The sequence below is a fragment of the Isoptericola luteus genome (genome assembly GCF_020297055.1).
Taxonomy (GTDB): domain Bacteria; phylum Actinomycetota; class Actinomycetes; order Actinomycetales; family Cellulomonadaceae; genus Isoptericola; species Isoptericola luteus.
On record NZ_JAIXCQ010000012.1, the window covers coordinates 57,073 to 111,607 of the forward strand.

Annotated in this window: 58 protein-coding genes and 1 pseudogene (2 of these 59 running past the window's edge); 29 read left to right on the forward strand and 30 right to left on the reverse strand. The window is 74.2% G+C overall.

The features are described from left to right. Positions 1-1,023, reverse strand: the 5' portion of a protein-coding gene (locus tag LEP48_RS15325; RefSeq protein ID WP_225566447.1) for a DEAD/DEAH box helicase. It extends 849 nt beyond the left edge of the window; 1,023 of the gene's 1,872 nt are visible here — the first part of the coding sequence; it begins with the start codon at positions 1,021-1,023; the stop codon falls past the left edge of the window. Positions 1,024-1,270: 247 nt separating this feature from the next. On the opposite strand from LEP48_RS15325, the gene clsA reads away from it, so the two are divergent. From clsA to LEP48_RS15365, 8 genes are all read left to right on the forward strand, one after another. Continuing rightward, positions 1,271-1,891, forward strand: a complete 621-nt coding sequence (clsA, locus tag LEP48_RS15330; RefSeq protein ID WP_225566448.1) for a cardiolipin synthase ClsA — start codon at positions 1,271-1,273, stop codon at positions 1,889-1,891. Next, positions 1,888-2,826, forward strand: coding sequence for a DUF881 domain-containing protein (locus LEP48_RS15335; protein ID WP_225566449.1), 939 nt, complete (start codon positions 1,888-1,890; stop codon positions 2,824-2,826). The genes clsA and LEP48_RS15335 overlap by 4 nt, the downstream gene beginning before the upstream one ends. Continuing rightward, positions 2,823-3,155, forward strand: coding sequence for a small basic family protein (locus LEP48_RS15340; RefSeq protein ID WP_225566450.1), 333 nt, complete (start codon positions 2,823-2,825; stop codon positions 3,153-3,155). The genes LEP48_RS15335 and LEP48_RS15340 overlap by 4 nt, the downstream gene beginning before the upstream one ends. Further along, positions 3,152-4,354, forward strand: coding sequence for a DUF881 domain-containing protein (locus LEP48_RS15345; protein ID WP_225566451.1), 1,203 nt, complete (start codon positions 3,152-3,154; stop codon positions 4,352-4,354). Before LEP48_RS15340 ends, LEP48_RS15345 begins: the two co-directional genes overlap by 4 nt. A gap of 104 nt (positions 4,355-4,458) precedes the next feature. Continuing rightward, positions 4,459-4,935: an FHA domain-containing protein gene (locus LEP48_RS15350; RefSeq protein WP_255641536.1), complete on the forward strand. Its 477-nt coding sequence runs from the start codon at positions 4,459-4,461 to the stop codon at positions 4,933-4,935. Next, positions 4,932-5,678: a transcriptional regulator FtsR gene (gene ftsR, locus LEP48_RS15355; RefSeq protein ID WP_308010044.1), complete on the forward strand. Its 747-nt coding sequence runs from the start codon at positions 4,932-4,934 to the stop codon at positions 5,676-5,678. The genes LEP48_RS15350 and ftsR overlap by 4 nt, the downstream gene beginning before the upstream one ends. Before the next feature lie 146 nt (positions 5,679-5,824). Then, positions 5,825-6,340, forward strand: coding sequence for a bifunctional nuclease family protein (locus tag LEP48_RS15360; protein ID WP_225566508.1), 516 nt, complete (start codon positions 5,825-5,827; stop codon positions 6,338-6,340). Between the two features lie 188 nt (positions 6,341-6,528). Then, positions 6,529-7,116 carry a MerR family transcriptional regulator gene (locus LEP48_RS15365; RefSeq protein ID WP_308010045.1) on the forward strand — a complete coding sequence of 196 codons (588 nt, stop codon included), beginning with the start codon at positions 6,529-6,531 and terminating at the stop codon, positions 7,114-7,116. A 48-nt stretch (positions 7,117-7,164) separates the two neighbouring features. Here LEP48_RS15365 and LEP48_RS15370 read toward each other — a convergent pair whose 3' ends face one another. From LEP48_RS15370 to LEP48_RS15400, 7 genes are all read right to left on the reverse strand, one after another. Next, positions 7,165-8,451, reverse strand: coding sequence for a phospholipase D-like domain-containing protein (locus tag LEP48_RS15370; protein ID WP_225566453.1), 1,287 nt, complete (start codon positions 8,449-8,451; stop codon positions 7,165-7,167). 4 nt (positions 8,452-8,455) lie between these two features. Next, positions 8,456-9,604, reverse strand: a complete 1,149-nt coding sequence (locus LEP48_RS15375) for a tyrosine-type recombinase/integrase (protein ID WP_225566454.1) — start codon at positions 9,602-9,604, stop codon at positions 8,456-8,458. Between the two features lie 114 nt (positions 9,605-9,718). Further along, on the reverse strand, positions 9,719-10,270 hold the full coding sequence (locus LEP48_RS15380) for a methylated-DNA--[protein]-cysteine S-methyltransferase (protein ID WP_225566455.1): 552 nt from the start codon (positions 10,268-10,270) through the stop codon (positions 9,719-9,721). A 667-nt stretch (positions 10,271-10,937) separates the two neighbouring features. Then, positions 10,938-11,720 (reverse strand): MerR family transcriptional regulator, encoded by a 783-nt coding sequence (locus LEP48_RS15385; RefSeq protein WP_225566456.1) that lies wholly within the window; start codon positions 11,718-11,720, stop codon positions 10,938-10,940. Next, positions 11,704-12,675: an alpha/beta fold hydrolase gene (locus LEP48_RS15390; protein ID WP_225566457.1), complete on the reverse strand. Its 972-nt coding sequence runs from the start codon at positions 12,673-12,675 to the stop codon at positions 11,704-11,706. Before LEP48_RS15390 ends, LEP48_RS15385 begins: the two co-directional genes overlap by 17 nt. A gap of 380 nt (positions 12,676-13,055) precedes the next feature. After that, positions 13,056-13,445 (reverse strand): VOC family protein, encoded by a 390-nt coding sequence (locus LEP48_RS15395; RefSeq protein WP_225566458.1) that lies wholly within the window; start codon positions 13,443-13,445, stop codon positions 13,056-13,058. Beyond that, positions 13,442-13,738, reverse strand: coding sequence for an ArsR/SmtB family transcription factor (locus LEP48_RS15400; RefSeq protein WP_225566459.1), 297 nt, complete (start codon positions 13,736-13,738; stop codon positions 13,442-13,444). Before LEP48_RS15400 ends, LEP48_RS15395 begins: the two co-directional genes overlap by 4 nt. Positions 13,739-13,855: 117 nt before the next feature. On the opposite strand from LEP48_RS15400, the gene LEP48_RS15405 reads away from it, so the two are divergent. Next, positions 13,856-14,776 carry a tyrosine-type recombinase/integrase gene (locus LEP48_RS15405; RefSeq protein WP_225566460.1) on the forward strand — a complete coding sequence of 307 codons (921 nt, stop codon included), beginning with the start codon at positions 13,856-13,858 and terminating at the stop codon, positions 14,774-14,776. Positions 14,777-14,859: 83 nt separating this feature from the next. Then, positions 14,860-15,606, forward strand: coding sequence for a DinB family protein (locus LEP48_RS15410; protein ID WP_225566461.1), 747 nt, complete (start codon positions 14,860-14,862; stop codon positions 15,604-15,606). Positions 15,607-15,639: 33 nt separating this feature from the next. Here the strand turns inward: LEP48_RS15410 and LEP48_RS15415 are convergent, their stop codons facing one another. Both LEP48_RS15415 and LEP48_RS15420 read right to left on the reverse strand, forming a co-directional pair. Beyond that, positions 15,640-17,040 carry a type II toxin-antitoxin system HipA family toxin gene (locus tag LEP48_RS15415; RefSeq protein ID WP_225566462.1) on the reverse strand — a complete coding sequence of 467 codons (1,401 nt, stop codon included), beginning with the start codon at positions 17,038-17,040 and terminating at the stop codon, positions 15,640-15,642. Further along, the gene (locus tag LEP48_RS15420; protein ID WP_225566463.1) at positions 17,027-17,281 is read right to left on the reverse strand and encodes a helix-turn-helix domain-containing protein; all 255 of its coding nucleotides are present in this window, start codon (positions 17,279-17,281) and stop codon (positions 17,027-17,029) included. The genes LEP48_RS15415 and LEP48_RS15420 overlap by 14 nt, the downstream gene beginning before the upstream one ends. A gap of 225 nt (positions 17,282-17,506) precedes the next feature. Here LEP48_RS15420 and LEP48_RS15425 point away from each other — a divergent pair, with 225 nt between their 5' ends. The 3 genes from LEP48_RS15425 to LEP48_RS15435 are packed head-to-tail and all read left to right on the forward strand — an operon-like array spanning position 17,507 to position 18,740. Beyond that, on the forward strand, positions 17,507-17,863 hold the full coding sequence (locus LEP48_RS15425) for an ArsR/SmtB family transcription factor (protein ID WP_225566464.1): 357 nt from the start codon (positions 17,507-17,509) through the stop codon (positions 17,861-17,863). Next, positions 17,860-18,294 (forward strand): SRPBCC domain-containing protein, encoded by a 435-nt coding sequence (locus LEP48_RS15430; protein ID WP_225566465.1) that lies wholly within the window; start codon positions 17,860-17,862, stop codon positions 18,292-18,294. Before LEP48_RS15425 ends, LEP48_RS15430 begins: the two co-directional genes overlap by 4 nt. Further along, the gene (locus LEP48_RS15435; RefSeq protein ID WP_225566466.1) at positions 18,291-18,740 is read left to right on the forward strand and encodes a pyridoxamine 5'-phosphate oxidase family protein; all 450 of its coding nucleotides are present in this window, start codon (positions 18,291-18,293) and stop codon (positions 18,738-18,740) included. The genes LEP48_RS15430 and LEP48_RS15435 overlap by 4 nt, the downstream gene beginning before the upstream one ends. A gap of 208 nt (positions 18,741-18,948) precedes the next feature. Here LEP48_RS15435 and LEP48_RS15440 read toward each other — a convergent pair whose 3' ends face one another. Both LEP48_RS15440 and LEP48_RS15445 read right to left on the reverse strand, forming a co-directional pair. Continuing rightward, complete coding sequence (locus LEP48_RS15440; RefSeq protein ID WP_225566467.1) at positions 18,949-20,475, reverse strand: PP2C family protein-serine/threonine phosphatase; 1,527 nt, start codon at positions 20,473-20,475, stop codon at positions 18,949-18,951. Continuing rightward, positions 20,472-21,269 carry an alpha/beta fold hydrolase gene (locus LEP48_RS15445; RefSeq protein ID WP_225566468.1) on the reverse strand — a complete coding sequence of 266 codons (798 nt, stop codon included), beginning with the start codon at positions 21,267-21,269 and terminating at the stop codon, positions 20,472-20,474. The genes LEP48_RS15440 and LEP48_RS15445 overlap by 4 nt, the downstream gene beginning before the upstream one ends. 146 nt (positions 21,270-21,415) lie before the next feature. Between LEP48_RS15445 and LEP48_RS15450 the strand changes: the two genes are divergently transcribed. The 3 genes from LEP48_RS15450 to LEP48_RS15460 all read left to right on the forward strand — a co-directional run bounded on the left by LEP48_RS15450 (position 21,416) and on the right by LEP48_RS15460 (position 23,226). Next, a complete protein-coding gene (locus tag LEP48_RS15450; RefSeq protein ID WP_225566469.1) occupies positions 21,416-22,183 on the forward strand; it encodes an alpha/beta fold hydrolase in 768 nt (255 codons plus the stop codon). An 80-nt stretch (positions 22,184-22,263) separates the two neighbouring features. Next, positions 22,264-22,815 carry a GNAT family N-acetyltransferase gene (locus LEP48_RS15455; RefSeq protein WP_225566470.1) on the forward strand — a complete coding sequence of 184 codons (552 nt, stop codon included), beginning with the start codon at positions 22,264-22,266 and terminating at the stop codon, positions 22,813-22,815. A gap of 54 nt (positions 22,816-22,869) precedes the next feature. Then, positions 22,870-23,226, forward strand: a complete 357-nt coding sequence (locus LEP48_RS15460) for an Imm8 family immunity protein (protein ID WP_225566471.1) — start codon at positions 22,870-22,872, stop codon at positions 23,224-23,226. A gap of 2 nt (positions 23,227-23,228) precedes the next feature. Here the strand turns inward: LEP48_RS15460 and LEP48_RS15465 are convergent. Beyond that, positions 23,229-24,114 (reverse strand): annotated as a pseudogene (locus tag LEP48_RS15465) (IS5 family transposase). Positions 24,115-24,163: 49 nt separating this feature from the next. Continuing rightward, a complete protein-coding gene (locus LEP48_RS15470; protein WP_225566472.1) occupies positions 24,164-24,721 on the reverse strand; it encodes an Lrp/AsnC family transcriptional regulator in 558 nt (185 codons plus the stop codon). Positions 24,722-24,863: 142 nt separating this feature from the next. On the opposite strand from LEP48_RS15470, the gene ald reads away from it, so the two are divergent. After that, positions 24,864-25,973, forward strand: a complete 1,110-nt coding sequence (ald, locus tag LEP48_RS15475; protein ID WP_225566510.1) for an alanine dehydrogenase — start codon at positions 24,864-24,866, stop codon at positions 25,971-25,973. Between the two features lie 65 nt (positions 25,974-26,038). On the opposite strand, the gene galE is transcribed toward ald, so the two are convergent. The 3 genes from galE to LEP48_RS15490 form a co-directional block, all read right to left on the reverse strand. Beyond that, positions 26,039-27,061 (reverse strand): UDP-glucose 4-epimerase GalE, encoded by a 1,023-nt coding sequence (gene galE, locus LEP48_RS15480; protein ID WP_225566473.1) that lies wholly within the window; start codon positions 27,059-27,061, stop codon positions 26,039-26,041. Between the two features lie 84 nt (positions 27,062-27,145). Continuing rightward, entirely contained in the window at positions 27,146-27,778 is a 633-nt protein-coding gene (locus LEP48_RS15485) for an FMN reductase (RefSeq protein WP_225566474.1), read from the reverse strand. Beyond that, complete coding sequence (locus tag LEP48_RS15490) at positions 27,775-28,968, reverse strand: LLM class flavin-dependent oxidoreductase (RefSeq protein WP_225566475.1); 1,194 nt, start codon at positions 28,966-28,968, stop codon at positions 27,775-27,777. Before LEP48_RS15490 ends, LEP48_RS15485 begins: the two co-directional genes overlap by 4 nt. A 371-nt stretch (positions 28,969-29,339) precedes the next feature. Between LEP48_RS15490 and LEP48_RS15495 the strand changes: the two genes are divergently transcribed. Next, complete coding sequence (locus tag LEP48_RS15495) at positions 29,340-29,684, forward strand: RNA polymerase-binding protein RbpA (RefSeq protein ID WP_225566476.1); 345 nt, start codon at positions 29,340-29,342, stop codon at positions 29,682-29,684. Positions 29,685-29,799: 115 nt separating this feature from the next. Here the strand turns inward: LEP48_RS15495 and lnt are convergent, their stop codons facing one another. The 9 genes from lnt to LEP48_RS15540 form a co-directional block, all read right to left on the reverse strand. Continuing rightward, the gene (gene lnt, locus LEP48_RS15500; protein WP_225566477.1) at positions 29,800-31,659 is read right to left on the reverse strand and encodes an apolipoprotein N-acyltransferase; all 1,860 of its coding nucleotides are present in this window, start codon (positions 31,657-31,659) and stop codon (positions 29,800-29,802) included. A 94-nt stretch (positions 31,660-31,753) separates the two neighbouring features. Continuing rightward, positions 31,754-33,418, reverse strand: a complete 1,665-nt coding sequence (locus LEP48_RS15505) for an amidohydrolase (RefSeq protein ID WP_225566478.1) — start codon at positions 33,416-33,418, stop codon at positions 31,754-31,756. 177 nt (positions 33,419-33,595) lie between these two features. Continuing rightward, a complete protein-coding gene (locus tag LEP48_RS15510; protein WP_225566479.1) occupies positions 33,596-36,559 on the reverse strand; it encodes a DEAD/DEAH box helicase in 2,964 nt (987 codons plus the stop codon). Positions 36,560-36,643: 84 nt separating this feature from the next. Further along, positions 36,644-37,756, reverse strand: coding sequence for a diacylglycerol/lipid kinase family protein (locus tag LEP48_RS15515; protein WP_225566480.1), 1,113 nt, complete (start codon positions 37,754-37,756; stop codon positions 36,644-36,646). Between the two features lie 71 nt (positions 37,757-37,827). Further along, positions 37,828-38,568, reverse strand: a complete 741-nt coding sequence (tatC, locus tag LEP48_RS15520; protein ID WP_225566511.1) for a twin-arginine translocase subunit TatC — start codon at positions 38,566-38,568, stop codon at positions 37,828-37,830. Positions 38,569-38,604: 36 nt separating this feature from the next. Further along, positions 38,605-38,895 carry a Sec-independent protein translocase subunit TatA gene (gene tatA, locus LEP48_RS15525; protein ID WP_225566481.1) on the reverse strand — a complete coding sequence of 97 codons (291 nt, stop codon included), beginning with the start codon at positions 38,893-38,895 and terminating at the stop codon, positions 38,605-38,607. A 59-nt stretch (positions 38,896-38,954) separates the two neighbouring features. Then, entirely contained in the window at positions 38,955-39,401 is a 447-nt protein-coding gene (locus LEP48_RS15530) for a hypothetical protein (protein WP_225566482.1), read from the reverse strand. 10 nt (positions 39,402-39,411) lie between these two features. Next, positions 39,412-40,395, reverse strand: coding sequence for a helix-turn-helix transcriptional regulator (locus LEP48_RS15535; RefSeq protein ID WP_225566483.1), 984 nt, complete (start codon positions 40,393-40,395; stop codon positions 39,412-39,414). After that, on the reverse strand, positions 40,388-41,485 hold the full coding sequence (locus LEP48_RS15540) for a helix-turn-helix transcriptional regulator (RefSeq protein WP_225566484.1): 1,098 nt from the start codon (positions 41,483-41,485) through the stop codon (positions 40,388-40,390). The genes LEP48_RS15535 and LEP48_RS15540 overlap by 8 nt, the downstream gene beginning before the upstream one ends. 76 nt (positions 41,486-41,561) lie before the next feature. Here LEP48_RS15540 and LEP48_RS15545 point away from each other — a divergent pair, with 76 nt between their 5' ends. The 8 genes from LEP48_RS15545 to LEP48_RS15580 all read left to right on the forward strand — a co-directional run bounded on the left by LEP48_RS15545 (position 41,562) and on the right by LEP48_RS15580 (position 48,333). Further along, positions 41,562-42,743, forward strand: a complete 1,182-nt coding sequence (locus LEP48_RS15545) for a DUF3866 family protein (RefSeq protein ID WP_225566485.1) — start codon at positions 41,562-41,564, stop codon at positions 42,741-42,743. Positions 42,744-42,752: 9 nt separating this feature from the next. After that, the gene (locus LEP48_RS15550) at positions 42,753-43,535 is read left to right on the forward strand and encodes a DUF4129 domain-containing protein (RefSeq protein WP_225566486.1); all 783 of its coding nucleotides are present in this window, start codon (positions 42,753-42,755) and stop codon (positions 43,533-43,535) included. Next, entirely contained in the window at positions 43,532-44,038 is a 507-nt protein-coding gene (locus tag LEP48_RS15555) for a hypothetical protein (RefSeq protein WP_225566487.1), read from the forward strand. The genes LEP48_RS15550 and LEP48_RS15555 overlap by 4 nt, the downstream gene beginning before the upstream one ends. Then, positions 44,035-45,039, forward strand: coding sequence for an AAA family ATPase (locus LEP48_RS15560; protein WP_225566488.1), 1,005 nt, complete (start codon positions 44,035-44,037; stop codon positions 45,037-45,039). The genes LEP48_RS15555 and LEP48_RS15560 overlap by 4 nt, the downstream gene beginning before the upstream one ends. Beyond that, positions 45,036-46,373, forward strand: a complete 1,338-nt coding sequence (locus tag LEP48_RS15565; protein ID WP_225566489.1) for a DUF58 domain-containing protein — start codon at positions 45,036-45,038, stop codon at positions 46,371-46,373. Before LEP48_RS15560 ends, LEP48_RS15565 begins: the two co-directional genes overlap by 4 nt. Beyond that, positions 46,370-46,948: a hypothetical protein gene (locus LEP48_RS15570; RefSeq protein ID WP_225566490.1), complete on the forward strand. Its 579-nt coding sequence runs from the start codon at positions 46,370-46,372 to the stop codon at positions 46,946-46,948. Before LEP48_RS15565 ends, LEP48_RS15570 begins: the two co-directional genes overlap by 4 nt. A 31-nt stretch (positions 46,949-46,979) precedes the next feature. After that, positions 46,980-47,561: a Dps family protein gene (locus tag LEP48_RS15575; RefSeq protein WP_225566491.1), complete on the forward strand. Its 582-nt coding sequence runs from the start codon at positions 46,980-46,982 to the stop codon at positions 47,559-47,561. An 88-nt stretch (positions 47,562-47,649) separates the two neighbouring features. After that, a complete protein-coding gene (locus tag LEP48_RS15580) occupies positions 47,650-48,333 on the forward strand; it encodes a GNAT family N-acetyltransferase (protein ID WP_225566492.1) in 684 nt (227 codons plus the stop codon). 202 nt (positions 48,334-48,535) lie between these two features. Here the strand turns inward: LEP48_RS15580 and LEP48_RS15585 are convergent, their stop codons facing one another. Next, positions 48,536-49,231 (reverse strand): site-specific integrase, encoded by a 696-nt coding sequence (locus tag LEP48_RS15585; protein WP_225566493.1) that lies wholly within the window; start codon positions 49,229-49,231, stop codon positions 48,536-48,538. Positions 49,232-49,308: 77 nt separating this feature from the next. On the opposite strand from LEP48_RS15585, the gene LEP48_RS15590 reads away from it, so the two are divergent. Further along, a complete protein-coding gene (locus tag LEP48_RS15590) occupies positions 49,309-50,007 on the forward strand; it encodes an IMPACT family protein (RefSeq protein ID WP_225566494.1) in 699 nt (232 codons plus the stop codon). Positions 50,008-50,021: 14 nt separating this feature from the next. Here the strand turns inward: LEP48_RS15590 and LEP48_RS15595 are convergent, their stop codons facing one another. The 3 genes from LEP48_RS15595 to LEP48_RS15605 are packed head-to-tail and all read right to left on the reverse strand — an operon-like array spanning position 50,022 to position 53,171. Next, a complete protein-coding gene (locus LEP48_RS15595; RefSeq protein ID WP_225566495.1) occupies positions 50,022-51,440 on the reverse strand; it encodes a UTP--glucose-1-phosphate uridylyltransferase in 1,419 nt (472 codons plus the stop codon). A 43-nt stretch (positions 51,441-51,483) separates the two neighbouring features. Then, the gene (locus LEP48_RS15600) at positions 51,484-52,104 is read right to left on the reverse strand and encodes an L-threonylcarbamoyladenylate synthase (protein WP_225566496.1); all 621 of its coding nucleotides are present in this window, start codon (positions 52,102-52,104) and stop codon (positions 51,484-51,486) included. Between the two features lie 53 nt (positions 52,105-52,157). Beyond that, positions 52,158-53,171 (reverse strand): threonine ammonia-lyase, encoded by a 1,014-nt coding sequence (locus LEP48_RS15605; RefSeq protein WP_225566497.1) that lies wholly within the window; start codon positions 53,169-53,171, stop codon positions 52,158-52,160. 94 nt (positions 53,172-53,265) lie between these two features. Here LEP48_RS15605 and LEP48_RS15610 point away from each other — a divergent pair, with 94 nt between their 5' ends. Continuing rightward, positions 53,266-54,288 carry a LysR family transcriptional regulator gene (locus LEP48_RS15610; RefSeq protein ID WP_225566498.1) on the forward strand — a complete coding sequence of 341 codons (1,023 nt, stop codon included), beginning with the start codon at positions 53,266-53,268 and terminating at the stop codon, positions 54,286-54,288. A 10-nt stretch (positions 54,289-54,298) separates the two neighbouring features. Then, positions 54,299-54,535, forward strand: partial view of a lipase maturation factor family protein gene (locus LEP48_RS15615; RefSeq protein WP_225566499.1) — the 5' portion only. Its footprint extends 1,329 nt past the window's final position; only the first 237 of its 1,566 coding nucleotides appear in the window; the start codon lies at positions 54,299-54,301; its stop codon lies beyond the right edge, outside the window.

The following is a 54,535-nucleotide window of genomic DNA, read 5'->3' on the forward strand; positions in this document are numbered from 1 at the left end:
GGGGATGTCGAAGTTGACGACGAGGCCGATGCGGTCGACGTCGAGGCCTCGGGCGGCGACGTCGGTGGCGACGAGGACGTCGACGGAGCCGGAGCGGAGGCGCTCGACGATCTTCTCGCGCTCCTTCTGGGCGACGTCGCCGGAGATGGTGGCGGCGGAGATGCCGCGCTCCACCAGGGCGGCGCCGACCTCTTCGGCGTCCTTGCGGGTGCGCGTGAAGACGATCGTCGCGTCGGCGTCGGAGGTGGCGAGGACGCGCACGAGGGAGCCGACCTTGTGGCGGAACGGCACGACGGCGTACGTCTGCTCGACGGTGGAGACCGTGGAGGACTGCCGTGAGACGGCGATCGCGACGGGGTCGTTGAGGTGCGTCGCGGCGACGGAGCGGATCGCGGGCGGCATGGTCGCGGAGAAGAGCGCGACCTGGCGCTGGGTGGGCGCCTGGCCGAAGATCGTCTCGACGTCCTCGGCGAAGCCCATGCGCAGCATCTCGTCGGCCTCGTCGAGCACGAGGAACTTCACGCCGTCGAGCGACATCGAGCCGCGCTCGAGGTGGTCCATGACGCGGCCGGGGGTGCCGACGACGACGTGGACGCCCTCGCGCAGGGCGCGCTGCTGCGGGCCGTAGGGGGAACCGCCGTACACGGAGGTGACGCGGACGCCGGGCAGGTGGGTGGCGAAGGACTCGACGGCCTCGGAGACCTGGAGCGCGAGCTCGCGGGTCGGGGTGAGGACGAGGGCCTGGACGTGGCCGCCGGTGACGCTGGCGGCGGGGTCCATGGCGGCGAGGAGCGGCAGCGCGAACGCGGCGGTCTTGCCGGTGCCCGTCTGGGCCACGCCGGTGATGTCACGGCCGGACAGGAGCTCCGGGATGGCGCGCGCCTGGATGGGGGAGGGCGTCGTGAAGCCCTGGTCGTCGACCGCGGCCTGCAGGGCAGCAGGGAGCTTGAGGTCGGCGAAGGTGGGGCCGGTCGCCTCGGGGGTGGTGGAGGCGTCGGTGGGCAGGGTCGAGTCAGTGCTCAAGGAGTCAGCCGTTCGTCGGTGGGAAACAGGAGTCCTGCGTCGCCATGGGGCGAGGCGGTCGCTGTTTCCCGGACACACACCTGACCTGGCTCGGTGGCCGAGGTCGCACGAACACGCGGGAGGGCACGACGAACTCCGATGAGCCTCCATCGTACGCTGACCGCGCCCGTGGTCGTTCGGGGGACCGCGGTGAGTTCGGCCACTGTCGGTCTCCCGCCGCCAGGGCGGGGCTGCGTAGGATGTGCGCGTGCAGCCAGGCCCTGAGATCAGTACGGCGGTCTTCACCGTCCCGAACCTGATCAGCATGGTGCGTCTGGCGCTGGTGCCGGTCTTCGCCGTGCTGATCGTGGTCGGGCACGACGTGTGGGCCCTCGCCGTGCTGGCGTTCTCCGGGTTCACGGACTGGCTCGACGGCGTCCTCGCCCGTCGCCTGAACCAGGTGAGCAAGCTGGGCCAGGTGCTCGACCCCGCGGCGGACCGCCTCTTCATCTTCGTGACCCTCATCGGCCTGGCCTGGCGCGACATCGTGCCGGTGTGGCTCCTCGCGGTGATCGTCGCCCGTGACGTGATGCTCGTGTGCCTGATGCCGGTGCTGGCGCGGCACGGCTACGGCACGCTCGAGGTGAACTTCGTCGGCAAGGCGGCCACGTTCGCGCTGCTGTACGCGTTCCCGCTCCTGCTGCTCGCGACGGCCGACGGTGCCCTCGGCACGACCGCCCACGTCGTGGGCTGGGCGTTCACCTGGTGGGGGGTGGGCCTGTACTGGATTGCAGGGCTGCAGTACGTGAGCCAGACGCGCGCCCTGGTCGTCGCCGACCGCGTGGACGGGAGCGGGGCGACGGGCGCGGGCGTCGAGGAGCGGCCGTGAGCGCACGACCCGGGACGAAGACGGACCGCGCCGCGGACGACGGCGTGCCCGAGGGGCAGCGGCGTCGTCGTCCCGACGAGTCGATGACGCTGCTCGTCGAGGTGATGGAGCGGCCCCTGGACCCGGGGTACGCCGACGCGGCCGCGCGGCGGAAGGCAGCGAGCGCCGCCGGCTCCACCCCCCGCCGGGGGTGGGCCGGTGCGGCGGCTCTCGCCGTCCTGGCGGGGGTTCTCGGTCTGGTGACGGTGGCCGCCGCCCAGCAGCTGCGAGCGCCGCAGGCGGAGATCGCCGAGGCGCGGCAGCTGCTCGAGGACCAGATCGTCGAGCGCCAGGCGGTGGCGGACGGGCTGCGGGACCGCTCGGGCGAGCTGAGCGCCGAGATCGACGAGCTGCAGCACGAGACGCTCGCCAGCCAGGACCCCGCGCTGCTGCGGACCCTGCGGGTGGACTCGGCGGTCAACGGGACGTCCCCGGTCGCCGGGCCCGGCCTGGTGGTGACTCTCGCGGACGGCGGCGGCGGTCTGTCGGACACGGAGTCCGAACCGGGGGCGCGCGTGCGCGACGTGGACGTCCAGACGGTCGTCAACGCCCTGTGGTCCTCGGGAGCCGAGGCGATCGAGGTCGACGGCCAGCGACTGACGACGATGTCCGCGATCCGGAACGCGGGGGACGCCATCCTGGTGGACCTCGTGCCGCTCCCGGGGCCCTCCTATGTCATCCGTGCGGTGGGCGACCCCGAGGGGATGCAGACCGCGTACGCTCGGACCGGCGCGCCCGCCTACCTGCAGCTCCTGGGCTCGCGATACGGGGTCTCCTCGAGCGTGGTCCCGCAGAGCGAGCTGGAGCTCAGTGGTGTCGGGACGCAGACCCTGCGCCACGCCCAGCCGACGGATGATGACGTGACGCAGGACGAGACCCAGGAGGAACGCCCATGATCGCCGTGGTCGGGCTCGTGGTCGGCGTGGTCGCCGGCCTGGTGTTGCAGCCCACCGTGCCCGTCGCTCTGCAGCCGTACCTGCCGATCGCCGTCGTGGCCGCGCTCGACGCGTTGTTCGGCGGCCTGCGCGCCAAGCTGGACGGGCTCTTCGACGACAGGGTCTTCCTGGTGTCGTTCCTGTCGAACGTCGTCGTCGCCGCGTTCATCGTCTTCCTCGGTGACCAGCTCGGGGTCGGCTCGCAGCTGTCCACGGCGGTCGTCGTCGTGCTCGGCATCCGGATCTTCTCGAACGCCGCCGCGATCCGGCGGCACCTGTTCAAGGCATGAGCACCACACCGACGTCCGGGCCCTCCGCGGGCGACCACGAGCCGGACGCACCGAGCACGCCCACCGAGGACGTCAACCCTGCCGGCCACATCGCCGGGGACGACGCCGTGGTCGAGGACGACGCCGCCGGCGGTGCGGACCGGGGGGACGAGACGGACGGCATCTCGTCGCCCGTGGAGCGCGGACACCACGACGAGCCCGGGGACACCAGCGACGCGGGCGACGCGAACGGTGCGAACGGTGCGGACGCCTCCGACGACGACCAGCCGCCCGGTACGTGGGACGGTTCGTGGGACGGTCAGGACGACGTCGTCCTGACCGCCGCGGGCCGTCCGGCCCCCGGGGAGCACCCTGGCGCGGACCGGCCCGGCGAGGCAGCCCAGGACGAGGCAGTCCGGGACGAGGCCGCACCGGAGGGCCCCCCGTCCGTACCGGTGCCCGCGAGCGCTGACCACGACCTGCCCGCCGTGCCCGCGGGACGAGGAGGCTGGAAGCGCCTGGGTGCCGCGCTGAGGCCCCGGTTGTCGCGGTCGCAGCTGCTGGCGGGCCTGCTGTGCGCCGCGCTCGGGTTCGCCCTGGTGGTGCAGGTGCAGCAGTCCGCGTCGGACCAGCTCTCCACCGCGCGCCAGGAGGACCTGGTGCGCCTGCTGGACGAGGTCACGGACCGCTCCGAGCAGCTCGCCGAGGAGGTCTCCGGGCTGGAGGCCACCCGCGACGAGCTCGCCTCGGGCTCGGGTCAGGCCCAGTCGGCGCTCGAGCTGGCACGCCAGCGCGCCGAGTCGGAGGGGATCTTGTCCGGGCGGCTGCCTGCCGAGGGCCCCGGGGCGCGCGTCCTGATCGCCGACCCCACCGGCCTTCTGGAGGCGTCGCAGCTGTTCAACGTGCTCGAGGAGCTGCGCAACGCCGGGGCCGAGGTCGTCGAGCTCAACGGGGTGCGACTCGTCACGTCGACGTGGTTCACCGACGAGAACGACACGATCGTCGTCGACGGGCAGGCGCTCTCCTCGCCGTACGAGTGGACGGTGATCGGTGACCCCGAGACGATGGACCGCGCGCTGGAGATCCCCGGCGGGGCCCTCGCCACGGTCCGGACTGCGGGCGCCCAGGCAACCACGACTCGACGCGACCACGTCGAGATCACGGCCGTGCGTGAGCCGTCCGAGCCGGAGTACGCGACGCCTCAGCCGCGCGACGAGTGAGCCCTCGCGGCTTCCCGCTCGCCGCAGGTACGGGGTAGGTTGAGCGGACGACGGCGCACGTCGGACACGTGACCGACCCCCGGCCCGACCTCGATGGAGGACAGATGACCGACCCCCGCGCACTGCCGCCGCACCAGGCGGCCGCCGACACGACGGCTCACCTGGGCCGGGTCGGTATGCCCGCGGAGGAGCAGGCGTTCCGTATCCCGCTGACGGCGGAGGAGGCGGCCGCCGTGGCCGCGCTGCCGAGGCACTCGGCGCTCCTCGTGGTGCAGTACGGCTCGGGAGCCGTGGGGGAGCGTTTCCTGCTGGACACGGACCGTGCGGTGGCGGGGCGCAGCGAGCGCGCGGACATCTTCCTGGACGACGTGACCGTCTCGCGCAAGCACGCGGAGTTCGTCCGCGAGGGTGACCGGTTCGCCGTGCGCGACATCGGCTCGCTCAACGGCACCTACGTCAACCGCGAGCGCATCGACGCCGCACAGCTGTCCACGGGCGACGAGGTGCAGATCGGCAAGTTCCGCATGTCCTTCCACGCCAGCCCGCAGGCGCCGCGGGACCCGCAGGCGCCCGCGTCGTGAGCGGAGCGCGGGCAGCGCAGGGCGACCGGTTCGAGGACGACGCCCCGCGCCGATGGCCCCACGGCATCTCGCGGCAGGCGTCGATGCGGATCTCCGACGTGCTCGCGCAGCTCGGGCCAGAGTTCCCGTCGGTGTCCCACTCGAAGCTGCGCTTCCTCGAGGACCAGGGCCTCATCGAGCCGGTGCGGACCCCGTCGGGCTACCGGCAGTACAGCCCCGCCGACGTCGAGCGGCTGCGTTTCGTGCTCACCGAGCAGCGTGACTCGTACCTGCCGCTGAAGGTCATCAAGGAGCGGCTGGCGGAGATGGACGCCGGGGAGCCGGCCCCCGGCCCCGCCCCGCGGCTGGCCGACAGCAGCGCCCCCGCCACGCCGGCGCGCCGGCGGTGGGACACCCAGAGCGTGGCCGAGGCCACCGGCACGTCGCCGGCCTTCGTGCAGCAGCTCGTGTCCGCGGGCATCGTGCGCGAGATCGCGGGCGGGCGCCTGGACGCGGGTGCGCCCGAGGTCGTGCGCATCGCCGCCAGGCTCGCGGAGCACGGGATCGAGCCTCGTCACCTGCGGTCGCTGCGCACCTCCGCGGACCGGCACGTCGGCCTGGTGGACCAGCTCGTGGCGCCGTACCGCAGCCAGCAGACCCCGTCGGCACGGGCCCAGGCGGCAGAGCTCGCCAGCGAGATCGGCGAGCTGCTGGCCCGGCTGCACACCGGATGGGTCCGCCAGGGCACGAACGACCTGGTCTGAACCGTCCGTCGTCGCGCCGGGCCACGCGAGCGACGCGAGCCACTCCGGGGTGGGCGCCCCACGCGACGGACGACGCCGCGGCGTCGTACCGTGGATCGGTGGAAGGCAACGAGCCGGCCGACGCGCCCCTGGTCCCCGTGGAGGTCATGGGCGTGCGCCAGCAGGAGCGCGATCAGGAGATCGTCGTGCTGCTCCTGGACGCCGCGGCCAACCTGGCCGTCCCGATCGTCATCGGTGCCCGCGAGGCGTCCGCGATCGCGATGGCGCAGGCGGGCCTCGTGACGCCGCGACCCATGACGCACGATCTGCTGCGCGACCTGCTCGGCGCCGTCGGCGTCGACCTGGAGCGGGTCGAGATCGTCGCGCTCGACGGGGGGATCTTCTTCGCGGAGCTCGTCCTGTCGAACGGTTCACGGCTCGACTCCCGGGCTTCCGACGCGATCGCGCTGGCGGTCCGGACGGACAGCCCCGTGCTGTGCTCGGCGGAGATCGTCGCCGTGGCGGGGGTGGAGGTGGTCGACGTCGAGCAGCAGCGCGAGGTGGAACGGTTCCGCGACTTCCTCGACCACGCCACGGCCGCCGACTTCACGGCACCGGGCGGCCCGCACGAGCCCGGGGCCCCGCCCGACGCCGGCGGGCAGCCGGACGACTCGCCGCCATGAGGCGCCCGCCACGCCGGGAGACCATCAACCTCCGGTCGAGGGTTGTGGTCGGTTAGCGTGGGACCCGAACCCTCGAGCGTCGGTCGAGGCTTTCCCGGGCGGCGCGACACGCCGAACCGTTCGGGCCACACATCGTTGACGGCCCCGGGCCGCCGACCTAGCGTGGTGAACACATCTCAGGAGGCACAGTGAACAACAGTGGTGAGGCAAGCGTCCCCACGGGTGCCACCGTGCCGCACGGCGCTCAGGGCCTCCTGTTCGGTGAGGACCTCACGGAACAGGACTCCGGCACGGGCTATCGCGGTACGACGGCGTGCGGGGTCGCCGGGATCACCTACCGTCAGCTCGACTACTGGGCCCGCACCGGGCTGGTCGAGCCGTCGATCCGCCCCGCGACGGGCTCGGGCACGCACCGCCTGTACAGCTTCCGCGACATCCTGGTGCTCAAGGTGGTCAAGCGACTCCTGGACACCGGGGTCTCGCTGCACCAGATCCGTTCCGCCGTGACGCACCTGCGCGAGCGCGGGGTGGAGGACCTGGCGCAGATCACCCTGATGAGCGACGGGGCGTCGGTCTACGAGTGCACGTCTCCTGACGAGGTTGTCGACCTCGTGCAGGGTGGCCAGGGCGTCTTCGGCATCGCCGTCGGGCGGGTCTGGCGCGACATCGAGGGCACCCTGTCGGAGATGCCGACGGAGTCGCTCGACGACGTCGACATGACGTCTCACGAGGGCGACGAGCTCGCCGCCCGGCGGCGCGCGCGCACCGCCGGCTGAGCCGACCGCCGAGGCGCGCGCCTCAGGGCAGCGGCCCGGGGCTTGCCGTCAGAGCAGGGGCCGCAGCGGTGCCATGATGCGCTCGGCGATCTTGGACAGCGGGTGACGGCGCTCCCACTCGTCGAGGGTCAGCTCGCGGGAGTTGCTCTCGTCCATCCGGAACGCGGACTCGAGCTCGGCGGCCAGGCCGTCGTCGACGACCTCGAGGTTGATCTCGTAGTTGCCTGTGAGGCTGAGCCGGTCGATGTTCGCGGTGCCGACCGTGGTCCAGATGCCGTCGACGGTCGCCGTCTTCGCGTGGATCATCGCGCCCTGGTACAGGAAGATCCGCACCCCGCCGCGCAGGAGCGTCGAGTAGAGCCCGCGGGCCAACCAGTCGGCGACCACGTGGTTCGACCGCTCGGGCATGAGCACGCGCACGTCCACCCCGCGGGCGGCCGCCTCCAGGAGCGCCGTGTGGATGTCGGCGTCGGGGATGAAGTAGGCCTGCGTGATGTAGATGTGCGAGCACGCCCGGTCGATCGCGTCGAGGTAGATGCCCCGGATGGGGAACACGAGCTCGGACGGTGCGTTGCGCGCGGCCCGCAGCTGGGGGAGCCAGAGGTTCGACCCGACGTCCTGCAGCACGGGCAGGTCCGGGGTGCGCCACCGGTTCCAGAAGTCGACGAACGCGTTGCGCAGCTCCCACACGGACGGGCCGGCGATGCGCAGATGGGTGTCGCGCCACCTCGTGGCGTACAGGGTGCCGATGTTGTAGCCGCCCACGAACGCGATCTCGTCGTCCACCACGAGGATCTTGCGGTGGTTGCGGCCCGAGTGACGCACGTCCAGCATGAGCAGCCCCGGCCGGAACGCGGGGAAGCGCAGCATGTGCACCCCGGGGGGCATGTCGTAGAAGCTGCGCGGGATGACGAGGTTCGCGAAGCCGTCGTAGACCACGTACACCTCGACACCGCGGTCGGCGGCCTCGCGCAGCGCCGCCTTGAACTGCTCGCCCACGTCGTCGTTCTTCCAGATGTACGTCTCCAGGAACACCTGGTGCCGGGCGCCCTCGATCGCCTCCAGCATCGCCTCGTACAGGTCCGCGCCGTACGTGTAGACGGTGGCCGTCGTGTCCTGCACCCGGGTACTGGCCGGCGGAGCCGTCGGGAACGGGGCGTCGAGCGGGTACTGGTGGCGACGGAACCGCTCGAGCGCCATCACCCCGGCCGCGACGACGACCGGCGCGGCGACCGTCACGAGCGCGGCGCGCGTCGCGAGCTTGCGCACGGTCGGCCAGTCGACCTGGAACCGGACACGGACGGGACTGGCAGGATTCTGCGGGCGGAGCGGCACGGGGTCACGTTATCGACGGGGACGCGTCTTTGCTCGCGGTACCGCCCGGTGCGCCATCTTTGTCCGGTTCGCACCCGACGTCGCGTGTCTCACTGTGGTCCATCCCTGCCGACAGGGGGTGCGACCGGATCGCCGCCGCGAGCTCGCCCTCGATGCGGTCGAGGTACACGCCCGTGGTCGCGATCGAGCGGTGGCCGAGGAGCTCGGCGACGACCTTGACGTCCCACCCGTCCGCGACCAGGAGGGTGGCGGTGGTGTGCCGCAGGGCGTGCGGGGTCGCGGGCCTGCGGTACGGCGCCGGCATCTGCTCGACGGCGCGGGAGAGCAGGGCGCGGATCGCCTGGGTGTCGATCCGGCGTCCACGCCACGTGAGCAGCAGGGCCCGCTGCGCGTCCGGGTCGTCGCCGCGTCTCGCCGCGAGGCGCGGACGGAGCTCGCCGAGATAGTCCTCGAGCGCCGCGGCGAGCGGAGGGGACAGGACGACCGTGCGGGTGACCCCGCCCTTGCCGACGATGCGCCACCTGGTCTCGCCCGGCTCACGCACGAAGTCCGCCACGTCTGCGCGGGCGAGCTCGGAGACCCGAGGGCCGAGGACCAGCAGGAGGGCCACGACCAGACGGTCCCGCTGAGCGAGCGCCTGGTCGCGGCGCACGACCCGCTGGCCGCGGTATCCCGGGCCTGCTGGCACCGGCGCCGTCGTGCGTAGCAGCGCCGACGCCGCCGAGGCCGACAGCGCCGTCCGGGCGACGCGGAGCCCGCCGCGCACCCTGGCCGGGGGAGAGGCCCACTGCATCGGGTCGGCCTGGACCCAGCACTCCCGCGTCGCATGCGTGAAGAACCGCGTCACCGACTGGCGGAAGCGGTTCACCGTAGCCGTGGACCGTCCCGGTGCACCCTTGCGCGCCGGGTCCGCGAACCGGCCGTCCGGGCTGGACTGGTAACGCACCAGGGCGTCGTCCACGTCCTCACCCGTGACGTCGTCGAGCACGCGCTGCTCGCCGAGCAGCCGTGCCAGCTCCGTGACGTCACGCTCGTAGCTGCGCGCCGTGGCGGGGGAGAGCACCCCCCGGACCGTCTCGACGCGGACGGTCGAGAGGTAGCGGCCGGCGGCCTGGCCGACGGTCACGCGGTTGAGCCGGGGCGGCGCGACCATGACTTCCTCCTGCCCTGCTCGGTGACACGTTCGAGGCGCTCACCAGCGGTGACGCCTCGTGGCGAGGGTAGGCGCCGGCACCGACAGCCGATCGGTTCGACCCGGGCAGCCAGCTCAGAGGTCGAACAGCGTCGGGGCCTCCAGCTCGACGCCCTCAGCGGCGAGCATGCGCAGCTTGGTGCGGGCACCGCCGGGTGCCGAGAACCCGCCCGGCCGCCGTCCCGCGGCGATGATGCGGTGGCACGGCACGATCGGGGGGAACGGGTTGCGACCGAGCGCCCGCCCGACGGCCTGGGCCGCGCCCGGTGTGCCGAGCCGCGCGGCGACCTGGCCGTAGGTGAGGGTCTGCCCCGCCGGGACGGCGCGCGCGACGTCGTACACGCGGCGGTCGAACTCCGGGACGCGCGCGAGGTCGAGCGGGACGTCGGCCAGGTGCTCCACGTCCGTGCCGGTGTCGAGAAGGCGTCGCACGGCCGAGATGACGGCGACGACGTCAGGGGAGGGGCGGCCCGGCGTGGCACCGGGGTGCCGCCCGTGGACCTCGCGCCGCGCCGCGTCGGCATCGGGCTGGGGGAGCGTGGACCCGACGATCCGTGCCGCGGCGTCCCAGACCAGCGCGCCATGGCCGAGCGCGGTGGCGTACGTCGCGTACAGAGGGGTCTCCACCCGACGAGACTAGGACGCGGCACCGACAGGAACCGTGGCCGTGGGCGGGTGTCTCGTCGGGGAGGCGCGGACCGATGAGAGTCCGAAACCACGGTGTTGTGGCATACACAATGGTTTGATCTGAATGTCCTTTTTCAGTCTAGACCCGAGTCTGCTCCATGGCGAGGTCGGCTGACCCATCTCGCCGACGCACCCTCGCATCCTTCCGATACGGACCGTTGGTTTCCCCGCGGGAGGGTGCCCAGGCGCGGGCTGGCGGGACGAGCCTCAGGGGAGGGCGGGCGTCCTGTGGTCCCAGGGTGTACCGGGGCGCGCCGAGGGGCTGCCGCGCCGGGACGCAGGGGCGCCGACATCGGCGAGATCGTCGACGCGCGTGCCGCAAAGGCTCGGCCGGTTCCTGCGAGCGTCTGCTGCACCACACCGGCACGCCCGCATCACGCCGAGCTGCCGGCATGCCGGCAGCTCGGTCTCGCACGGTGACGCCCGTGAGCACCGTCGGGTCGTCCGTGAGGGGACCGGTCCACCCGCGGTCGAGAGCCCTCTTCCCGGTCGTCATGACATAATGCGCATTATCGGCGCGCTACGACGAGCGCGAGTGGCATCTGCCGCAAGATCTTCGCGCCTTGGTGCGATGACGTCGCGATGACGGTTCAGTAGATCTCTCGGTCTAGCTTCTCGGCTGCGGGTCCACCCGCTCGAGCCTCGTCCAGCCGGTCCATCCTCGTTCCGTCAGCAGCTCGATCAGTCGACGGGCAGGCGGCACGGTGTCGAAGGCGAGCGAGTCCATCAGGGTGACGAGCGACGGCTCGAGATCGACGTCGTCGACCTGGTCCTCCCCCACGTCTTCGGCCAGCTGCGTGATGTAGGCGGCCAGCTCGTCGGCCAGCTCGGCCAGTCGCGGGTCGTCGGGGGCATGGCCGAGAGCGTCGCTCAGCGTGCGGTAGAAGCGGACGAGCCGAGGGTCGGCGAGCTGCGCGCGCTTGCGCGAGATCCACTCCTCGACTCGATCCGGTGAGTGCGCGGCCAGCAGGACCCAGCCATCGCGGTCCGCACGGACGATCCTTCGGTCGACGCCGAGCTCGCGCAGCCGGTCGAGATACCCGACCACCTCCGGCGGCAGCGCCAGGCCGTCACCCGAGGCGAGCCTGGCCACGCGCTCTCTGTGGCGCTGCCGCTGGAGGATCTCCGCCCTCAGCCGCTCGTCGATGTCGGCCAGGGCCGCGACGAACTCGTCCTCGCCGGCTCCGAGCAGCTCGCGTACCCGCGCCAGCGGGACCCCGGCCTCGGCGAGGGTGCGGATCCTGATCAGCTCGATCACGGCAGCGGCGTCATACCTGCGATATCCGGAGTGGTCCCGGCCCGGCTCCGGCAGGAGTCCCCGGGCGTGGTAATGCCGCACCGCCCGCACCGTCACTCCGGCGTACGACGCCAGCTCACCGATGGTCAACATGAAGGCTCAGTTCCCGTGAGTCGGCCGATCGGGTCTCGTGTCCCCGGATGATCTGCGCGATCTCCGAGGCGTGGGTGTGCACCAGCCCGTGGTCGGCGTCGAGCCAGGAGGTGGTGACGTGCGGCTGCTCGCGAACCAGTCGCTCGATGCCGGCGCGCCAGTTCTGGTTGAACCGCGGTGCGGGCCCTTCGTCGCTGTTGCCTGCCATCGACGTCGACATGATCATCCTGATGGGCCGGTCGATCCTCGTGTACCGGTCGAGGATCTCGGATCGCACCGCGTCGACCTCGATGTTCAGGTCGAGGATCGCCTGGCCGGTGAGCTGTACCCGTCGAGCGGTGTCGCGCTCGGACTGCTGCTGGGTCGCCAGGTCCTCCCACATCGCGCGCAGCCGCGGCACGACAGAATCGGTGACGAACGGTTCTGGCACCGGGTTCGCCCCGTCGATGAGCACGAGCTCGGAGACGGCGTCTGGATGCTCGGACGCGTAGTGCACAGCCAGATCCGCACCCAGCGAGTAGCCCACGAGCACCGGGGCCGTTGCCGGCACCTTCATCACGGCAGTCAGATCACGGAGGAACCCCTCGAACGAGTACCGGGCTGCGGCCGATGCGAGGCCATGGCCCCGGAGGTCGAAGGTCAGCACGTCGTGATCGCGCCGCAGCAGCTCGGCCAGCTCCTGCAGGCCCGCCTGGGTCGTGTTCAGTCCAGGACACAGCACCAGCGGCGTACCCCCACCGCCGCGAGACACCGGGATCGTGACACCGTCGTGGCGGATCGTGAAGTGCGACATCGCTCTGTCGCCTCTCGCGACCCGCTCGCCATCAGAGGCGCGATCGCCGAAGGATCCGCTTGGTCCGGGCATGGTCTCTCGGGGATTCGTCATCATCGCACCATGCTGAGACATTGACCGTGCGTCAGGGTCAACCGCCTCGGCCGGCTCGTGGCGGTGCACGTCGTCGGTGGGGCCGGCGGCGAGCCCGAGGCGCCTGCGCGCTCGGCGGCTCGCACCTCTACCAGCCCCGTGTGGTGCGTGACGAGGTCACTCCCCTGGTCCTGCTCCCACGCCTCACCGACCGTCTCGACGTCGCACCGTGGTTGATGCTGGTCACCGCGTCCCGCACAAGCCCGAGCGCCACGACCGTCACGACGAGCCATCCGGCGTCGTACGCGACGAGGTACTTGACGTGCGACCGCAGGGCGGAGCCCCTCGACGAGAACGCGACCTCGCAGGCTCCGCCCGCGACGAGGGCCACGGCGCGGCGCCGGCGAGCTGTGGTTCGCCTACCAAGCGCTCGGATCCGCGGCGCCACAGCCGGCTCGTGAGAAGGTCCGTCAGCCGGCCAGCTGGGCGATCTGGATGAGGTTGCCGCACGTGTCGTCGAACACCGCGGTGATCGCCGGGCCCATCTCCAGCGGCTCCTGGGTGAACCGCACGCCGTACAGCCGCAGGCGCTCGTACTCGGCGTGCACGTCCTCGACCGCGAACTGCGTGGCCGGGATGCCGTCCTGGACCAGGGCTTCCCGGAACGGCCGCACCGCAGGGTGTCGGGAGGGCTCCAGCAGCAGCTCGGGGCCGTCGGGGCTCTCGGTTGAGGTCACGGTCAGCCACCGGTCCTCTCCGACCGGGACGTCGTGCCTCTTCGTGAACCCGAGCACCTCCGTGTAGAAGTGCAGCGCGTCCTCCTGGTCGTCGACGAAGATGCTGGTGAGGTGGATTCTCATGATCTTCTCTCCTGGTGGTCGTCGGGTCTGGTCCACCGCTCGGCGATGTGCTCCAGCGGTGCGGTGTTCAGGTCGTGGAACTTGTAGCGCCCCTCGCGCCGGGTCTCGACGAGACCTGCGGCCTCCAGCACGGCCAGGTGCTGAGAGACCGCCTGACGAGACATGCCGAGGTCGTGCCTGGTGCTCAGCCGCGCGCAGATCTCGAACAGGGTCTGCCCCGAGCGCTGCGCGAGCTCGTCGAGGATCGTCCGACGCGTCGCGTCGGCCAGGGCCTTGAAGAGCTCGTCCGCCACTCCCCTACGTTAGGCAAGTAGAAACTTGCCTGTCAACGGTCCCGCTGGTTTCGGGCTCCCGAGAGCGCGGTGTGGGACGACTATCCGATAACTCCCCTTTTCGGATAATATGCCGAAATGACCCTGGACCTGGTGACGACCGCCTCGAACGCGCTCTCGCGCACCGCCGACGGCTCCGGCGCGCTCGAGGCGATGCAGGCGCGCTGGCTCGGCGGGCTGTCCGGTTCGACGCGTCGCGCGTACGGTGCCGACGTGCGCGACTGGCTGCGCTGGTGCGCCGAGCACGGCGTCGACACGCTGCGGCCCACGGGCCGGGACCTGTCGCAGTACCTCGACGGGCTCGAGGTGTCGACGGCGACGAAGGCGCGCCGCATGGCCGGGGTCCGGTCGTTCTACGCGTGGGCGCGCGACGAGGAGATCACGACGGCGGACCCGATGCCGCCACGAGCCTCCCGCCCCCGGGTGCGCGGGTCCGACGCCCGGCGCATCCTCGGGCTCACGGCGCCCGAGGCGTCCGCGCTGATGGGGGCAGCCGACGCGCACGGCCCGCGCAGCGCGGCGCTGGTCTCGCTGCTGCTCACGACCGGGCTGCGCATCTCCGAGGCCCTGTCCGTCACCGTCGGGGACCTCACGCACGACCGCGGCGGGCGGACGCTCGTCACGGTCTGCGGCAAGGGCAACAAGACGCGGACCGTCGTCGTGCCGCCGCTCGCCGTCGAACGGTGCCACGCCGCCGCGGACGGGCGCGGCGACGACGAGCCGGTGTTCGTCACCCGCACGGGCCGGCCCTGGTCGCAGCGGGAGGCGCGCTACCAGATGGCGCGCCTCGGCCGCGCGGCCGGGCTGGGCGACGTGCACCCGCACCAGCTCCGGCACACGGCGGCGACCCTCGCGCTCACGGACGGCACCAACATCGAGGTCGTGCGGGACATGCTCGGGCACTCGTCGCTCGCGACGACGCAGCGGTACGTCGCGGCAGCGGCCTCGGTGGACCGCTCCCCCGCCTACCGGCTCGCCGAGAAGATCGCCCCCGCCTAGCCGTACCGCCCCGGGCCGGTGGGCGGGCGCCCGTGTCGGACGCCGTGGCTAGCGTGTCAGATCAACCGGCTCAAGGAGGAGCGATGGCAACGTTCGAGAGCACGAAGGACCTGCGCGGAGCGCGGTTCGAGGACGTCACTCTGCAGGGGGCGCGGTTCGTCGCGTGCGACCTGTCCGAGGTCGTGATGCGCGGGGTGCTGGTCGCGGACGCGGACATCGACTCGCCGTGGCTCCCCGAGAGCGACCGGTTCCTCGTCAACGGCGTCGACGTCATCGGGTACGTCGAGGACGAGCTGAACCGCCGCTTCCCGGGGCGCGGGCAGCGGCACGCCACGGACCGCGACGGGCTGCTCGCGGCGTGGGACGTGCTCCAGCGCACGTGGGCGGCCACGCTCGAGCGGGTCGAGACGATGCCACTCGGCACGGTCGACGTCTCCGTCGACGGCGAGTGGTCGTTCGCGCAGACCCTGCGTCACCTCGTGATGGCCACGGACACGTGGCTGTGCCGCACGGTCCTGGATCACGCGCAGCCGTACCACCCGATCGGCCTGGCGAACAACGGCGCCGCCGAGGACGGTCTCGACATGTCGGTCTTCATGGCGACCGAGCCCTCCTACGCTGAGGTCCTGGCGGTGCGCGCGGGACGGGTCGCGCTGGTGCGCGACGCCATCGCGGGGGCGAGCCCGCAGTGGCTCGCCGAGGAACACCCGGAACCGTGGGTCCCGTCGGCGCGCGCGACGACCCTCAAGTGCCTGCACGTGATCCTCGACGAGGAGTGGGAGCACCACCGCTACGCGGTGCGCGACCTCGACGCGATCGAGCGGGGCTGACGGAGGCGCCTCACGATCACCCCCAGGAACAGGTCAGCCCCGGCCCGGGCGCGCCCGCCAGTGACCCGCGACCGCGCGGCCCGAGCGGGCGTGCGGCGGCACCCAGACCGCGCTCGTTCCCGGGGCCTCCTCCCCCGGGCCTCGGTTCGGTGCGGCGAGCGTGCGCGCGACGTCGGCCGCCCGCAGCGCGGCGCGGTCCACGAACGTCGCGGTGACGTCGGTGCCGACCAGCCCGGCGGTGTCGGCGGTGGCGTCACGCACGACGTCGGCGAACGCGCCCGCGTACTCGGCGGCGACCTGGACCAGCCAGTCGGCCTCGACGCCGAGGTCGGCGGCGGCCCGCACGAGGTTGCCCGGGCCGATCCCGCGCAGGCGGTACTCGCCGCCGAGCTTCATCGCGAGCCGCCCCGAGTAGCGGACCTCCTCGGGCCGCCACAGCAGGCTGGCGCCCACCAGGTCGTACAGGGGCGCCAGCACGGTGCGGGCCCCGACGTGCAGCAGGGCGAGGTTCTTCGCGTGGGCGTCGGTGCCCGCCGCGACCCAGTTGAAGACGACGGAGCGTGCGAGGTCGTCGCGGGCGGTGGCGAGGTCGCGGCGGTCGACGCTGCGCGCGACGGCCGTCGCGATCGTGCGGACGCCGGGCCCGCCGTCGGACTCGTACTTGGCGGAGCGCCACAGCCCCAGGGCCTGGCACAGGTCCTCCTGGTGGAGGCGGCGCACGGACCCGTCCGCGGCGGCCAGCCGGTCGAAGCGCTCGACGACGACCGCCGGCTGGTCCTCGAACCAGGCGGCCTCCACGCCCGCCACGGAGAGCCCCAGCGTGCGCGCCGCACGCATCGTCACCAGCTCGGCGGCGTCCGAGTGCGCCAGCCCGCCGACCCCGATCTTGAAGATGTGCGTGCTCGCGGCCCGGCCCGTGGGCTGGTGCCAGGAGCCGTCGACGGCGCGCGTGAGCGCGAACTTGCCCTGCTGGCCGCCCAGGGAGAACCTGCCGCCGTGCTGCTCGAAGGCCCACGAGCTATCGTCGGCGCGCAGCTCGCGCAGGTGCGCGGCGATCTCGGCGTCGTCGAGCGCGCGGCTGCCCGTGGCGTCCGTGGGGGCGGTGCCCTCGGGCAGGATCTGCACGGCCCCGGCGCAGTCCGCGCCCATGTGCCGCAGCAGGGCGAAGGCGGTGGGCCGCCGCTCGTCGAACTGCGCCGCCCAGCGGCCGCGCACCTCGTCGCTGTCCGGGAGCAGGTTGTCGATCCACGGCATCGCGACCTCGGGTCCGTGCCGGGTCACGTGACGCGGCATGCTCACCGACAGCGACGGCGCGGCGCGCAGGCGCTGGTATGCCGCCGTGTACTCGAACGAGACGTCGCCGCTGCGCGCACGCTCGAGCACCCCGGCGGGCGTGCCGTCGAGCCAGACGTCGAGCCGGTCAGCCACGCGCACGTCCCAGGACGGTCTCCAGCGCGTCGTCAGGCTCGTCCGGGGCCACGTCGACCACGAGGTCGACCGCACGCAGGGCGTCGAGCACGAGGTCCAGCCGAGCGGTCGGCGCGCCTGCCTCGGCGGCGATGACCCACTGGCGCGAGACGTCGACGACGGCGGCGAGGTCGCCCTGCGTCATCCCCTTGTCCTTGCGGGCGCGCCGCAGCAGGGCGCCCAGCTCCTCGGCGTTCGCGATGATCATCGCCGCTCCCCCGTCGATCGACCCGGATGTCAGCGCTCGCCGACATCCGCCTGGATGTCAACGCTAAGTAACATTGGCCCCAATGTCAACGGAGAGTGACATTCTGCGAGCGCCGCGGCGAAGGACAGCGCCTGGCAGGAAGTGCCCGGCGTGAACGCCCCGAGGGCTCGCGCCCCACGGGCCCCTGGCGACCAGGCGTCCGTTGCCGTAGAGTAACGGTTACTCATGAGCAACCAACCAGTAGCCCACGCCGCGCTCGACGCCCTCGGGGACCCGACCCGTCGCCAGATCGTGGAGCGCCTTCGCCAGGGCCCGGTCGCGGTCGGGGCGCTCGCGGACGACCTCCCGGTCGGCCGCCCCGCGGTGAGCAAGCACCTCAAGGTCCTCCAGGGCGCAGGCCTCGTGGAGCATCGCTCCGTCGGCACCCGGAACCTGTACGCGCTCGCACCCGGCGGCCTCGCCGTCGTCCACCGCTGGTTGACCGAGCAGTGGGACGGCGTGCTGGGTGCGTTCGCCGACCACGCCGGGAGTGCCGCACCCTCCGGGCACCCCGCACACGTCGAGGACGGGAGCACGTCATGAGTCTGGATCCCCTGCACCGCGAGGTACTGGTGTCCCTTCCTCCCCCGCGCGCGTTCCGGCGCTTCGTGGACGATGTCGGAGCCTGGTGGCCATTGGAGGCGTTCAGCGTGTTCGGCGCCGGCGGCACGGTCGAGTTCGTCGAGGGACGGATCGTGGAGACCGGGCCCTCGGGCGAGACGGCCGTGTGGGGCACGGTCACGGAGTCGCGCGAGCCGCAAGCGCTGGCGTTCTCCTGGCATCCCGGCCGTACGGACGGCGAGGCCTCGCACGTGCGGGTCACGTTCACACCGACAGATGATCCCGCCGTCACCCTCGTCGCCCTCGAGCACGGCGGCTGGGAGGTCTATCCCGACCCGCGCGCGTCCAGGGAGAGCTACGGCAGCGGCTGGGTGACGGTGCTGGGCCGTCTGGCGGGCGGCGAGAGCCGGTGAGCAAGGTGGAGTCTCTCGGCGTGGCCGACCTGGTGGCGTTCGTGCGCGAGCACGGCGACGGCGTGCTGACGACGGCTGGCCCGGACGGCGCGCCGCAGGCCGCCTACCTGTCCCTGGCGGTCACGGACGACGGCGAGCTCGTGCTCGACGCGCGGGCGACGTCGCGCAAGGTGGCGAACGTGCGGCGCGACCCCCGGGTCGCCGTCGTGGTCGGTGGCCGCGACGGGGTCACCCTCCAGGGCGAGGGCCGGGCCGACCTCCCCACGGGCCCGGACCTGGACCGGTGCCGCGCGGCCTACCGGGCCGCCTTCGAGCAGTTCGCGGCCTCGCTGGAGGACCCGGGGATCGTCGTGCTGCGGGTCCGGATCGACTGGGCGCGCCTGGGTGACTACCGGGTCGCTCCCCCGACGGTCCGCGAGCGGACGGCCGAGGCGCTCGACGGCTGACGGGCGCCCGGTCCAGGCCGCCGTGGGGCTCCGCCCGGCGAGCGCGACCAGCCCGAGGACTGCCCCGTGCAGCACCGGGACCGGGCTGCACCACACGGTGCCGTCACGCACGGGGCCGACCCTCGCACGAGGACCCGGTCAGGAACGTCGCCGGTGCCACGTCCGGCAGGCGACGGTGGCGGGCCGCGTCCCCTGGGGGACGGACTCCTCACCTGTCGTCGCGGTGTGCGGGCTTCGCGGAGGTCGGTCGGCCGGGTCCGGCCGGCGGGTGGCCGCGCCAGGTGACGTGCAGGACGCACGCGTCGTCGAGCTCGTTGCCGAGGTCGAGGACGAGCCGCTCCGGCAGGCCGGGGTCGCGGGCGTACCGGGTGACGGCCTCCGACAGGCGGAACAGCCCGTCGCGCAGGGCGCGGTCGCGGCGTTCGGCGACCCCGTCGGTGTACAGCACGACGGCGTCTCCCGGGGACAGGGCGATCTCGGCCTCGACGCGGCCGGCGGGGTCGCGCGCCACGCCGAGCGGCGCCGAGCGGCCGTCCCACAGGAACTCGACCTCGCCGTCGGCGCGCACCAGCAGCGGTGGCGGGTGCCCGGCGCACGCGTACCGCAGGGTGCCGCTCGTGGTGTCGAGGACGGCGTGCACCATGGTGGCGCCGAACCCGACGTCGTGGCGGGTGACGTACTGGTCGAGGCGGTTCAGCAGGGTCGCGGGGCCCGCCTCCGGGGCTGCGAGCGCCCGGCCGGCGGTGCGCAGCTGGCCCATCGTCGTGGCGGCGGGCAGCCCGTGCCCGACGACGTCGCCGACCTCGAGCGCGACCGAGGTGCGCGTCATCATGAACACGTCGTACCAGTCGCCACCGACGGTCAGCCCGCGGGTGGCGGGCCGGTAGGCGGCGGCGAGGCCCACGCCGTCGTGCTGCGGCATGTCCTGGGAGAGCATCGCGTGCTGGAGCTCGTACGCGACGGACACGCTCTGCTCGTGCAGCCGTGCGCGGTCGAGGGCGAGGGCGCCGTGCCGGGCGATGGTCGCCAGGGCGTCGGGGTCGAGCTCCTCGTCGCCGGGCCGGCGGTGGGGGGTGACGACGAGGGTGCCGTGGGCCTGCTCCCCGGTGCCGACGGGCACGTGGATGCGGCCGTCGGGGGTGGCGTAGGGCGTGGGGTTGCGCCCGACGGCGCCGGCGCGCAGCTCGGCCGCCTCGACGGAGACGTGCCGGGTCACGGACTGCAGCAGCGCGTCGACGACGCCCTGCATCCCGGCGGCGCGGGACAGTGCCGCGGTCGCGTCCTGCACCCAGCGCAGCCGCTGCGCGGAGCGTTCGGTCAGGGCGCGCGCGGCGACGAGCTCGCGCTCGAACTTCTCGCGGTCGTGGGCGGCGAGCAGGACGGCGTCGATCCCGCCGTCGGGGCCGGTCGTGCGCCGTGCGGACAGCAGCACGGGCAGTGGGCCGCCGGGGGTGCGCAGCCGCGTGGAGACGTCGTCGACCCGGCCCGCCAGGACGAGCCGAGGCATGACGTGCGTGTCCCAGTAGATCCGGCCGCCGGCGCTGAGCAGGTCGCTCAGCCGCCGTCCCAGCACCTCGGGCTCCGGCACGGCCAGGGGCGACGGGTCGCCGTCCCCGTCCGACCCGGCGTACCAGGCGAGGAACGTGGCGTTCGCGTCGAGCACGTGCCCGTCGAGGTCGAGGCGCAGGAGTGCCGCCGGGGCGGTGGCCCACCAGGCGGCGCGGTCCCCCGTCATGAGTCCAGGAAGTCCCGCATCGCCGAGACGAGCGCGGCGGGCGCGCTGAGGTTCGGGCAGTGCCCGACCGCGTCGATGAGGGTGAACCGGGAGCCGGGGATGTGCTCGTGCACGTATCGGCCGACCGTCAGGGGGGCGATCGCGTCCTGCCGGCACTGCACGACGAGGCTGGGCGTGCGCACGGCGGGCAGGTCGGCGCGGTTGTCGGACAGGAACGTGGTGCGGGCAAACCGTCGGCCCGGCTCGGGGTCGGTGTGCAGGAACGCGTCGGTGAGCTCCTGGCCGAGCTCGGGACGGTCCGGGTTGCCGGCGATGACGGGGGCCAGCAGCTCGGACCAGCCGAGGTAGTTGGTGTCCATGGTCGCCAGGAGCTCGTCGATCTCCTCGGCGGTGAACCCGCCGACGTACCCGGGTTCGTCGATGTAGCGCGGGCTGGGGCCTACCAGCACCAGCCGGTCGAACAGGTCGGGGCGTCGGTTCGCGGCCAGCACCCCGATCATGGAGCTCACGGAATGGCCGACGAACACGGCCGGTCCGAGCGCGAGCTCGTCGAGCAGGCCGATCACGTCGGCCGCGTACCCCTCGAGGGAGGAGTGCCGGTCGGGGTCGTACGCCGACGGGTCGGCGCCGCCGGACCCCGCGTGGTCGAACAGCACGACGCGGTGGTCGGGCTCGAACGCAGGCGCGACGAACCGCCACATCGACTGGTTGCAGCCGAACCCGTGCGCGAACACGACGGGTGCGCCGTCCGGCACACCGGACAGGCTCACGCGGTGGCGTTCGCAGGCGTTCATCGAGGCCAGGGTAGATGGTCGGCGCCCACCAGGCGCGCGGCGACCGGGTGAGGTCCGGCACTTCCGCGCGTGGCACGTGCCGGGTCGTGCCCGGCGAGCGCCGAAATGACGGTGACGGTGGCCGTGGGCGACCGTACGCTCCCGCCATGCTGACGTACGACGACGACGGTTCAGGTCCCGCGGTCCTCCTGGTGCACGCCGGGGTGGCGGACCGGCGCATGTGGACCCACATGGCCGACGCGCTGTCCTCCCGGTGGCGGGTGGTGCGCCCGGACCTGCGCGGGTTCGGTGACTCCCCCCTGCCTGGCGAGACGTACGCGAACGCCGACGACCTCGCCGACCTGCTCGAGCAGCTGGGGATCGAGGACGCTGCCGTGGTGGGCTGCTCGTTCGGCGGCGAGGTCGCGCTCGAGCTCGCCGCGGCGCACCCCGGCCGCGTGCGCCGGCTCGTCCTGCTCAACGCGCCGTACGACGGTGCGGAGGTGACGGCGGACCTGCGGGCCTTCGCCGAGCGCGAGGACGAGCTGCTCGAGGCCGGTGACGTCGACGGTGCCGTGCGCCTCAACGTCGAGACCTGGGTGGGACCGGACGGCGACGAGGCGGCGCGGGACCTGGTGGCGGCCATGCAGCGGCGGGCGTTCGACGTCCAGCTCGCGGCGGACGCCGTCGCCGAGGCCGGCGGGCCCGCCCCCGCACCCCGCGACGTCGAGGTCGACCCGGCTGCGGTCCGGGTGCCGACCCTCGTCGTGAGCGGTGCCCACGACCTGGAGCACTTCCGCAGGGCGGCGGCGCTGCTGGCCGAGCAGATCCCGGGCGCCGAGCACGTGGAGCTCGGGTGGGCGGGGCACCTGCCGGTGCTCGAGCGCCCCGAGGCCGCGACCGAGCTGGTGCGCCAGGCGCTGGACACGCCCTGAGCCGTGCCCGGCGACGCCCGCCCGTCCCACCCGGCACCGGCCGAAACATCCACGTCACGTCCGCAGGGCAGTCTGGGGCGATGCTCGTCGCCCCTGACTCCCCGGACCGCGCCGACGTGCGGGCGCTGCTCACCGAGCACCTCGCGCAGATGCACGCCACCTCGCCCCCGGACTCCGTGCACGCGCTCGGCCCCGTGGCGCTCGCGACCCCGGGCACCACGTTCCTGACGGCGCGGTCGCCCGACGGCGCGCTGCTCGGGTGCGGGGCGCTCGTCGAGCTGGCCGCCGCCGGCCCGGGTGCCCCCGGCCACGGGGAGCTGAAGTCGATGCGCACCGCCGGCACCGCCCGCCGGCGCGGGGTCGCGTCCGCCGTCCTGGTCCGGCTGCTCGCCGTCGCCCGCGAGCGCCGGTACGGCCGCGTGAGCCTGGAGACCGGGTCCCAGGAGCTGTTCGCCGCGGCCCGGCGCCTGTACGCGCGGCACGGCTTCGAGCCCTGCGGGCCGTTCGGTACCTACGTCGCCGACCCGCACAGCGTGTTCCTCTCGCTCGAGCTGGCCGCGGACGACGCGGTGAAGGGCCTGGCGCAGGATCCGGTGCAGGATCCGGCGCCGTCCCCTAGGGCCTGTTGCTAAACCCGCTCGATGAAAAGCCGGTCGGCGACGCCGTCGTGAGGCAGGATCTTCGACATGCGTGCGACATTGCGGAGTCTCGACTTCGACCCGGATCCTGGCGACCTTCCTGCCGATCCGTCGGCCTTCAGGTTCAACGCTCGGCTGACGGTGGGCCCAGACGACGGCCCTGGTGACGAGACCTTCGACGTCACCGTCTGCACGCCCGAGTGGCTCTCGCAGGCCTGCAGAGCGTCGGGCGGCATCTACGACGCACGACACCACGTCGTCGTCACGTTGGACCAGTTTGACCGGCGAGTCCTCCGCGACTGGTTCGTGCGCCGAGTGCAGGGCGTCGAAGGCGACAACTGGAGCCGGATCGGCCACCGTCTGGGTCGGCTCGGCTTCTGGGAGTTCGAGGACTACGCATCCTAGGGTCAACCGCCGGAGCCGCTGGTGAGCCAGTGGAGGGTCGCGGCGAGGCACTGACCCGAGTGGTGGTTACGGGCAGTCTTGTCGGACCGCATCGCGAGCCCGCGCCACTGCTTGAGCTTGTTGAAGCAGCGCTCGACAACATTCCGCCCGCGGTAGCGCTCACGCTGCTCCTCGCCGAAGTCGATCGGCCGGCCTGGCCGCTTGCGGCGGTGGGCGATCTGGTCGTCACGCTCCGGGATCGTTGCTGCGATTCCGCGCTCGCGCAGCCACGCCCGGTTCGCCTTGGACGGGTAGCCCTTGTCGGCGAGCAGCCGGTCCGGGCGCTTGCGCGGTCGCCCGGCCATGCCAGCCACGCGGATCTCCTCGAGCGTGTCAGGCAACATCGTGGTGTCCGCGATCTGCCCGCCGGTCAGGATGAACGCCAGCGCCCGGCCCTTGCCGTCCGCGACCAGGTGCGTCTTGGTCGTCAGCCCGCCACGCGAACGGCCGATCGCGTGGTCAGGGGGTTCATGGCCGAACTTCTTGTAATTCGATCGTGCCCCCTGTGTCCCGCGGCAGGGTCGCCCCGTGCTGATGGACGCGCACGATCGTGGAGTCGATCGACGCGACCCAGTCGAGGTCGCCGGCCTGGTGGGCCATCGCCTGGACCTGCTCGAGCACGCGCGCCCAAACCCCGGCCTTTGACCATCGGTCGAAGTTCCTATAGATCGTGTTCCAGTTACCGAACCGGTCCGGCAGATCCCGCCAGGGAGCCCCTGTGCGGAACCGCCACGCCGTCGCCTCGACGACCATGCGTCGATCGACAGGTGGACGACCCGTGGCCTTCGCGCCCGGGAACAACGGCCCAAGCACGGCCCACACCTCATCCGAGATGACATCACGCAACACGACGCCAAGGCTCGCCCACCCGACAGTCGATCGGGTTTAGCAACACGCCCTAGTACCAGCCCGCGCGCAGGTGCTGGAAGATCAGGTTCGTCTCGGTCAGCGCCACGTCCGGGTCCGTCGACAGGTGCTCGATGACGAAGTCGTTGAGGCCGTCGGCGTCGGGTGCCGCGACGTGCAGGAAGAAGTCGTGCGCGCCCCCGAGCAGGAAGACGTTGAGCACTCCGGGCAGCTCGGCGAGCTGGCGCAGGTAGGCGGACAGGCGAGCCCGGGTGGGTCCCTGCATCCGTACCGCGATGATCGCCTGCAGGGGGCGCCCGGCGAGCACCGGGTCGATGTCGGCGTGGTAGCCGCGCACCACCCCCTCCTCGCGCAGGCGGCGCACGCGCGTCAGGCAGGTGGACGGGGCGATGCCGACGGACGCGGCGAGCGCGTTGTTCGGGATCCGCGCGTCGTCGGCGAGGGCGGCGAGCAGTCGGTGGTCCACCTCGTCGAGCCGCACGGGCTCGCCGGCGCGGCGCTCCAGGCCGGAGTCCTGCGGCGTGGGCCGCCGAAGATCCTTCGGGTGCCGCTCCGCAGCACTCGGCCGCGTCGAAGATTCCGGCGTCATCTGACGAATGTACCGAAGCATCCACCGAACTGTGGTGCGGACCCGAACTTTCGCAGAACAATGGACGTGAGCGGGATCACCATCTCGCGTCATGTCCAGTCGGCGCGGCCACGAGCCGGCCGCGAACAGGAAGCGGAACCTGATGCACATCGGCGTGCCCAAGGAAGTCAAGAACCACGAGTACCGGGTGGCGATCACCCCGGCCGGGGTGCACGAGCTCGTCGGCCACGGGCACGAGGTGCTCGTCCAGGCCGGTGCCGGGACCGGGTCCTCGATCCACGACGACGAGTACGTGGCCGCCGGGGCGCGCCTGGTGGCCGGCGCCGAGGAGGCCTGGGCCGCCGAGACGGTGCTCAAGGTCAAGGAGCCGGTCGCCTCCGAGTACGACCTGCTGCGGCCGGGGCAGCTGCTGTTCACCTACCTGCACCTCGCGGCGGACAAGGCGCTCACGCAGGAGCTGCTGGCCCGCGACGTCACCGCCGTGGCCTACGAGACCGTGCAGTCGGAGGGCGGGCGCCTGCCGCTCCTGGCGCCGATGTCCGAGGTCGCGGGCCGGCTCGCGCCCCAGGTCGGGGCGGCCACGCTGCTGCGGGCGGCCGGCGGGCGCGGGGTGCTGCTCGGGGGCGTGCCGGGGGTCGCCTCGGGGCAGGTCACCGTCATCGGGGCGGGAGTGGCGGGCATGAACGCCGCCCGCATCGCCGTCGGGCTGGGCGCCCGCGTCACCCTCCTGGACACGAACCAGCGGGTGCTCGAGGCGGCCGACCAGTACTTCGGCGGACGGGTGCAGACGCTCGCGTCGAACGGGCTCACCGTCGACGAGGCCGTGGTGGAGTCCGACCTGGTGGTGGGCGCGGTGCTCGTGCCGGGCGCCAAGGCGCCGGTGCTCGTGTCGAACGAGCTCGTGGCGCGCATGCGCCCGGGGGCCGTGCTCGTGGACATCGCCATCGACCAGGGCGGCTGCTTCGCCGACTCGCGCCCCACCACGCACGCCGACCCCACGTTCGGCGTGCACGACGCCGTCTTCTACTGCGTGGCGAACATGCCGGGCGCCGTGCCGCGCACCTCGACGTTCGCCCTGACCAACGTGACGCTGCCCTACGCGGTGGCGCTCGCCGACCACGGGTGGCGCGACGCCCTGCGCCACGACCCGGAGCTCGCGCACGGCCTGAACACCCACGCCGGGCACGTCACTCACCCGTGGGTGGCCGAGGCGCACTCCCTGGAGCACGTTGCCGTGGCCGACGTGCTCTGAGCACGCCGCTCCCTGGCCGCGTGGTGGCGGCGTGGAGGCGGGGCGGGGCGGAGGCGGGGCGGGGCTCAGGCGTCGGGGAAGCCCTGCGGGTTCGCGGACTGCCAGCGCCACGTGTCGGCGCACATGTCGTCGACGGTCCTGGTGGCGCGCCAGCCGAGCTCGACGTGCGCGCGGGTGGGGTCGGCCCAGAACGCGGGCAGGTCGCCGGCGCGGCGCGGCCCCACCACGTACGCCAGCTCGCGTCCCACGGCCCGCTCGAAGGCGTGCAGCATCGCCAGCACCGAGGTGCCCGTGCCGGTGCCGAGGTTGAACGCCCGCACGTCGTCGGTCATGGCGTCCAGGTGTTCCAGGGCGGCGACGTGCCCGTCGGCGAGGTCCTCCACGTGCAGGTAGTCGCGCTCGCAGGTGCCGTCGGCCGTCGGGTAGTCGTCGCCGAACACCGTGAGCCGCTCGCGCTTGCCGACGGCGACCTGCGCGAGGAACGGCATGAGGTTGTTCGGGATGCCCTGCGGGTCCTCGCCGATCTGCCCTGACGGGTGCGCGCCCACCGGGTTGAAGTACCGCAGCAGCGCGACCTTGAGCCCGTCGCTCGCCGCGGCGACGTCGGTCATGATCCGTTCGATCATGACCTTCGTCTGCCCGTACGGGGAGGACGAGGACAGGTGCTCGTAGTCCTCGCGGTAGGGCACGGGCGCGTGCTCGCCGTAGACGGTGGCCGACGAGGAGAACACCAGGCGGTGCACGCCGTGCCGGGTCATCGCCTCGAGCAGCGCCAGCGTCGAGTCGAGGTTGTTGCGGTAGTACGCCAGCGGCCTGGTCACCGACTCCCCCACGGCCTTGAACCCCGCGAAGTGCACCACGGCGTCGATCTGCTCGTGCTCGAACAGCTGGTTCGTCTTCTCGACGTCGGTGAGGTCGATCGCGTGCACCGGGACGTGCACGCCCGACAGTGCCTCGAGCCGGCCGACGACCGTCGGCTTGCTGTTGGAGAAGTCGTCGACGACGACGACGTCGTGCCCGGCGGCAACGAGCTTCAGGACGGTGTGGGACCCGATGTAACCGGCACCGCCGGAGACCAGAACGCGCATAGGCCCAGCCTAGGGCGTGGCCGGGAGCCGTGCGGACGGCTCCCGGCCACCAGCCGGCCGGCCCCTTGCAGGACCAGCCGAGCGTCAGCTCCCGCCCAGCAGCTCTGTGAAGCTGGGCGACGACGCGAACGGGTCCGCGGGGCCGTCGCCCTGACGCTGCGCCACCCGGCGGGCCAGCTCGCGCCCGGCCCGTTCGATCCGGCGCGGCAGCCCGGCGCCCACGTCCGCGGCGCTCGCGGCCCAGTCGTCGGTGGCCGCGAACACGCTGGTGGGCACGACGTCGGCGTGCAGGTAGGTGAACAGGGGCCGCACCGCGTACTCCAGCGCCAGGGAATGCCGCGCCGTGCCGCCCGTGGCGCCGAGCAGCACGGGCACCCCGCCCAACGCCTCGGGGTCGATGATGTCCCAGAACGACTTGAACAGCCCGGAGAAGCTCGACGTGAACACCGGGGTGACGGCGATGATGCCGTCGGCGCCCGTCACCGCCTCCTGGGCCCGGGCCAGGTCGCCCGAGGGGAAGCCGGTGAGCATCGCGTCGACCACGGGGTGCGCGAGGTCGCGCAGCTCGACGTTCTCGACGCGGGCCACCTGGCCGAGGTCCTCGAGCTCGCGCACCGCGGCGTCGGCGAGGCGGTCGGCCAGCAGCCGCGTCGACGACGGCTGGGACAGCCCTGCCGAGACGACGGCGATCGTGCGGGACTGCTCGGACGTGGTCATGCGCGGGCCTCCTGCGTGCCGTGCTTCGGGTCGTTCGGGCGGTCGCCCTCGGCGACGGTACCCGTGTACGGGTCGGTGGAGTCCCCCACGTGGGTGGCGCCGGCCCCGCCGGACGCCGCGGCGGCCGCCACGCGCTCCGCGTGGGTCGGCGGGTTCAGGGGCACGTCGGCGGGACGCTTGGACTCCACGATCCGGCGCAGCTCGGGCACCACCTCGCCCGCGAGCAGGTCGATCTGCTCGAGCACCGTCTTGAGGGGCAGCCCGGCGTGGTCCACCAGGAACAGCTGGCGCTGGTAGTAGCCGACGTCGTCGACGAAGGACGCGTAGCGGTCGATGACCTGCTGCGGGGAGCCCACGGTCAGCGGGGTCTGCTGGGTGAAGTCCTCCATCGACGGGCCGTGCCCGTACACCGGGGCGTTGTCGAAGTACGGCCGGAACTCGTTCCACGCGTCCTGCGAGCGCTTGCGCATGAACGCCTGCCCGCCCAGGCCCACGATCGCCTGGTCGGCGCGGCCGTGGCCGTAGTGCTCGAAGCGCTGGCGGTAGTAGCGCACCATCTGCCGGGTGTGGTGCATCGGCCAGAAGATGTTGTTGTGCAGGAACCCGTCGCCGTAGTAAGCGGCCTGCTCGGCGATCTCCGGGCTGCGGATCGAGCCGTGCCACACGAACGGGGGCACGCCGTCGAGCGGGCGCGGGGTGGAGGTGAAGCCCTGCAGCGGTGTGCGGAACTTGCCCTCCCAGTCCACGACGTCCTCGGTCCACAGCCGGCGCAGCAGGGCGTAGTTCTCGACGGCGAGGGGGATGCCCTGGCGGATGTCCTGCCCGAACCAGGGGTAGACCGGGCCGGTGTTGCCGCGCCCCATCATGAGGTCCATGCGCCCGCCCGAGATCACCTGGAGCATCGCGTACTCCTCGGCCAGGCGGACGGGGTCGTTCGTGGTGATCAGGGTGGTGGCCGTCGACAGCGTGATGTTCTGGGTGACGCCGGCGAGGTAGCCGAGCATCGTGGTGGGGCTGGAGGCCACGAAGGGCGGGTTGTGGTGCTCACCGGTGGCGAAGACGTCCAGGCCGGCCTCGTCGGCGTGGCGGGCGATCGTGAGCATGTTGCGCACGCGCTCGGTGTCGTCCGGCGTGCGACCCGTCGTCGGGTCGGTGGTCACGTCGCTGACGCTGAAGATTCCGAACTGCACGGCCTGTCTCCCCTGCTCGTCGTCTGCCTGTCGATGGTCCCTCGGGGCGGTGCCCCTCCGGAGATTCATCCATTTGCATGTACACGCGTCCCAACCGGCGACCCGGCGGAGTTGTTCCCGCCCCCGGCCCGCCCGAGCGTGACGTCCCGCACAAACCGCCCCGCTGCGGGGGTCTCGAGTTGCGTACAGCGCGGCGACTGGCCAGCCTTGGGTGGCATCGCTGCGCCCTGACGGTCCGGTCCTCACCGGGTAGCCGCCGGGGCCCACCCGGACCTCGTTTCACGGGACCTTCACCCGGCGGCGGAACAACCACCCCGCGCCCCGCGTTGGACCCCAAGGCCCACCTACCACCGACCCCCCAGGAGGACGACATGCCCGACCGGTCCCTGCGCGGTATGAGCATCGGCAGCAAGAGCATGGAGTCCGACGAGGGCGTCGACTTCGCCCCGCGGTTCCAGGCGCACTACGACTGCCCCAACGGTCACACCATCATCCTGCCCTTTTCCACCGAGGCCGAGGTGCCGCCGGTCTGGGAGTGCCGGTGCGGCGAGGAGGCCCTCCTGCGCGACGCGGAGAAGCCGGAGCCGAAGGCCACCAAGCCGCAGCGCACCCACTGGGACATGCTGCTCGAGCGCCGCACCGTCTCCGAGCTGGAGGAGCTGCTCGACGAGCGCCTCGAGCTCCTGCGCGCGGGCAAGTTGCGCCGCAGCGCCTGACGCCACCGGCTCGGCCGTCGTCGAGCACGCCTGAGCATTGTCGAAGGGCGGGAAACCTCCGGGTTTCCCGCCCTTCGTCGTCCCCTCGCGGGTTCCCGGTCCCGGGTGACCCGAGTCATGCGGCGGGACGGCCGCGACGCCGGGCCGCGAGCGCGGACGCCGCTCCGCCGAGCACCAGCACGGTCGCGGCAGCGCCCACCACCCATCCCGGCCAGTACCCGGCCCGCACCGCGGGCGTCAGGGTCGTGCGCAGCGGCAGGTCCGCCACGAGGTGGTCGGCCGTGAACAGCTGCGTGCGCGCCACGAGCGTCCCGTCGGGGGCGACGACGCCGCTCACCCCGACCGTGGAGACCTGGACCGCGGCGCGCCCCGTCGTGATCGCCTGCATCCGGGTCATGGCGAGCTGCTGCGTGGACTCCGCTGTGTACCCGAACGACGCGTTGTTCGTCGGGACCACCAGCACCTGCGCGCCGCGCTGCACGGCGTCGCGCACGATCTCGTCGTACGCGATCTCGAAGCAGATCACGGTGGCCAGGGGCACCGTCGTGGGCCCGGGCGTGCGGCCCACGTCGGCGCCGTCCACCGGCAGGTCGATCACCGCCGGCTCCGTCCCGGCGATCATGTCGTTCGTGACCCGGTCCACCTGTGCGCTGAACATCCGCACGAAGCCGCGGATCGGGATGTACTCGCCGAACGGTGCGGGGTGCTGCTTGGCGTACCGCTGGGTGACGCCGAAACCCGGCTCCCACAGCAGCGCCACGTTGTAGCGCCCGCCCGTGTCGGGGTACTCCTGTGCGCCCACGAGGATCGGGGCGTCCACCGTGCGAGCCGCCTCGTCGATGGCGGCCGCCACGTCCGGCGTCGTCTGGGGGTCCAGGTCCGAGCCGTTCTCCGGCCACAGCACGACGTCGACCCCGCCGCCGTCGCCGACGCCCTCGAACGCCCCCGCCTCCTGCTCGCCGGCGATCGTGTACGTGCCCTGCAGGTGGTTGTTCAGCACCTCCGCGCGGTTCGCGAAGGACCCCTCCCCGGGCTCGGACACGTTGCCCTGGACCGCCCCTGCGCGGAGCACCCCCACCTCGGCGGTCCCCGTGCCGGCGTCCACCACGGTGCCCGCGTGTCCTGGGTCCGCGGCGTCGGTCACCTCGCGGGTGCCGGCGTCGGACGGCAAGGGCAGCGCGAGCGGACCCAGTGCCAGGGCGGCCGCCGCGGCGACCATCACGAGGCCGCCGGAGAGCCGCCGGCCGCCGGCCGTTCTCGTGCCGGTTCCCCTGGCAGTGCCCTCCGTGTCGCCCTCCGTGTCGCCCTCTGCCGTCGGCGCGGCGCTCGCCGCGCGGCGGGCGAGCACGCGACCGGCCGCCAGCGCGAGGAGCACCCCGGCGGCAGCGATCAGCAGGGAGACGGCGGTGGTGCCGCCGAGCCAGGCCGCGCGCCCTGTCGGGGCGCCGGCGACGGTCCACGCGAGCCGCCCCCAGGGGAAGCCGCCGAACGGGATCTCCGAGCGCCACTGCTCGACCGCGACGAAGACCACCGCGAAAACGACGGCCTGTGTGGCGGCGTTGCGCCGCACCTGTCGCCAGCGCCGCGCCCACGTCCACAGGGCGCCGAACCCGGCGAAGAACGCGGCCTCGAGCAGGGCCAGCGCGATCCACGGCACCGTGTCGGTGGCGAAGTTGGCCCACCAGATGTGCGGCAGCCAGAACGTCACGCCGGCCACCAGCCCGACGAGCGTGTTCCAGCCCGCGGCGCGACGCCCGTCACGACGCAGCGCCGCGTGGAGCAGCCCCACCGCCACGAACGCCAGCGGCCACGCACCGACGTCGGGGAACGAGGCCCACAGCGCGACGCCGGACGCGACGGCGAGCCCCAGGGTGGCCGGGCGCGAGGCCCACCGGTCGGTGGGCGGCGCGGGGGTCAGGGGCGGGGCGGGCGCCGGGGCGTCCGGCTCCGTGGCGGGCGAGCTGGGGTGCGACACCCCCGCAGGGTACGTGACACTCCAGGGGACCGAGGGCGCCCGCCCGCGGGCGGGATCCATGCCGGTCGGTTGAGGTCCCGGACGGCGGGATGCGTCAGTCGAAGGTGTCGAACAGGACGACGCCGTCCCGCACGGTCTGCAGGCACTCGGGCTCGGCGGCCCCCGGTGACAGGTCGGGCAGCAGCGGCTGGCCGGCGCGCGCCTCCGGGTTCCACTGCGAGAGCCGGCCGGGCGCGGCCTGCACCGCGAGCTGCTCGGCGCGCCACACGGCCAGGTGCGCGGGCGCCCCGACACGCAGCTCCCCCGCCCCGGTGTGGTCCAGGCCCGCGAGCCGCCACCCGCCGCGGGTGTGCGCGCGGAACGCGGTGCGGGCGGAGATGCGCTGCGTGGTGTCCTCGTGGCGGAGCGTGGCGCGCACCCCCTGCCACGGGTCGAGCGGGGTGACGGGCGCGTCAGAGCCGAACGCGAGCGGGACCCCGGCGCTGGCGAGGTCCGCGAAGGGCGACAGGTTCGTCGCCCGGGCGACGCCGAGCCGACCGGCGTACATCCCGGTCGTCCCGCCGAAGGTCGAGTCGAACGCCGGCTGGACGGACAGCGCCACCCCGTACAGCAGCAGGGCGGCCAGGGCGGAGGCGTCCACGAACAGGGCGTGCTCGAGGCGGTGGTGCCCGGCCCGCAGCACCGAGGCGCCGTGCTCGGCGGCCGCGATCTCGAGCCCGTGCACCACCTCGTCCATCGCCCGGTCGCCGATGACGTGGAACCCGCCCTGCGTGCGCGCCGCGGAGCAGGCCGCCAGGTGCGCGGCGATCTCCTCGGCCGTCAGGTACAGGCGCCCGGTGGCGTCGGCGCCCCCCGGTCCCGCCAGCATGTCGGCGTACGGGTGGCGCAGCGCCGCGGTGCGCGAGCCGAGGGAGCCGTCGACGCTGAGGTCGCCGCCGATGCCGGTGAGGAACGGCAGCTCCGCGAGCAGCTGGTGGGCCTCGTCGACGGTGCCCACCAGCTCGCCGCGGTAGGCCACGACGTGCGGCAGCCCGCCGGCCGGGTCCCGGGTCATCGCCATGAGCTCGCGCAGACCGTCGCGGGTGTCCACGTGCGGCGCGCTCATCTCGTGCAGGCCGACGATCCCGCGCCGGGCCGCGGCGGTCAGCGCCACCTCGTACGCGCGGGTGCGGCGCGCGCCCGAGAGCTGCTGCACGAGGTCGCGGGCCGCGTGGTGCGCGTCGCCGACGACGAGGCCGGACTCGTCCCAGCCAGGTAGCCGGTCCGCCCCCGTGCCGCGCGCCAGCGCGCTGGACAGCACCGCGGAGTGCCCGTCGACGCGCGCCGCGTACACGGGGCGGCCGCCGGCGGCGGCGTCCAGCTCTGTGCGCCCGGGCGCCCGCCGCTCCGGCCACGCCTGCTCGTCCCAGCCGAAGGCGAGGAGCACCTCGGAGCCGGACGGGTCCACCTCGGCGAGCGCGCGGGCGCCGGCAGCCACGGCGTCCAGCGCCGCGGGCAGCGAGGCCACGCCGGCCGCCGCCGACAGGTCCACGGACTCCAGCGCGAGCCCCGTCTCCAGCACGTGCGCGTGCGCGTCGACGAACCCGGGCGCGACCAGGGCGCCGTCCAGGTCGAGGACGCGGTCGGCCCGGGCGGCGAGCCCCGCCGCGGTGTCCTCGCTCCCCAGCCAGGTCACCACGCCGTCGTCGACGAGGAGCGCCTCGGCGAACGGGTCGGCGGACGAGTGGACGACTCCGTTGCGGTACAGGGTGGAGGTCACGGCCTGCACTCTAGGGCACGGAACGCCCCGGTTTCTTCACGGTTCGATCACAGATGGGCGCAACCGTCCGGAATCAGGGGATCGTCCCGGCTGCGAGGTCGCTCACAACCGGCGCTCGCGGGCCGGGGCAGCGCGGCCCGTCGCCCCAGGGGGCCGGGGCCACAGGGCGCCCAGGGCTCACAGGCTCGAGTACGCGACGACACCCCGCAGCACCGCCGCCTGGGCCTTGCGGGCGGTGGCGCGCAGCTGCGGGCGAGGGGCCGCGGCCGCGAGCTGGTCGAGCACGTCGATCACCTGCTTGCACCAGCGCACGAAGTCTCCCGCCGCCACGTCGGTGCCGCGCAGCACCGCGTCGAGGCCGCGACCGGAGGCCCACCGGTGCACCGGCGCGACCAGCCCGAGGTCCAGCGGCCCGGTGACGGTCAGGTGGTGCTCCGCCTCCAGGTCGGTGACCTGTGACCACACGGTCGTCGTGGCGTCCAGCGCCTGGGCGAGCCGGCCCGTGGGGCCGCCCGGCACGAACGGCTCCGCAGCCTCCTCGCGCCGTCCCGAGTACACGACGGTGGAGACCGCCGCCGCCAGGCCGGGCGCGTCCAGGTCGTCCCACGTGCCGCGACGCAGGCACTCCGCGAGCAGCAGGTCGTCCTCCGCGTACACGCGGCGCAGCCAGTGGCCGTCGTCGGTGACCTGCACCGTGCGTCCCTGCGGACCGTCGGCCCGCTCGAGGTAACCGAGGTGCACCAGCACCTCGCACGTGCGGTCGAACGTGCGCGCGATGGTGCCGGTGCGGCCCTCGACGCGGCGCACCAGCTGGTCGTGCTCGCGGCGCAGTCGCTCCCACCGCTCCGCCCAGCGGGCGTGGTCGTCCCGGTCGGGGCAGCCGTGGCAGGGATGGGCGCGCAGCGCGCCCCGCAGCCGCTGCAGCTCGTGGTCCGAGGAGGCGTCCGAGCGGCCGCGGCGTCCCGGGCCGGCGTGCGGGTGCCTGCCGGAGCCTGCGTCGTCGCGGAACGCCCCGAGGGCGTTGCGCATGCTGGAGGCGAGGTCGCGCCGCTGGTCGGGGCGGCGCGCGTTGAACGACTTCGGGATCTTGACGCGGCCCACCACCTGGACGCCGTCCGGGGTGTCCGCCAGGGTGAGCTTCTTGACCTGCCGCTCCTGGGTGAGCACAGTCGGGCGCGGCCCGTCGAACCCGCGCTGGTCCAGCCCCGGGTCGAGCACCACCACGTACCCCCGACGGCGGCCCCCAGGCACCTCCACGAGGTCGCCGCGGCGCAGCTTCTCCAGCGACGCCACGGCGTCCGCGCGACGCACCCCCGAGGCCGCACGCGCGAGCTCGTTCTCGCGGTCCTTGATGGCCCGGCGCAGGTCCATGTACCCGGCGAAGTCGCCACGGTCGCACCGCATGGCCTCGGCGTAGCCCTCGAGCGCCTCAGCGTGAGCCTGCGCCTGCTTGGCCAGCCCCACGACGCCGCGGTCGGCCTGGAACTGCGCGAAGCTCGTCTCCAGCACGTCGCGCGCCCGCTCGCGCCCCACCTGCGCCACGAGGTTGACCGCCATGTTGTACGTGGGCCGAAAGCTCGAGCGCAGCGGGTACAGGCGCTTGGACGCCAGGCCGGCGAGCGCCACCGGGTCCAGACCCGTGTGGTCCACCACCACGGCGTGCCCCTCGACGTCGATGCCCCGGCGCCCCGCCCGGCCCGTGAGCTGGGTGTACTCCCCCGGCGTCACCGGCTGGTGCGCGGTCCCGTCCCACTTGACGAGCTTCTCCAGCACGACGGAGCGGGCAGGCATGTTGATGCCCAGCGCGAGCGTCTCGGTGGCGAACACGACCTTGACCAGGCCGCGGGAGAACAGGTGCTCCACCGTCTCGCGGAACACGGGCAGCAGCCCCGCGTGGTGGGCCGCGACCCCGCGCGCGAGAGCCTGCGTCCACTCCCAGTAGCCGAGCACCTCGAGGTCCTCGGGCGGGATCGTCGCCGTGCGCTCCTCGGTGACGCGGCGGATCTCCGCCTCCTCCGCCGCGTCGGTCAGGCGCAGCCCCGCGCGCAGGCACTGCTGCACGGCGCCGTCGCAGCCCGCGCGGGAGAAGATGAAGTAGATCGCGGGCAGCAGCGCGTCGGCGTCCAGCGCGTCCACCACGGCGAACCGCGGCGGGGTGCGGCGCGTCGGCACGAGCGACGCCCCGCCGGGTCGCTGCCCGCCGCCGCCCCGGTACCCCCGGTCCCCACGGCCCCGGCCGCCGTGGCGGCCGGAACGTGCGGCGCCCGGCCTCGTGTCGGGGCGCGCCGACGAGCGAAAGCTCGCCTGCAGGTCCGGGTTGATCGGCGGGTCCGTGCCCGGGTCCGTCGGGTCGACGTGCCCGGCGTACAGGTCCATGAGGCGCGGCATCCCGCGCGGCTCGGGTGCCGAGACCACGACGTGCTGCCACAGCGGCACGGGACGGCGCTCGCTGACGACGACGGTCGTGTCACCGCGGACCATCGCGAGCCAGTCGCCGAACTCCTCCGCGTTGGACACCGTCGCGGACAGGGACACGAGCTGGACGTGGTCGGGCAGGTGGATGATCACCTCTTCCCACACGGGCCCGCGGAACCGGTCGGCGAGGTAGTGCACCTCGTCCATGACGACGAACGCGAGGCCGTCGAGCGCGTTCGACCCCGCGTACAGCATGTTGCGCAGCACCTCGGTGGTCATCACGACCACGGGTGCGCCCGAGTTGATCGAGGTGTCGCCCGTGAGCAGCCCCACGGACTCCGCACCGTGGCGAGCCACGAGGTCGGCGTACTTCTGGTTGCTCAGCGCCTTGATCGGCGTGGTGTAGAACGCCTTGCCGCCCTGGGCCAGCGCCAGGTGCACGGCGAACTCGCCCACGACCGTCTTGCCCGCGCCCGTGGGGGCCGCCACGAGCACGCCGTGCCCCGCCTCCAGCGCGGCGCACGCGTCGGCCTGGAACGGGTCGAGCTCGAAGTCGAGGACCTTGCGGAACGTGCCGAGCTCGCCCTGGGAGACGGCCCTGTCCCGGGCCGACCGCGCCCGGGAGGCGGCGTACCGCTCGGCGGGGCCGGCGGGCCCGGTCTCCTGCGAGGCCCGGGTGTCGGACCCCGGTGCGGACGTCCCGTCCCGGTGTGCTGCGGCGGTCATGACGTCAGCCTACGGCCCGGGGGCGACCTCTCCTGGCGCGCCCGGCGTGCCGCACGCGGCAGGTTCCCGCACCCGTTCCGTGGGTCAGCGCCGGGTCGTCAGCACGTGCAGGGCGCCGGTCCGCACGGCCACCTTCAGCGGCAGCGGGCCGAGGCGCTCCCCGTCGCCGTGCGCGGCGGGCAGGGCGGGCTCCCCCGCCGCCCACGCGTCAGGACCCGGCTCGATCGTCACCGCGCGGCACCGCACCACGTGCACCTTGCGGTGCCGCGTGTGCGCACCGGCGAACATGGAGGGGAACAGCACGGCGGCGCCGGCGCGGGACAGGTCCGTGGCCACCAGCACGTCCAGGTAGCCGTCGTCGACGCGCGCGGTGGGAACCACCCGGATCCCGCCGCCCAGGCGCGGGCCGTTCGCCGCGGTGACCAGGGCCGCCCGTCCCGACCAGGTGGCCGTGCCACCCGCCCCGGGCCGCAGGCGCAGCGCCGCCCCGTGCCCGGAGTGGTCGGTGCCGGGCTGGGTACCGCCCCCGGTGCCGGACGGCGCGGGGGCGAGCTCCTCGAACGTGAGCCGGTACGACCAGGCCCGGTAGCCGGCCAGCTCGTGCAGGGCGGCGATCGTGTACCGGGCGCTGCCCCGCGGGCGCAGCATCGTGTTCGCGCGGGCGTTGACCGCGGCGTCGAGCCCGACGGAGACGGCGCCGGCCACCCACCGCACGGGCGCCGCCGTCAGACCGGGGCGCTCGCGACCCTGCGCGGGGCTCGCGCCCGGCACCAGGCCCGGCCCGGAAGCGTGCACCACGTCCACCGCCCGCACCCCGGCGTCCCCCTGCCCGAGGGCGCGGCACAGGTCGGCGCACGCGCCGGTGGGGTCCTTCACGGGGAGCCCGAGGGTGTGCGCGAAGTCGTTGCCGGTGCCGACGGCGACGATGCCCAGCGGCACCTGCGTGCCGGAGAGCACCTGGGCGCCCAGGTGCACCATGCCGTCGCCGCCGACCACGACCAGGGCGTCCAGCGCCCCGCCGTCCACTGCCGCGCGGGCGCGTTCGAGCGCGAGGGCAGCGCTCGGCCCGGACAGGTCGTGCACGGCGTGCCCCGCGGCCCTGAGCACGTCCACGACGTCCCGGCCGAGGCGGGCGGCCCTGCCCTTGCCGGCGGTGGGGTTGACGACGACGCCGAGGCGCCGGGACGGACCCGTCACCGCGCCCGTCATCGGGCCGGTCACAGCGTCCTCACGGGGTCCTCACCGGCTCGTGGTGTCTCGTGGAGCCGTCATACGGCGGCGGCCATGCGGCGCCGGTCCACCCGCCGGTCGTGCAGCAGGCACACCCCCAGCGCCCCGAAGTACAGGACGCAGATCGGCAGGGCGACGAGGATCATCGTGAGCGCGTCCGGAGTGGGCGTCATGATGGCCGCGAACACGAACGCGATGAGCACGGCCCACCGCCAGCCCTGGGCCAGGGTCTCGTGCCGCAGGATGCCGGCGAGGTTGAGACCGACCAGCAGCACGGGAGAGACGAACGCGAGCCCGAACGCCAGGATCAGCCGCATCACGAAGCTGAGGTACCCCTGCGCGTCGGTGAAGCTCGTGGCGCCGGCCGGGACGAAGTCCGTGAGGATCTCCACGGCGTGCGGCAGGACCCACCAGGCCAGCCATGCGCCCGCGAGGAACAGCGGGACGGCCCCGCCGAGGAACGCGTAGGCGTACCCCTTCTCACGCCGCGTCAGCCCGGGCGTCACGAACGACCAGAGCTGGAACAGCCACCAGGGGCAGGACACGATGATCCCGAGGAAGAACGAGACCTTGATCTTCATGTCCAGGGCCGAGGCCAGGCCGGTGAAGTTCAGGGCGATCGAACGCCCCTGCTCCTCCGCGGCCGCCGCGAGCGGCGCCTGGAGCGCGTCGAGCAGCGGTTCGTAGAAGAACCATCCGGCGACGGCACCGAGCACGATGCCGGCCGAGGCGAGGAACAGCCGCTTGCGCAGCTCGAGCAGGTGCTCCTTGAGGGGCATGCGCCCCTCGGGGTCCTTGGACTTGCCGGCCACGTGCTACGCCTTGGGACCTTCCGCGTCCGGCGGGGTCACGCCGCCGGACGACGGTGGCGAGGCCGGGTTCGTCGTGCCGGAGGTGGCCGGCGGGACGGTGCCCGCGGACGACGTCGTGCCGCCCGACGCCGGCTGGTCCGGCTTGTCGTCGTTCGTCAGGTCCTTGACCTCGCTCTTGAAGATCTTCAGCGACTGGCCGACGCTGCGCGCCAGGTCGGGGAGACGGCGCGCCCCGAACAGCAGCAGGATGACGATCACCAGCACGATGATGTGCCAGGGCTTGAGCATGCCCATGAACAGGCTCCTCGTTCTCGTACGCTCGACGTGAGCGGGGTGGTGCGGCCAGGCCAACCCTACGCGGTCCGGCGGTCGCTGGGGACCCTCGCCGCACGCCTCGTCGTCGAGGGCTCCGCCGCCCTCGGCGCACGCCGGAGCACGGCGGCCTTCTCCGCCTGCCGGCGCGCCAGCCAGCCCTCGGTGGCGCCCCGCCCGGCGGCCCACGTCCGGGCGGTGCGCCGCTGGCGGGCCCGCCGGTCGTCCGCGCGCGCGGCCCGCCGGGCGCGCACCTCATCGAGGTGCGCGCGCAGCTCGACCGGGTCGGCGAACAAGGTCGGGGACGTGTCCGGCGCCGTGGCGGCCGCGGCCGCCTGCGCGGCCCGCTCGGAGACCGAGCCCAGGGCACGGCCGGACCGGCCGACCTCCCGCGCCAGCCCCCTGCCGGAACGCCACAGCGACAGCGCCAGGAGAACGGCGCCCGCCAGCGCGGCCACCACGAGCAGCACCCACACCCACCACGACATGGCGCCCAGCCTAGGGGTTCGCCGTCCGGCCGTAGGCGGCGAGCGCGTCCCGTGCCAGGGCGGCCACCTCCTCGGCGACCTGCGGGGGCGAGACCGACACCACGTCGGGGGCGTTGGCCAGCAGCAGCCGGCGCAGCCACGCGGGGTTCGTCACCCGCAGCCGCACCTCGACCGAACCGTCCGGCAGGTCCCGCACCGACTCCGCCGGCACCTCCTCGGCCACCCAGCGGGCGGCGGACGCCAGCACGAGCGTCGCCGAGGGGGCGCGCGCGTCGGCGACGGACGCCCACACGTCCTCGTCGGCGCCCTCGGCCGCGAGCCCATGGTCCGCCGCCGCGTCGTCCAGGACCCGCGCCGCCAGGACCCGGTCCAGGCGGAACGTGCGCCGCCCTCCCGCGCGCAGGCACCACGCCACCAGGTACATCGCACCGTCCTGGGTGACCAGGCGCGCAGGGTCGACGTCGCGCTCGCTCGTGACGTCCGCCGCGTTGACGTACCGCAGGTGCAGCCGCCGGCCCGCGGACAGCGCCTCGGTGACGGCCGCGACGACCTGCGGGTCCCCCTCGCCCGCCAGCTCGACGTCGACGGCGCTCGCGGCCTCGCCCGTGGCGGCGGAGAGCTTGTCCAGCGCGGACGCCACGACCCCCGCGCGGCGCCGGTCGGCCTGCACGGCCGGCGACGCGTGCATCGCCCGCAAGGCGGCCACGAGCGCGACCGCCTCCCGGGTGCCGAGGCGCAGCGGCCGGGTCATGCCGCGGGTCTGGGTGATCGACACCAGCCCTCCGTCCAGGGAGAACGCGTCGAAGTCGATGAGGTCGTCCGGCATGTACCCCGGGGTGCCGGACACCCACAGGGCGTCCACGTCCTCGCGCACCTGGCGGGGCGTGACGCCGAACCGCTCGGCGAGCTCCTCGACGCGCACCGGGCCCGCGCCGTCGAGGAACGCCACCAGCCCGAGCAGCCGTACCAGCCGGTCATCCGCCCGCTCAGCCATCGGAACCCTCCCTGGTCGGTGTGCCCGCCTGCGTCGGTGTGCCCGCGGTCCCGTGCGCGGCCTGCGCGCGGTCGATCCCCGCCGCCGCCACGAGCCGGCGCACCACCTCGCCGCGCAGGTCGGCCGGCTCCTCGACGACGACCGCCGGCCCGTAGGCCGCGACCTCGTCGGCGAACGACGACAGGCTGCGGAACTGCACCCGGACCTCCTCGCGGCCGTCGGGCCGCGGGGCCGGCACCGGTTCGGCCCCGCGCCCAGCGGCCGGCTCGGGAGCCGTCGCGCGCGCCCGCAGCGCCTGCGCCCGCTCGGGCACGACGGCGAGCGTCGCCACCCGGCGCACCCCCACCCGCTCGCCCAGCATCGCGTCGACGTCGACCCGGGCCGGCACGTCGAAGGCGTCCGGGCGGGTGCCCACCTTGACCCGCCCCACGATCCGCGAGAGCCGGAACACCCGCGGTGCGCCACGCCCCCGGTCGAACCCGACGAGGTACCAGCCGCTGCCCCGCGCCGCGATCCGCCACGGCTCCACGTGCCGCGTGAGCACCTCGCCGGTGCTCGCCGCCCGGTACCGGAACGACACGTCGCGACGCTCGGAGACCGCCTCCAGCAGCGGCACGTACGCGTCCCCCGCGGCCCGCACCCGTGGTGCCAGGCCCGCGACCGCGTCCCCCGCCGCCTCGCCCGCACCCGCCGCGCGCAGCTTCGTCATCGCCCGCGACATGTCGGTGCGCAGCGTCTTGTCCGACCACAGCTGCGCCGCCAGGGCCACCACCCCCAGCTCCGCCGGGGTGAGGTCGACCGGGCCCAGGGCGTACGCGTCGTTGTCGATCCGGTACCCCACGTCGTCGCTGTGCCCGCCCGCGTCGACCGTGACGATCGGGATCCCCAGCGCACGCAACGTGTCCTTGTCCCGCTCGAACATCCGCTCGAACGCCTCCGTGGACGGCGCGTCGCCGTACCCGTTCACGCCCGAGCGCACCTGTTGCTTCGTCATCGCGGCGCTGGTGTTCACCAGGGCGATGACGAGGTTCAGCAGGCGTTCGGCAGGAGGGGTCCCTCGCGCGGCGGCGGGATCCGGGTTCGCGGGCATCGGGTCCACGCTAGTCGCCGGTAGCCTCGGGCGGGTGACGACAGGGCCGAACCGACCACACGCCGACCAGAGCCACGTGACGTGGCGCACCGGGACGGTCACCGACCGCCGCGCGAGCTGGGCCGGCGCCCGCGAGCTCACCCTGCGCCTCGACGTCCCCCTGCCCGGCGGCGACGACGGCGCCACCGGCCGCACCGACGTCCGCGGGCTCGCGTACACCGCGCTCGTCGGCGACCCCGGCGTCGGCGACCGCCTGCTGCTCAACGTGTCCGCCCTCGCCCGCGGGCTCGGCACCGGCGGCTATGCGCTCGTCGTCGGCCCCGCCGGCGACTCCGCCCCGCCCCCGGACCCCGCCCCCGGGCCCGGGCACCTCGTCAAGGCCCGCTACACCCCCCTGCAGGCCATGGTCCTCGGCGTCGACGAGCAGGAGTCCGAGCACCACGCCACCCTGCGCGACGCCGACGACCTCGGCGGCCTGCCCGTCGTGGTCGCCGACCTCCACTCCGCGCTGCCCGCCGTCGTCGCCGGCGCCCGCCACGGGGCCGAGCGCGCCGGCCGGCCCACACCGCGCGTCGCCTACGTCATGACCGACGGCGGCGCCCTGCCCGCCGCCTTCTCCCGCACCATCGCCACCCTGCGCGAGGCAGGCTGGCTCGCCGCCACCGTCACCGTCGGGCAGGCGTTCGGAGGCGACCTCGAGGCCGTCACCGTGCACACCGGGCTCCTCGCCGCCCGGCACGTCGCCCACGCCGACCTCGTCGTCGTCGCCCAGGGGCCCGGCAACCTCGGCACCGGCACCCGGTGGGGGTTCTCCGGCGTCGCCGCCGGGGAGGCCGTCAACGCCGCCGCGGTCCTGCGGGGGCGCGCCGTCGCCTCCCTGCGCGTGTCCGGCGCCGACGCCCGCGAGCGGCACCTCGGCGTCTCCCACCACAGCCTCACCGCCTACGGCCGGGTGGCGCTCGCGGCCGCCGACGTCCCCGTGCCCGCCCCCACGCCCCCGGTCGAGGCCCTGCCCGGGTGGGGGGCCGACCTCACCGCCCGCGTGCACGCCCAGTCCGCCGCCCTGGCCGACGTCCCCGCCGGGCACCGCCTCCTCGACGTCCCCGCCGGCACCGGCCTGCTCGACGCCCTGCGCGCCAGCCCCGCCCGCCTGTCCACCATGGGCCGCGGGCTCGACGCCGACCCGGCCGCGTTCGTCGCGGCCGCCGTCGCCGGCCTGCACGCCGAGGCCCTCGTCGCCGCACCGGGCAGCCGGTAGCGTTCCCCCATGCCAGAGCGGACCCCGCGGCCCCGCACCGGACGCGACCCCGCGCCCCTGCTCGGGTACGTCCTGCTCGCGCTGGTCGTCATCGGTGCCGCGGCCGCCACCCCGTGGCGCGTGGCGCTCCCCGCCCTCGTCCTGCCCCAAGAGCTCCCCGACCCGGTGCGGCTCTCCGCCGTCCCGGAGCTCGGCCCCCGGCAGGAGCCGCAGGACTCCGAGGCGCTCACCGTCATCGTCGTCGTGCTCGCCCTGCTCGGCGCGCTCCTGATCCTCACCCTCCTGTACCTCCTGGCCCGGCGGGCGCTCGCGGAGCTGCGCGACACCCCCGAGGACGACGACGACATCCCGGACGCCGTCACACCCGGCGCCGTCGCGCCCGCCCTCGCCGTGCCCGAGCTGCAGGACGCCGTGCAGCTCGCCCTCGCCCGCGTGGACGCGGCGGCCACCCCCCACGACGCCGTCGTCGCCGCATGGGTCGCCCTCGAGGACGCGGCCGCCGAGCACGGGCACCGGCGCGCCCCCGCGCAGACCCCCACCGAGTTCACCGGCGAGCTGCTCGCCGCCACGCCCGCACCCCCCGACGCGGTGAGCACCCTGCGACGCCTCTACTCCGAGGCCCGCTTCACCGACCGCCCCGTCGACGCCGGCCAGGTGGACGGCGCTCGCGGCGCCCTGCGGCGCATCGCCCGTGTCCTCGCCGACGGCTCCCACGCCGCGACCTCGGACGCGACCCCTGGCGTCGACGACACGGGCTCCGGCGACCGCCCCGGCCTGAGGGACGCTCCGTGAGCCGGCGCCGCAGCGTCCTCCTGACCGCCGCGACGGCGCTCGTGGCCGGGATCGCGCTCGCCGCCCTCGGCGTGCTCGACCCCCTGCACGCGGCCCTGCTCGTCGTCGTCGTGGCGACCGTCACCGCCGTGTGGCGCACCCTCGACGAGGGCACCGACCCGGCGTTCCCGCCCGTCCCCGAGGACCGCCGCGACGGCGCCCGCAACGACGTCAGCGAGCTCGGCTGGGCCACCTTCACACGCGACGGTGCCGTGGGGAACCGCATGCGGGAGCGCCTACGGGCGCTGGCCGCCGCCCGCCTCGCCGAACGGGGCGTCGACCTCGACGACCCTGGCCACCACGACGCGGCAGCACGCCTCCTGGGATCCGACGTCGTCGACGGCCTGACCTCCAGGCAGCCCGCCGGCCGCGCCGAGGTGCACCGTTGGATCGACGCGATCGACCTGCTCGTGCCGACCCCTCCAGACGCCACCCCGCCCGCCCACGAAAGGCGCCACGCATGACGACCGACACCACCGCGCACGCCCCCGTCCCGCCGCTGCCCGTCGCCGAGGTCGCCGACCTGGGCTCGCGGGTGCTGGACGCCGTGGGGACCGCCGTCGTCGGGATGCGCGACACGCTCGAGCTCGCGCTGGCCGCCGTGCTGGCCGGCGGGCACGTGCTCTTCGAGGACGTGCCCGGTCTCGGCAAGACGCTCGCCGCCCGATCCCTGGCCGGGGCGCTCGGGCTGGACTTCGCCCGCCTGCAGTGCACGCCCGACCTGCTGCCCGGTGACATCACCGGCTCCACCGTGTTCGACCCCGCGAGCCGCGAGCTGGTGTTCCGCCCCGGGCCCGTGTTCACCGGCCTGTTCCTCGCGGACGAGATCAACCGGACGCCACCCAAGACGCAGTCCGCGCTGCTCGAGGCGATGGCGGAGCGGCAGGTCTCCGTCGACGGCGTGAGCCACCCGCTGCCGGTCCCGTTCCACGTCATGGCCACGTCCAACCCCGTCGAGTACGAGGGCACCTACCCGCTGCCGGAGGCCCAGCTCGACCGCTTCATGGTCCGCCTCGCCGTCGGCTACCCCGCCCGGGACGACGAGCGGCAGGTGCTGCTGCGACGGGTCGTGCGTCGTCAGGAGGCCGCCGTGGTGGACCCCGTCGTCGACGTCCCCACGGTGCGCGCGATGCAGGCGGGCGTCGAAGCGACCGAGTGCGACCCCGACGTCGCCGGGTACTGCGTCGACCTGGCCGCCGCCACCCGGCGGCACTCCGCGCTGGAGGTCGGCGCCAGCCCCCGCGGCTCGCAGAACCTGCTCCTCATGGCGCGCGCGGTGGCCGTGCTCTCCGGCCGGGACTTCGTGCTCCCGGAGGACGTCAAGCGCGTCGCGGTCCCCGTGCTGGCTCACCGCCTCACCCTCACCCCGACCGCCTGGGCCGGCGCGGTACGGGCCGAGGACCTGGTGCTCGAGCTGCTCGCCGCCGTGCCCGGCCCCGCCACCGTCGCGGGGACCGCCGGATGACGACCCACGACGCCGCGGCCGTCTGGGACCGGAGCAGCCACACGGCCGCGGGCATCGCAGCCGGCGTGCTCGTCCTGGGCCTCGGGCTGCTCGTGGGACGTGCCGACGTCGCGATCATGGCCGTCCCGCTCCTGCTGTCCGCGGGATGGGCCGGCATGCCCGGAGCCTGGCGCGCCAGGCCGCCCGAGGGCACCGTGCACGTCAGCGCCGAGTCGGACGACCGACCGCGCGAGCCCGGACGGCTCGCCGGCGTCGTGCACCTCGACCCGCCGCCCGGCACCGAGCTGGTCCAGGTGCGGGTCACCGGCCCCGGACACCGCCCGGTCGTCGCCGTCGTCGCCGGGGAGCCGCGCACGCTCGAGGTATGCCTGCGCACCGTGCGGACCGGGCCCCAGCGCACGTTCCGCATCCACGCCCTCGGCGCCGGCGCGGGCGGCACCACCGTGCCCCACGCACCCGTCACCGCGACCGCCCCCGACCGCGTCGTCCTCCCGGCACCGCTACGGCTCGGCCAGGTGCCGCTGCCGTCGCGGCTGCGCGGGCTCACGGGCCCGCACACCGCCCGCAGGCTCGGCGACGGTGACGAGCTGCGCGACATCCACCCGTTCACCCCCGGCGACCGGCTCCGGCGCGTGGACTGGCGCACGACCGCCCGCCGCTCCCCCGAGCTCGAGACGCTGTACGTGCGGCGCACCTACGCCACCGCCGAGGCGACCGCCGTCCTCGTCCTGGACTCCCGCGACGACGTCGGGCCCGACCTGCGCACCTGGCGGGGCTCGGGCACCCAGCGGGTCGACGAGCCGACGTCCCTGGACCTCGCCCGCAACGCCGCGGCCTCCGTCGCCGCGGCCCTCGTGGCGGGGGGCGACCGGGTGGGGCTGGAAGACCTGGGGCGCTCGCGGCGACCGGTGCCGGCGGCGGCCGGGCGCCGCCAGCTGCGGCGCGTCCTGCACGGCCTCGCGCTCAGCCGTGCGATCGGCACCCCCGCTCGGCGGCTGCGCCCGCCACAGGTGCCGGCGGACGCGATCGTCTACCTCTTCACCACCGCCCTCGACGACGAGTCGCTCGGTCTCGTCCGTGCCTGGCGTGCCGGCGGCCACCCGGTCGTCGTGGTGGACACGCTGCCCGACGTGCGCGCGGTGGCGGAGGAGCACATGCGCCTGGCCTGGCGGGTCACACGGCTCGAGCGCGAGGACCGGCTGCGGCACATGGGCGCCGAGGGGGTCCCGGTGGTGCGCTGGGCCGGGACGGCGCGCGACGAGGCGCCGGTGCGCCTCGAGACGCTGGTGCGCGCCGCGCAGCGGCACGGTGGCATGACGGCGGCGGCCCGATGACCTCCGTCGCCGGCGCCGTCCGGAGACGGCTGCACCGCCTACGGCTCGACCGTCGCCCGCTGCCGCTCGTCGAGGTGACGGTGGGCCCCTGGGTCCCGGGCTGGGTGTTCCGGCTGGCCGCCTGCGTGGCCGTCGGGGCGCTGGTGCTCCTGGCGGCGGGCCGCACGGGGCTCCTGCCGACGATCGCCGTCGGTGCCGCGCTCCTGCTGGCGGCGTGGGCCGCCGCGCGACCGGGACCAGGACCGGCCCATGTCGCGGTGGTCGCGTCCGCCGTCATCCTGCTCGGGACCGGCACGACACCGTTCGACGCGGCCGTGCTGTGGCTTGCTCCGCTGGGGTATGTCGCCGTACGGCTCGGCTGGTGGGCCTCCTGGCTCGGCCCGCTGGCCCGCGTCGAGGTGGCGGCCCTGGGCCGGGCCGCGGCACGCGACGCCGTCGTCGTGCTCGCCACCTTCCCCGTGGCGCTCGCGGCCTGGGTCGTCGCGGGGCGGCCCGTCGCCGCACTGGTCGTCCTCGGGTTCGTGGCGCTGGCTGCGTTCGCGTGGATCATCGCCCGGCGGCACGATGGCCGGTGACGACACCACCGCACCGAGGACGGAGAACCTCATGGCAGACCGCAAGAAACTTCCCCGCTACACGGTGCCCTCGCTCACCCGCGAGGCCGGCGACAAGCTCGCGACGATCCTCCAGGAGCGCCTCAACTCCCTGACGGACCTGCACCTGACCCTCAAGCACGTGCACTGGAACGTCGTGGGACCGCACTTCATCGCCGTCCACGAGATGATCGACCCCCAGGTCGACGCGGTCCGGGCGATGACCGACGCGCTCGCCGAGCGCATCGCGACGCTCGGCGGAGAGCCGGTCGGGACCCCGGGCGCGCTCGTGAAGGCGCGCGCGTGGGAGGACTACAGCCTCGGGCGCGCCACCGCGATCGAGCACCTGGGCGCGCTCGACGAGGTGTACGAGGGCGTCATCACCGCGCACCGCAAGGCCGCGAAGGACACCGAGGAGCTCGACGACGTCACCAACGACATGCTCATCGGGCACCTGCACGAGCTCGAGCTGTTCCACTGGTTCGTGCGCGCGCACCTCGAGAGCGCCGGCGGCGACCTGTCGACCGCCGGGGCGCGGACCGAGGTCGGCGCCGCGCGCAAGGCCCGCAGCGCGGAGGCGAAGGACGCCGGCTGACCCGCACGCGACCGGTCGCACCCGACGGAAGACGCAGGAGGGGCACAGCACGTTCCGGCGTGCTGTGCCCCTCCGGCATGATGGCCCCGTGATCCGCACCTACCGTCCTTCCGACCGCGCCGCCGTCGCCGAGGTCTGCGTCCGTACCGCCGCCGGCGGCACCGACGCCCGTGGCGTCTACTCCGACGACCGGCTCATGCCCGAGGTCTTCGCCCTGCCGTACGTCGAGTACGCGCCCGACCTGGCGTTCGTCGTCGTGCACCCTCTCGACGAGACGGAGACCGCTCGCCGCGACCCGGCCGACGAGGTGCTGCACGTCGAGGACGGCGTCCTGGTCGGCTACGTCCTCGGTGTGGCCGACACGCGCGCCTTCGTCGACTGGTGGCAGGAGTCCTGGGGGCCGGGCTTCGACGCCCGGCACCCTGCTCCTGGTATCTCGCCGACCGGTGCCGAACCCGGCTTCACGGAGGAGTCGCTCCTGCGTTGCGGGTCCGACGCCACGCGCATGGTGACGGGGATCAGCGCCGCCGAGCTCGACGCCTACCCCGCCCACCTGCACATCGACCTGCTGCCCCAGGCGCAGGGCCAGGGCCTCGGCCGCACGCTCATGGACACCCTGCGGGCAGCGCTGGCCGACCAGGGCGTCCCCGGCGTCCACCTGGGCATGGATCCCACCAACACCGGCGCCCGGGCGTTCTACGACAGGTACGGGTTCGTCGAGCTGCCGTCCCACACCGCGACCGCGCCGCTGCTCGGGATCACGACCGCCTGACCGTCGGCGCCCCGCTGCGCCGCCCCCGAGGGCCGCCGTCCTACCGGGCAGCGGCCCTCGGGCGTTTCCTCGTGCTCCGATCGCCCGCGGGTCTCCCGCCCGTCAGGGCGGGATGGGTCAGGTGCTTTCGGAGGTCACCGGGGTGTTCTGACGCTTGGCACACTATTTTCTACGAGAAGCGGGTGTGCCTGGTGCCTGCCCGTCAGACGGCTGACGGCGCCACCGCTCGGCCCGGGTCGTGCGTGCCCGCCTCCACCCAGGCGCGGCGCACCTGCTCGAACCTGGTCGGCAACGGCGCGCGCACCGCCCCGTACCGCGCGTTCGTCCGGTGCACGAACCTGCGCCAGGACAGCACCAGCCCCTGCCGGGTGATGGGCAGGCCGCTCGAGACCGTCGTGCCGTTGTCGTGCGTGTGGTGCACCGTCAGCAGCAGGGCCCGCGGCACGGAGCCCTCCAGCTCCGCGGCCAGCTCGAGCCGCACCACCATCCAGTGGCGCAGCAGGAGCACCACCTCCGGCGGCAGCCGGTGCTCGCGCAGCACGCGGTGCTTGCCGTGCCGCACCAGGGCTCTCCCCTCCCCCGGGTCACGACCCTCCGCGCGGGCACGTCGCGCGCCCGCCTCGGAGTCGGGGCCCAGGTCGAGGTCCTCCGCCCGCACGCGCAGGAGATCTCCGTACCGAGCGCCCGTCGCGCGTGTCAGGCCGGCGATCACGGCGAGCCGCACCACCTCCGGCTTCCCGTCCGGGCGCAGGGCCTCCACGGACAGCTCCCGCCACACCCACTCCGCCTCGTCGAGGGTGACCGGCGGGCGCGGGTAGCGGGCCGCGGGGCCGGCCTCTGCTGCAGCAGGCGCCGCGTCGCCGCCGGTGGGGGCGGTGGGGTCAGGGTCGGTGGCCATGGGTCCATCCTCGCGCTTGGCACACTTTTTATTCGCCACCACGGACGGCGTGTCCCGTATCGTCGTAGGCTCGGCCGGTGCCCGACCCCTCTCCTGCCCCTGGACGCGACGTTCCCGAGCTGCCCGGCACCGTCGCGGCGCCCCTCGACCACGAGCTCGTGATCAAGAGGTCCCGGTTCATCGCCCACCTCTCCCCCGCGGGGAGCGTCGAGGAGGCGGAGTCCGTCGTGGCGCGCGTGCGCAAGGAGCTCTGGGACGCCCGCCACCACTGCGTCGCACTCGTGGTGGGCACGCACGCCGACGCCCAGCGATCCTCCGACGACGGCGAGCCGTCCGGGACCGCCGGCATCCCCATGCTCGAGGTGCTGCGCCACCGCCGCGTCACCGACGTCGTGGCGGTCGTCAGCCGCTACTTCGGCGGCGTCCTGCTCGGCGCCGGAGGGCTCGTCCGCGCGTACTCCGGGGCGGTGAGCGGCGTGCTCGACGAGGCCGCCACCCGAGGGCTCCTCCGCCGGCGGGCCGCCCTGCACGAGGTGACCGTCGCCGTCCCGCACGCCGACGCCGGCCGCATCGACCACCACCTGCGCTCCTGGGCCGCCACGCACGACGCCGTGCTCGAGGCCACCGCCTACGGCGCGGACGCCCGCCTCACCCTGCTCGTCCCGCCCGGCGAGATCGGCTCGCTGGGCGCCGACCTCGCCGAGGCCAGCGCGGGCGCCCTCACCCCGGTCGTCGGCGCGACCCGCGTCGTCGACCTCCCCGTCCCTCCCGTGTGAGCGGACGGCGGCGGTCAGGGGGTGGCGAGCCCGCCAGGCCCCACGACGGCACCGTCGGGCACGGTCGCCGGCTCGCCCGCGTCGGCCAGCGCCCCGGCGCCCTCGACCCGCACGTCGGCGCCGAACGACCAGTCCCCCGCCACCGTGAGCGACGCCGCGCCACGCAGCGAGGGGGCCCCGGCGGCGAACCGCTCGTCGAACGCGTCGATCGTCTTGTAGACGCCGGAGAGCGTGACCAGCGGCGCGTCCACCTGCGCGACGAGCCGGTAGTCGGCAGTGAGCTCGTAGACGTCGGAGCGCATGAGCAGCAGGTCGCTCGTGGTCTTCACCGGCAGGAACCGGGCACGGGACACCTCGATCGCCGTCGCGCCCTCGAACACGGCGACAGCCGCCCCCATGGCGGACTCGATCTGCACGACCTCGGGCGATGACGGGTCCGTCGGGTCGACCGTCTTGGCGTTGCGGATGAGCGGGAGCTCGAGCACGCCACCGGTCCGGTCGAGCTCGGCCGCCAGCGCCTCGAGGTCGAACCAGAGGTTGTTCGTGTGGAAGTACGGGTGCAGCGAGGGGTCGAGCGACGCGTCCTGGTCGTCCGGGTGGGTCTGCGCGGTCTCGCGCTGCACGATGCGCCCGTCGGACCTGCGCACCACGAGCTGCCCGCCCTTGACGTCCGCCGGCGTCTTGCGGCACATCTCGGCGGCGTACGGGGCGCCGGAGGCCGCGAACCAGGCCGCGATCTCGCCGTCGGGCGCCGCCCCCAGGTTGTCGGAGTTGGAGACGCTGGCGTACCGGAACCCGGCGTCCAGCAGCGCTCTCACGACGCCCGACGCGTGCAGCGCCGGGTACAGGTCGCCGTGCCCGGGCGGGCACCACTCCAGCGTCGGGTCCGCCGGCCACTCGACAGGCTCGAGCGTGTCGGCGCGCAGCTTGGGCTCGCGGTTCTGCAGGAAGTCGACCGGCAGTCCGTCCACCACCAGGTCGTCGTACGGCGCGAGCGCGGCGAGCGTGTCCTCGCGCGTGCGGAACGAGTTCATCAGCACGAGCGGCAGGCGGGCGCCGGTGCTCTGCCGCGCCGCGCGCACCTGGCCGACGATGACGTCGAGGAACGTCAGGGCCTCGCCGGCGCCGGCGGGGTCGTCGTCGCGCACGGTGAGCAGCGACTTCGCCCGGTCCATGCCCATCGACGTGCCCAGGCCGCCGTTGAGCTTGATGACGGCGGTCCGTGCCAGCGCCGCCTGCGCGTCGGCGGGGTCCACGGCGAGGTCGGCGTGCCGCGGCAGGTCCCGCAGGGGCTCGACGTCGGCCTCCCGGACCAGGCCGCTGGCCCCCGACTCCAGCAGCCGGTAGAAGCGGGTGAAGGTGTCGATCGCGGCGGGGGCCACCCCCGCCGCCGTCATCTTGTCGCGTGCCAGGTCGAGTCCGCGGTCGCTCATGACCAGCACCCTAACCGGCACCGTCCGCCCGGGCCGCGAGGTCTCACTCGAAGCGCGAGGGGTCCCCGGCCCCGGCCCGCACGACCTGCGGGTAGCCGTCCGAATAGTCCACGACGGTCGTCGGCTCGGCGACGACCTCGCCCGCCTCCACGACGGCGTCGACCACGTGGTCGAGCTCCTCCTTGACCTGCCACCCGTCGGTGAGCGGCTGCTCCGCCCCCGGCAGGATGAGCGTGGACGACAGCAGCGGCTCGGAGAGCTCGCGCAGCAGCGCCTGCACGAACCGGGAGTCCGGGATCCGCACCCCGACGGTCCGCTTCTTGGGGTGGGCGAGCCGACGGGGCACCTCGGAGGTCGCGGGCAGCACGAACGTGTACGGTCCCGGGGTCGACGACTTGATCGCCCGGAACGCGCTGTTGTCGAGGATGACGAGCTGGCCGAGCTGGGCGAAGTCCGCGCAGACGAGCGTGAAGTGGTGCCCCGGTGAGAGGTGACGGATCTGCCGGATGCGCTCGGTGCCGTCGTGCTGGCCCATCTGGCACCCGAGCGCGTAGCCGGAGTCCGTGGGGTACGCGATGAGCGCGCCGTCCCGGAGCATGGCGACCACCTGCGCCACGAGTCGCGGCTGCGGGTCCACCGGATGGATGTCGAAGAAGCGGGCCATGGTCGCAGGGTAGTCCCGTGCCGCGGTGCCCGCCCGCAGGTCAGACGGCCGGATCAGGCGCCGAGGGCGCGCCGCAGCTCGATCTCGCCGGCGTTCCCGCCCGAGCACATGACGCCCACGCGACGGCCCAGGAACCGGGCCGGGTGGGCGAGGACCGCGGCCAGCGCGGCCGCGCCCGCCCCTTCCGCCACGGTGCGCGCCCCGGTGAGGTAGGCGCGCTGGGCCGCGGCGATCTGGTCGTCGTCCACGAGGAGGAAGTCGGCGAGCCCGTCCCGCAGCACCTGCTGCGTCAGGGCGAACCCGCTCCCCACGGCGAGGCCCTCGGCGCGCGTGGTGTTGGCCGCCGTGCGCAGCTCCCCCGCACGCCACGAGTCGTGCGCGGCCGGGGACGCGGCGGCCTGCACCGCGACGACCTCGAGCCCCGGAGCGAGCGCGGCGGCCACCAGGCAGGCGGCCGCCGCGCCGGACCCGCCTCCGACGGGCACGACGAGCACGTCCAGGTCCGGCACGTCGCCCAGCAGCTCGAGCGTGGCCGTCGCGACGCCGGCCACCAGCGCGGGCTCGTTGGCCGCTCCCACCAGCCGCGCTCCGGTGTTGTCAGCGAGGTCGGTGGCGCGGGCGCGCGCGTCGTCGAACGTGCGTCCGTGCAGCACGACCTCGGCGCCGAGGCGCCGCACGGCCCGCTCCTTGACGGGGTTCGGAGCCGTCGGCATGACGATGGTGCAGCGCGTCCCGGTGTGCCGGGCGGCGTGGGCGAGCGCCTGGGCGTGGTTGCCCGTCGAGTACGCGACGATCCCTCGCTCCCGCGCCGTGGCGTCGAAGCCGAGCAGCAGGTTCAGGGCGCCGCGCACCTTGAACGCCCCCGTGTGCTGCAGGTTCTCGTGCTTCACGACGAGCCTTGCTCCCTGCGCCCCGGCGTCGGCCGCCGCGCGGTCGAGCTCGGGATGGACGACGGCGGGCGTGTGCACCACGAGACCCTCGAGCCGGTGTGCGGCGAGCAGGACGTCGTGGACGGTCGGCGGGGCCGGGACGGCGCCCGGGGCGTGCACAGGGGTCGCGAGGCTCATCCCTCCAGGGTGGGACGGGGCGACACATAGGTCCAATGCCAGTTCGTCGCCGAACTCATCGACGGTTCCTATGCGTCGCTCGTATCCTGGGGCGATGCCTGCCCGCCCGACGCCGTCGGTTCCCCTGGACCTTGCCCGCCTGCGCGTGCTCGTCGCCGTCGCCCGCACGGGATCGGTGACGGGCGCGGCGCGCGAGCTGCACTACGCCCAGCCGTCCGTGAGCCACCACCTTGCGCGGCTCGAGGCCGAGACGGGGATCCCGCTGCTCCGGCGTGCCGGGCGCGGCGTCCGGCTCACCGAGGCCGGCCGCCTGCTGGCGGACCGCGCCGAGGAGATCCTCGGCCGCGTCGAGGGTGCCCGCCGCGAGCTGGACGCCCTCGCCGGTCTCCAGGCGGGCCGTGCCCGGCTCGCCTCCTTCCCGTCGGCGCTGGCCACCCTGGTGCCCGACGCGGTCGCACGCCTCCGCGCCGACCACCCCGGCCTCGGCGTGGGCCTGCTCGAGGCAGAGCCACCGGAGGCGGTCGCCGCCCTCACCGCCGCCGAGGTCGACGTGGCGCTCGTCTTCGAGCACTCCGACGTCCGGCAAGGGCGCACGACGACGGACCTGTCCCGGTTCGAGGTCACGGAGGTCTACGAGGAGCCCGTGACCCTGGTGCGGCCGGGCGGCCCAGGTGCCGTCGCCGGAACGGCGACGCCCGGGCTCGGTGACCTCGAGCACGCCGACTGGATCGCCGGCTGCGAGCGCTGCCGCGCCGACCTGGTGACCCGGTGCGCCGCGCTCGGCTACGCCCCGCGCATCGCCTTCGAGACGGACGACTACGTCGCGGTCCAGGCGCTCGTCGCCTCAGGGGCGGGGGTCAGCCTGCTGCCGGAGCTCGCGCTGCGCGCGCACCGCAACCCGGGCGTCGTCGTCGACCCGCTCCCCGGCGCCACCCGGCGCGTCCTCGCCCTCACCGTGGGCGCTCCCACCGGGCCCGCTCGCGAGCTCGTGGGGCGTCTCGTGGCCGCCGGCGCTGAGCTGGAGTCGCCAGGGACGGGCATGACGGCGGGGATGACGTCGGGCATGACGTCGGGTACTGCCGCAGGTGCGATGTCGAGCAGGTCGCCCCGGCCCTAGCGTCGGGAGCATGCCACTCGCACCGCCCCCCGAGCTGGCGGCGTGGCTCGACGCCTGGTGGGCCACGTCGGACTACGACGTCTCGCGCGAGGTGGCCCAGCGGGGCGTCGCCGTGCTGCTGTGCCTGGCGTTCCTCCAGGCGCTCACCCAGTTCCGGCCGCTGCTCGGCGAGCACGGACTGCTGCCCGTGCCCCGCTTCACGGCACGGGTGCCGTTCCGTTCCGCGCCGTCGCTCTTCCACCTCCGG

What these genes read in the sequence shown, in the direction of transcription:
- LEP48_RS15340 (WP_225566450.1), top strand. Translation starts at nt 2,823, where the DNA reads ATGATCGCCGTGGTCGGGCTCGTGGTCGGCGTGGTCGCCGGCCTGGTG.
- LEP48_RS15345 (WP_225566451.1), top strand. Translation starts at nt 3,152, where the DNA reads ATGAGCACCACACCGACGTCCGGGCCCTCCGCGGGCGACCACGAGCCG.
- LEP48_RS15350 (WP_255641536.1), top strand. Translation starts at nt 4,459, where the DNA reads ATGACCGACCCCCGCGCACTGCCGCCGCACCAGGCGGCCGCCGACACG.
- LEP48_RS15360 (WP_225566508.1), top strand. Translation starts at nt 5,825, where the DNA reads ATGGGCGTGCGCCAGCAGGAGCGCGATCAGGAGATCGTCGTGCTGCTC.
- LEP48_RS15375 (WP_225566454.1), bottom strand. Translation starts at nt 9,604, where the DNA reads ATGGTCGCGCCGCCCCGGCTCAACCGCGTGACCGTCGGCCAGGCCGCC.
- LEP48_RS15385 (WP_225566456.1), bottom strand. Translation starts at nt 11,720, where the DNA reads ATGTTGACCATCGGTGAGCTGGCGTCGTACGCCGGAGTGACGGTGCGG.
- LEP48_RS15395 (WP_225566458.1), bottom strand. Translation starts at nt 13,445, where the DNA reads ATGAGAATCCACCTCACCAGCATCTTCGTCGACGACCAGGAGGACGCG.
- LEP48_RS15405 (WP_225566460.1), top strand. Translation starts at nt 13,856, where the DNA reads ATGACCCTGGACCTGGTGACGACCGCCTCGAACGCGCTCTCGCGCACC.
- LEP48_RS15410 (WP_225566461.1), top strand. Translation starts at nt 14,860, where the DNA reads ATGGCAACGTTCGAGAGCACGAAGGACCTGCGCGGAGCGCGGTTCGAG.
- LEP48_RS15420 (WP_225566463.1), bottom strand. Translation starts at nt 17,281, where the DNA reads ATGATCATCGCGAACGCCGAGGAGCTGGGCGCCCTGCTGCGGCGCGCC.
- LEP48_RS15425 (WP_225566464.1), top strand. Translation starts at nt 17,507, where the DNA reads ATGAGCAACCAACCAGTAGCCCACGCCGCGCTCGACGCCCTCGGGGAC.
- LEP48_RS15430 (WP_225566465.1), top strand. Translation starts at nt 17,860, where the DNA reads ATGAGTCTGGATCCCCTGCACCGCGAGGTACTGGTGTCCCTTCCTCCC.
- LEP48_RS15440 (WP_225566467.1), bottom strand. Translation starts at nt 20,475, where the DNA reads ATGACGGGGGACCGCGCCGCCTGGTGGGCCACCGCCCCGGCGGCACTC.
- LEP48_RS15445 (WP_225566468.1), bottom strand. Translation starts at nt 21,269, where the DNA reads ATGAACGCCTGCGAACGCCACCGCGTGAGCCTGTCCGGTGTGCCGGAC.
- LEP48_RS15450 (WP_225566469.1), top strand. Translation starts at nt 21,416, where the DNA reads ATGCTGACGTACGACGACGACGGTTCAGGTCCCGCGGTCCTCCTGGTG.
- LEP48_RS15455 (WP_225566470.1), top strand. Translation starts at nt 22,264, where the DNA reads ATGCTCGTCGCCCCTGACTCCCCGGACCGCGCCGACGTGCGGGCGCTG.
- LEP48_RS15460 (WP_225566471.1), top strand. Translation starts at nt 22,870, where the DNA reads ATGCGTGCGACATTGCGGAGTCTCGACTTCGACCCGGATCCTGGCGAC.
- LEP48_RS15470 (WP_225566472.1), bottom strand. Translation starts at nt 24,721, where the DNA reads ATGACGCCGGAATCTTCGACGCGGCCGAGTGCTGCGGAGCGGCACCCG.
- ald (WP_225566510.1), top strand. Translation starts at nt 24,864, where the DNA reads ATGCACATCGGCGTGCCCAAGGAAGTCAAGAACCACGAGTACCGGGTG.
- galE (WP_225566473.1), bottom strand. Translation starts at nt 27,061, where the DNA reads ATGCGCGTTCTGGTCTCCGGCGGTGCCGGTTACATCGGGTCCCACACC.
- LEP48_RS15485 (WP_225566474.1), bottom strand. Translation starts at nt 27,778, where the DNA reads ATGACCACGTCCGAGCAGTCCCGCACGATCGCCGTCGTCTCGGCAGGG.
- LEP48_RS15495 (WP_225566476.1), top strand. Translation starts at nt 29,340, where the DNA reads ATGCCCGACCGGTCCCTGCGCGGTATGAGCATCGGCAGCAAGAGCATG.
- LEP48_RS15510 (WP_225566479.1), bottom strand. Translation starts at nt 36,559, where the DNA reads ATGACCGCCGCAGCACACCGGGACGGGACGTCCGCACCGGGGTCCGAC.
- tatC (WP_225566511.1), bottom strand. Translation starts at nt 38,568, where the DNA reads ATGCCCCTCAAGGAGCACCTGCTCGAGCTGCGCAAGCGGCTGTTCCTC.
- tatA (WP_225566481.1), bottom strand. Translation starts at nt 38,895, where the DNA reads ATGGGCATGCTCAAGCCCTGGCACATCATCGTGCTGGTGATCGTCATC.
- LEP48_RS15530 (WP_225566482.1), bottom strand. Translation starts at nt 39,401, where the DNA reads ATGTCGTGGTGGGTGTGGGTGCTGCTCGTGGTGGCCGCGCTGGCGGGC.
- LEP48_RS15535 (WP_225566483.1), bottom strand. Translation starts at nt 40,395, where the DNA reads ATGGCTGAGCGGGCGGATGACCGGCTGGTACGGCTGCTCGGGCTGGTG.
- LEP48_RS15540 (WP_225566484.1), bottom strand. Translation starts at nt 41,485, where the DNA reads ATGCCCGCGAACCCGGATCCCGCCGCCGCGCGAGGGACCCCTCCTGCC.
- LEP48_RS15550 (WP_225566486.1), top strand. Translation starts at nt 42,753, where the DNA reads ATGCCAGAGCGGACCCCGCGGCCCCGCACCGGACGCGACCCCGCGCCC.
- LEP48_RS15560 (WP_225566488.1), top strand. Translation starts at nt 44,035, where the DNA reads ATGACGACCGACACCACCGCGCACGCCCCCGTCCCGCCGCTGCCCGTC.
- LEP48_RS15565 (WP_225566489.1), top strand. Translation starts at nt 45,036, where the DNA reads ATGACGACCCACGACGCCGCGGCCGTCTGGGACCGGAGCAGCCACACG.
- LEP48_RS15570 (WP_225566490.1), top strand. Translation starts at nt 46,370, where the DNA reads ATGACCTCCGTCGCCGGCGCCGTCCGGAGACGGCTGCACCGCCTACGG.
- LEP48_RS15575 (WP_225566491.1), top strand. Translation starts at nt 46,980, where the DNA reads ATGGCAGACCGCAAGAAACTTCCCCGCTACACGGTGCCCTCGCTCACC.
- LEP48_RS15585 (WP_225566493.1), bottom strand. Translation starts at nt 49,231, where the DNA reads ATGGCCACCGACCCTGACCCCACCGCCCCCACCGGCGGCGACGCGGCG.
- LEP48_RS15595 (WP_225566495.1), bottom strand. Translation starts at nt 51,440, where the DNA reads ATGAGCGACCGCGGACTCGACCTGGCACGCGACAAGATGACGGCGGCG.
- LEP48_RS15600 (WP_225566496.1), bottom strand. Translation starts at nt 52,104, where the DNA reads ATGGCCCGCTTCTTCGACATCCATCCGGTGGACCCGCAGCCGCGACTC.
- LEP48_RS15605 (WP_225566497.1), bottom strand. Translation starts at nt 53,171, where the DNA reads ATGAGCCTCGCGACCCCTGTGCACGCCCCGGGCGCCGTCCCGGCCCCG.
- LEP48_RS15610 (WP_225566498.1), top strand. Translation starts at nt 53,266, where the DNA reads ATGCCTGCCCGCCCGACGCCGTCGGTTCCCCTGGACCTTGCCCGCCTG.